Below are 54,273 nucleotides of genomic sequence, written 5' to 3'. Positions count from 1 at the left end.
ACGCGGCGGTTTCCCTGGCCTCCTTCTCGGCCCGGCGCCGTTCAAGCGCGATCCACGTTCTGTTGCCGGCATCGGCGATGAACTGGATCTCCTCGGGTGTCCAATCGCGCGGCGCACCGTCGTTGACGTAGAGTATGGCAACGGTCCGCCCCTTCTCCCGGACAGGGCGGTTGACGAGACTGCGCACCGCCACGGATTCCAGCGGTGCGGTATCGCCCGAGGTGCGCGGATCGAGGCGGATATCTGGGATGACCACCGTTCGACCTTCGCGCAGGTCCTGCGCATAGCCGCCATAATCGTCCATGCGGTAGGTGCCGGCGAGCGTCGGATAGTCCTGCGTCGTCCAGTCGTTTGGGACGACGAACGTTTCGCCATCTTCCCCGACCGTGCCGAAGCCGACCCGCCCCACACCGAGCGTGCGGCCGATCAGGGCGGTTGCCGCCCGCACCACATCTTCGGGATCATTGATCGCGGTCAGCATCCGCCCGAGTTCGGCCAGCGCTTCACGACGTCGATCGGCATTGACGCGATCGGTGACTTCAAGAAACAGGAGGGTGAAGTGATCGGCCCCGGCAGGCTGGCAGACACCGTCATACCAGCGCTGGAGGTCGCCGACCTGACGGGTGAAGCGGATCGCCCGACCCGTCTCGACGACGCGGGCGAACTCCAGCACCCATTCGTCCTCAATGCCGGGGAAAACCTCGCGGATCGTCCTGCCGACCGCACATCCGCGTTCGATTCCCACCAGATCGTACCAGGCGTCGTTCACCTCTTCATAGCGCCAGTCGATGATCTGGCCTGTGTCGTCGCGCATGACCTTGCCGAGGACGAAACCTTCCTCCAGCGTCTTGAACAGCTGGCGCCACTTGGCCTCGCTGCGCTGTAGCGCGCTAGTTGCGGCATCGCGGTCGCGCTCGGCCTTGACGCGATCGGTTGTCTCCAGCGTTACGTTGAGCAGGCCGGCTACCTCACCATCCTCGCCGCGAACCGGCGAATATGAAAAGCTCCACCATGTATCTTCCGGGTAGCCGTTGCGCGTCATCAGCAGCGGCATGTCACGGAATGTCGAGGTTTCGCCGGCGAAGGTCTTGTCGACAAGCGGTTTGATCTCGTCCCACACGTCGGGCCACGCCTCGGCGAACGTCACGCCGAAGGCAAACGGATGCCGCTTGCCAAGAATCGGGATATAGGCGTCGTTGTAGAGGAACGTGCGCTCCGGTCCCCAAGCCAGACACATGGCGTGACCCGATGCCATCATGATGTCGACCGCCGTGCGCAACGAAGCAGGCCAATCGCTGCGTAAGCCAAGAGGAGTCGTGCTCCAGTCGAACGCCGACAGCATGTCGGACATGCGCGGTGCGTCATGCACGTCGCCCCCGGCGATGCCCTCAACGTTGCTCACCATTCCTGCCGTCGCTTCCTCGACCCAAGCGTTGAACGAACCCGCTCCCCGGCAGGATCAGCATCCGTAGCGGTCCCAATAGAAAATTGGAATATTTCGCGATGTGCCTAGGCACTTCTGCAAGCACCTTAGTGGTACGGTCTCGGTATCGTCGGTATCCAGCGCCGCTCTTCGGCAGAGCCCCGTTTCACCATCCCATGCGAGACATCTTGGGGTGTCATTCCGGCCCCAACCGTACCGGCCACCAGCGGCGCATTTTTCAACAGCCTGAACGGTTTTGACACCGCTACGCACGCCCACGCCGGATGACGAACGCTTTCGATGATTACTGGTTCGGCTACCCATATCCCTCTAGAAGAGAAGACAATGAGGGGAATATCGCATGGCTGAAAGTAGATCTGACCGGCGTGTGGTCGCCTCAACCGGGGTCGATGGCCTGGACGACATCCTCGTCGGCGGCCTGACCCGTGAGCGCATCTACCTCGTCGAGGGTACGCCCGGGACCGGCAAGACAACACTTGGCCTGGGCTTTTTGCTGGACGGTGCTCGTGCCGGCGAAGCCGGTCTCTACGTCACGCTGGCGGAGACGCAGGTTGAGCTCCACGCCGTCGCCGAGAGTCATGGTTGGTCTCTTGGCGACATCGATGTCGTCGAGATGGTGCCGGCAGATGGCCTCGGCGAGGACCAGGAGCAAACGCTTCTCCACCCGAGCGAGGTCGAACTTGGCGAAACCGTGCGAGACATCATGGCGAAGGTCGATGCGATCAAGCCTTCCCGTGTCGTCATCGACAGCCTTTCCGAACTGCGTCTCCTCGCCCAGACGCCCGTCCGCTATCGCCGACAGATACTGGCGCTGAAGCACTTCTTCGCGTCCCGGCAGTGCACGGTGCTGCTGCTCGACGACAAGAGCGCCAGCGGCAGCGATCTCCAGCTCCAAAGCATCGCCCACGGTGTCATGATGCTGGAACAGACGCTCTCTGGTTTCGGCGCCCAGCGCCGACGCCTCCATGTCGTCAAGATGCGTGGCATCCGCTTCCGCGGCGGGTATCATGACTTTGAAATCGAGCGGGGAGGCCTGTGCGTCTATCCGCGCCTCGTCGCGGCTGAACACGGCAACAGCTACGATGACGAACCCGTCTCGACGGGATCGGATCAGCTCGACACGCTGCTGGGCGGCGGGATCGTACCTGGCACGGCGACGCTGCTGGCGGGGCCGGCGGGAGTGGGAAAAACCACCGCGACCGTCCAGATGATGGTCGCCGGTTTGAAGCGCTGCAACAAGGCGGCGTATTTCCTCTTCGACGAACGGCTGCCGACGCTGCTCAAACGATCAAAATCACTCGGCATGGACCTGGAGCCTTATGTCGAGGAAGGAGTGCTCGACATCCGGGGCATCGACCCTGCCGAACTGTCTCCCGGCGAATTTGCCGGGGCCGTGCGTGATGCGGTCGAGAAGTCCGGCGCAAAGATCGTCGTGATCGACAGCATAAACGCTTACCTGCAATCGATGCCGAACGAGCAGCATCTCGTGCTGCAAATGCACGAGCTGCTGAGCTATCTCGGTCAGAAGGGCGTGATCACCATCCTTATCCTCGGCCTGCACGGCGTCACCGGAGACATCAGAGCGGATGTGGACCTCAGCTATCTTGCCGACACGGTCGTGCAATTGCGCTATTTTGAGGCACATGGTGAGGTAAGACAGGCGATTTCCGTTATCAAGACGCGCACTGCGCGGCACGAACGGACCATCCGGGAGTTCCAGATTACAGGGCACGGATTGTCGGTCGGTGAGACGCTACGCGACTTCCGCAATGTTCTGACGGGCGTCCCGACGTTCTCGGGCGAGGGATCGAAGCTGATGCAGCAGGATACGGGCACAGCGACGGAGCCGACTGACAGCCTGTGAAGAACCGGCTTCTTATCCTTGCCCCACGCGGTCGCGACGCAGAGGTCGCGGCCAGGCTCTTCGGTCAGAACGACATCGCGGTCCTGGTCTGCCGGGACATAACGGCATTGCTTGAGGCGATCGGTATCGGTGCCGGCGCGGTCATGCTGACGGAGGAAGTTCTTTCCGCTCTCGACGCCGACAGGCTGGGAGAATGGATCGCCGAGCAGCCCGCCTGGTCGGACCTTCCCTTCATCGTGCTCGCTAACGGTCATCGCGCGCCGCGTAGCGAACGGGCACTTCAACGGCTGCAAACACTCGGCAACACCGTGTTGCTCGAGCGTCCGCTGCATGCCGAGGCGATGCTGGGCGCCGTGCGATCAGCGCTCAAGGCTCGCCTGCGTCAGTATCAGATCCGCGACTTTGCGGTCGCAATGGAAGCAGCCGTTCAGGATCGGACTGCGCAGCTGGCACTGGCGCGTGACAGTCTGGAGTTCGCGCTGGATGCCGCCGACATGGGTAGCTGGGACATCGATCTGGCTACCGGCATCGCCACGCGAACTTTGCGTCACGATCGCATCTTCGGGTACGAGGAGCCGGCGCCGGAGTGGAACGTGGCCATCTTCCTCCGCCACGTCGATCCCGATCAGCGGGCGATGGTCGCGGCACAATTCGATGCCGCACCATCGACAGGTAGCATCGATTTCGAATGCAGCATCTGCGCCGAGGATGGCGCCCGACGCTGGATCGCAGCCAAGGGGAGGATGCGTTACGCGCCTGACGGTACGCCTGTCCGTATGACCGGTGTCGTATCGGATATCACCGACCGCAAGGAGGCGGACGCGCAGCTTGCCCAATCGCATAAGATGGATGCAATCGGGCAGCTTACAGGCGGTGTGGCACACGACTTCAACAACCTGCTCACGCCGATCGTTGGCAGTCTCGATCTCCTTCGACGACGCAGCAGGGAGGACGAGAAGGCGCAGCGGCTCATCGGGAACGCTATGCAGGCGGCGGAGCGTGCCGCCACGTTAACGCAGCGGCTATTGGCCTTTGCTCGCCGGCAGGCGCTCAAACCGCAGGCGATCGATGCCGGGGCGTTAATCGAGGGCATGTCCGATCTGCTCAAGCGATCGCTCGGCCCGTCGATCTCGATCGCATTCGAGTTGCCTCGGCACCTTCCCCCCGTCCGCGTCGATCCGAACCAGCTTGAACTCGCGCTGCTGAACCTGGCGATCAATGCCCGCGACGCCATGCCGGGCGGTGGCAAGCTGACGATCACGGCAACGAGCGTTGTTGCGGGCGATCGCAATCTGCTCAGCCTTGATGAGGGCAACTATGTGCGGATCACCGCAGCCGACACGGGCATCGGCATGGACAAGGCGACGCTGGCGCGCGCGACCGAGCCCTTCTTCTCGACCAAGGGCGTCGGCAAAGGGACGGGCCTCGGCCTGTCGATGATCCATGGTTTAGCTGCCCAATCGGGCGGCACGCTACGAATCGAAAGCGAGCCGGGGAAGGGAACTTCGATCGCCTTCTGGTTGCCGGTGACGGACGAAGCCGTCATCGCAGCCGATGGCGGTTCCGCCGAACCTGCTCACGCCTGTCATGCTGCCAGGATACTGCTCGTCGATGATGAGGAGATCGTGCGAACGGCGACTGCCGAAATGCTTCGCGATATCGGGTACATTGTGACCGAGGCGAGTTCGGCTTCGCAAGCCATGGCGGCGATCAAGGGTGGGATCGAGATTGACGGCATCGTCACGGATTATCTGATGCCTGGCATGAACGGCGCGCAAATGATCCAGGAGCTCCGGCAAAGCGGATTCCGTGCGCCTGTACTGCTTATAACCGGCTATGCCGCGAAGGGAGAGGATGTGCCGCCCGGCATTCCGATCCTCGCAAAACCATTCCGACAATCTGATCTGGCTCGTAACATGAACGAGGTGCTGCAACAGATATTCGAGGGGACGCGGCTGAGGGCCGTATAGATGCTTGCCGCCCGTTTCATAGAAACGCTTGAACAACGCCACAACCGAACGGTTGTAACACCTAGGCTTGAGGGCTTCGCTTTCTCGATTTCGCAATAGCGATGGGTTTCGGGAAGCGTTCGGCATTCCCGCTTCACCATCCTTGCGGGGAAGCCTTGGCCATGTCGTTGGTCGTTTCCCAACCGGGAACGCCGATCAAGCTCTGGCTCGCTCAGTTTGGCGCGTGATCGTCCAATGCTCCAGTTAGTTGTAGACGATCACCTTGTCGCCGAGCAGATCGCCATGACGGCGACAGAAAAGGTCGAGCTGATCGCGATCACCGACCAGTTCAACACAGATCGTCAGATGCGGATCGGCAATTTCCGAGCCGTTCTCCCGGATCGGTTCGTGATTGCTGAAGCCGTAATGGGTATTTTGCGCGACGGCGTTGATGATGCCGTCCGCCTTCGCGGTGCGAATCAGCTCGCGATAGAGCGGCTTTGCCCCCCAGAAGCGACGCGGGCCGATCTTGTCGGACGGCTTCAGATAGATGCGCAGCATCCCGACTTCGCGGTGCTGAACGGTGAAAAGGTCGGGCATGGTAGAGCTTTCGACAGGAAGCGGGATCAGGCGCGCGCGCGCCGGCGAGAAGCGCGGCGCGTGCGGGCATCGCGCAGGGTGGCGTCGGGTGTGAGGTGTGCGGCAGGCACCTTAAGCACGGCGACGCGCTGCGACAGGTAGATGCCGTTGTGGCCTGAGCAGAGATAGGCGACGAAGCACGCGACTGCGATCGGCACCGCATAGGCCGCGCCGAACAGCTCGATCCCCATGAACGTGCAAGCCAGCGGCGTGTTGGCCGCGCCCGCGAACAGCGCGACGAAACCGATCGCCGCGAAAACCCCTGTCGGCACTCCGAACATGGGCGCGAGCGCATTGCCGAGCGCCGCGCCAATGAAGAACAGCGGCGTCACCTCTCCGCCCTTGAAGCCAGCGCTCAGGGTAACGACGGTAAAGAGCAGCTTCAGCGCCCAGCTCCACGGGTGCGTATCGGGGCCGAAAAAGCTGGCAATGGTCAGGTCGCCCGGCGTTGCCGCCAGCGTGCCCAGGCCGAGATAGTCTCGCGTGCCAAATAGCCAGACCAGCGCGATCACGGCGACACCACCGATAGCGGGTCGTAGTGGGCCATAGGGTATCACGCGCTTCAGCCATCCGCCGAGCGCATGGTTGGCCTCTGCAAAGGCCAGCCCGACCAATCCGAATACAACGCCCGCGACGCCGGCTTTGGCGACGAGCAACGCGTCGACCGGCACCATCGCATCGACATGGTAGGCGCCGTGATGAATGCCCCAGGCAAGACAGGTCCAGTCACCCACCAGTGCCGCGACTAGGCACGGTACTAGCGCGCGATACTCGACCCGGCCGATCGCCAGAACCTCCAGTGCAAAGACCGCGCCCGCGATCGGCGTCCCGAAGACCGCGCCGAAGCCCGCCGCGATTCCGGTCATAAGGAGGGTGCGTGTCGCTTCCGCATCCAGCTTGAGGGCGCGCCCAAACCCGCTGGAAAGACTGCCGCCCAATTGCACGGCGGTGCCTTCACGCCCCGCCGATCCCCCGAACAGGTGCGTCACGACCGTGCCGAAGAGGATGAGCGGGGCCATGCGCAGCGGCACACCGCCCCCCGGTTCGTGGATTTGCTCGACGATGAGGTTGTTGCCGCCTTCGACCGAACGCCCTGTCAGATGGTAGAGCAGTCCGACCAAGAACCCGCCGATCGGCAGCAGGTAGAGCAGCCAGGGAAAGGCATAGCGAAGCCGGGTTACGGCATCGAGGCTCCACAAGAAGGCCGCGCAGAGCGTTCCCACCGCTGCGGCCATCGGGACCAGAATCAAAGTCCACCGCAGCACCGACATGGCATGGGTGCGGCGCTCGCGAATGAACGCTGCCATGTTGAACTGGTCGTAGAGATTGCGAAACGTCGCGTGCACGATTCCTCCTTGCTGCCTTGCGGCGCCTGGTAGGAATCATCGGCCCTTGCGAGGGCGGTTCGGCCGAATGGCCCGGCGGAAATCCATCGCCGTGCCCGAGCATATGCTGTCCGACGGCGACCTGGTCAACCACGGCAGGGTCACGATGAGACCGTTGTTTTGGTGAAGATAAATAATTGGCTCGCCCATGGAATAAACCCCGACGAGCATCGTCTACGCTTTCGAGACCGATGCGCCGGAGGCTTATGCATAGACGAAACTGGATGCTGGGTCTGACTGCTTTAGCCCTGCTCACCGGCGCAGCCGCGGCCGCCCCTGCCGATGGCTACGCCAGCATGGTGTCTGCCGCGATGGACCGGATGATGGCGGGCATGATGGTCAAGCCGTCCGGTGACGTCGACCGCGACTTCGTGGCGATGATGCTTCCGCATCATCAGGGTGCCATCGATATGGCGGTGGCGGAGCTGCGCTACGGCCATAACGAGCAGCTCAAGCGCATCGCGCAGGAAATCATCATCGATCAGCAGCAGGAGATCGCCGCCATGAAGCTGGCGATCGGCCAGCCGCTACCGCCTTCGACGCCAGCCCCGACGCAGGGCGGCGACCACCATAGCCCTATGGAGCACTGACATGATCCGGACCATCCTGCGCTCGGCCGCCTTGCTGATGAGCGCCGCACCGGGCCTCGCCATGGCCCAGCAGGCGCCGTGGAACGCTAAGGACATGCCCGTCAGCCACCGCGACCGCGTCTATGCGTCTGAACAATTCTCCAACACGGTGTCGGTGACCGACCCGGCCGACAACCGGCTGCTCGGCGTCATCAAACTCGGCGATCCCCAGCCGATGAACTTCTCCCCGCTCTACAAGGGACAGGTGCTGGTTCACGGCCTGGGCTTCTCGCCGGACGGGAAGACCTTGGCGGTCGTGTCGATCGGATCGAACGCCGTGTCGTGGATCGACACCGCCACCAACACCGTCAAGCACACGACCTATGTCGGGCGCAGTCCGCACGAGGCGTTCTTCACGCCGGACGGCAAGGAGGTGTGGGTCACGGTCCGCGGCGAGGATTATATCGCCGTGCTCGACCCCACGACGTACAAGGAGACGGGGCGCATCAAGACGCCCGGTGGTCCGGGCATGACGATCTTCTCTCCCGATGGCCGGTACGGCTATGTCTGCTCTTCGTTCAATCCGGTATTGGCTGTGTTCGATGTCGCGACCCACGCGCAGGTCGGACAGGTGGCGCAGCCAAGCCCCTTCTGCCCCAACATCGCCGCGACGCCGGACGGCAAGCAAGTGTGGTTTACGCTGAAGGACATCGGCAAGACGGTCGCATTCGATGCTCGGCCACCCTTCGCGATCCTGAAGGTGCTGGATACCGGGCCTATCACGAACCATGTCAATTTCGCCCGCACGGCCAAGGGGCAGTTCGCGTATGTGACGGTCGGCGGAGAGAATGTGGTCAAGGTGTTCCGCACGTCCGACTTCACGCCGGTGGCAACAATTCCGGTCGGCAAGATGCCGCACGGTGTTTGGCCATCGGGCGACGGCCGGCGCGTTTATGTCGGGCTAGAGAATTCCGATGAGCTGGCCGCGATCGACACTGCCGGCAACACGGTCGTCGCTACCGTGCCGGTCGGACAGGCACCGCAGGCGATCGCCTATGTGTCGAACGCAGTTCCGACAGGCCCCGGCACCGACAATCTCCAGCCGCTCGGCACAGCGGGCAAGGCGCTGCATCTGACCATGGGGCCGATTGGCGGCAAAGGTACGGCAAGCAGCATCACCCTCTTCGACCAGGGCATCATTCAGGTCGTGCAGAGTGCCGTTACCGGTTTGCAGCCCAAGAAGCCTTACATGCTCGTACTGACCGCCAATGCGGACGGCAGCGGCGCTGTAGAGCCGCTTGCGAACTTCATGAGCAACCCGGCAGGTGCGGCGATCGTCAACGCATCGGGTCCGATCCGCCAGATCGTTCAGGGCAGCACCGCGACACCCCGGCGCTTTCTGGCGGTTGCGGAGGTGGTGAACGGCGCGCCGGGGCGCATCGTGCAGGTGCAGCGCGACTGAGATGGACCCGCTTGCCGCCGCGATCGAACCGCTGATCCCCGGGCTGCGCCGCTATGCCCGGTCGTGGTTGCGCGACCGGGTGATGGCGGATGACGTGGTGCAGGATTGCCTGGAGCGCGCGGTCGGGCGCTGGCGACAGCGACGGGGTGCGGAGGTCCGCCCGTGGGTCTATGCGATCCTGCACAATTTGTTGGTCGATCATCAGCGGCAGCATAGCCGGCGAGGTACGGCGGTTCCGCTCCACCTCGTGGACGACGCCGCGCTCGGCCGCCCGGCCGATCAGGACACAGGCCTGCACCACCGCGACCTGCTGCGCGCGCTTGATGCGTTGCCTGAAGAACAGCGAACGGTGCTGCTCCTGGTCTCGGTCGAGGGCCTGCCCTATGCGGAGGTCGCTGCCGTAGTCGGCGTGCCGCTGGGCACGGTAATGTCGCGCATATCGCGGGGGCGCGACCGTCTGGCGACCCTCCTCCGGGAGGGTGAACGGCCGCGATTGAGGAGCGTGCAATGACCAGCCCGATCGGCGAGGACGATCTGGCCGCATGGATCGATGGCAGGCTGTCGCCCGAGCGGCAGCGCCTGGTCGACGCCTATCTTGGAGGCCAGCCGGACGTGCATGCCCGTGTGCGAGAGCAGGCGGAGCAGGCGCGAGCCCTTGCATCCCTGTTCGCCCCCGTCGCGGATGAACCGATCCCGGCGACGATGCGCGTGGCAGCGATCAGGGGACGGCAACGGCAACCGCGTTGGCAGCTCGCCATCGCCGCGTCACTTCTGCTGGCATTGGGGTTTGGCGGTGGCTGGTCGAGCGCGCGGTGGAGCGGCGAACCCCGCGCGGGCATCGCGGCGCTGGCCAACGAGGCGAGTGATAATTTCCGTGTCTATGCCGCCGACCGGATACGACCGGCGGAGATCGGCCCCGACCAGCGCGCCATGCTGATCCGATGGACCTCCGCTCGATTGGGTGAGCGCGTCACGATCCCGGACCTCAGCACGGCCGGCTATCGCTATGGCGGGGGGCGACTGGTCGCGACGCCCCACGGCCCTGCGGCACTGCTCCTCTACGACGGACCGCAAGCGTCGAAACTTGCGGTGCTGACGAGGCCCATGCAGATCGACAAGACCGCGAGCATGACCAGCACGTCCAGCGGGACCATGGGCCGGGTCACATGGGCGGTCGACGGGATCGGCTATAGTGTGGTGGGCGAGCGACCCGCGGCCGAACTGCATCCGATCGCCGATGAAGTCCGGCGTCAGGCAGATGCCGCGCTTGTGTCCTGATAGCGCCTTGCCGCCTCCCGGCGCCGACGGGCACCGGGCGGTCCAGCGCGATCACGGCTTGCGCTCGACATCCTTCCTGTCGGTCTCGGCCGGCGTCAGACGGGCTCGCTCGCGGATGCGGCGTTCCAGCGGCGCGCCGACGAACAGGACGAGCATTGCAAGGCTCACCCCGCCGATGATGAGCGGCCACACCGCCAACCCTGCTGCCGCGCCGATCGTGGCTGTCACCCAGATGCACGCGGCGGTCGCCAATCCATGCACTTCCTGACCCTGGCCGACCCGCAGCACCGCACCGGCACCGATGAAGCCGACGCCGGACAGAATGCCCTGCATCGCCCGTCCTGCGGCATCGGCGTTCACGTTCGGCAAGCCACTATGCACGATCGCCTGAACGGCGATGCAACTCGCCAGACCGACCAGACCCAGCGTCCGCAGGCCCATGATCTGCCGGTTCTCACGCGAGCGTTCCCAGCCGAGCACCATCCCGGCCGAGGTCGCCACCACCAGCCGGCCAATCGCATCGATCCAGAAAGCGACGTCCGGTGCCGCTGATGCTTCGATCATTCGACCAGCACGTGAACGTGATGCCAGGCGGTGCACAGATAGCCGGCGAAATTCCACATCGTATCCGGCCGCTCGGGCTGTCCCTGCCCGGTCTCGTCGAAGGCACGGGCGACAAGGTGCTGGCGTCCCTTGGCAAGTGTGGCGTCAAGGATCCAGCGCCGCCAGCCCCAGCGCGTCTCCGGATCATCGGCGAAGGTCGCCTGTTGCCAGTCGCGACCGCCGTTCACCGACACTTCGATCCGAGAAATACGGCGGTCATAGGCAATGGCATATCCCTCAATCCGCACCTCTCCGGCGGCCAGCTCTCGCCCGCACCGGGCGAGCAGATCGCGGCGTTGAGCGGCATAGCATTGATCGTCAGACCCTGGCTCCAGTCGACGGTGTCGCTCGTCACAGCGGCGGGGAAGAGCTTGTAGTCATGCGCCTGGATCGGTGCCTCGGAGGGCGTTTCACGCACCTCGATCCGTGTCAGCCATTTGGCGCTGCGGACCCCGGCATAGCCAGGCACCACCATGCGGAGCGGGGCGCCATGTTCGGGCGTCAGCGGCTCGCCATTCATCGCCCAGGCGAGGAGTACGTCGGGCTCCCGCGCCTTGCTCATGGCGATCGATACCCCGAACAAGGCTTCTTCACCCTCCACGTCCACCTCGTCCGCGCCGGTGAACGCCACGAACAGCTCGGACGCATCCGGCGCGCCGACCGCATCGAGCACATCGGCCAAGCGTACGCCGGTCCACTCCGCATTGCCGATCGCGCCTACGTCCCACGGATCGCCGGAGGTGTTGGCGACCTGCTGGAGATCGGTACGCCGGTTGCCGGCGCACTGGAGAACCGCCGTTACCGTGCGCGTGGCAAACGTGCTCTTCAGTTCCTGCACCGAGAAGAAGCGGCTCGCCATGCCCCTCCCGCTCACCTCGATCCGATGATTGGCGGGCAGATCCGGCACCGGCCCGTGGCTGCGCACGTAGAACAGCGCCTGCGGCGTCAGAAACCGCTCGATCAACGCACCGGGCGTCGGCTCGGCATTGTAGGGATCAGAACTGCGCTCGATCATATCGGTCATGGACGATCAAACGTCGCGGGCACGCGTAACGCTTCAAGTCTTCGAGACCATCGCAGACGAAAGGCTGCCGATCATTCCGATATCCAGATTGGAATGACCATATCAAACGGTTGGTCGTATCGATCTAAGTACGCGATATATGCTGCATGACTTTGGAGCAGCTCAGAATATTCGTCGGTGTCGCGGAGCGCGAACACGTCACCAAGGCAGCGGAGGCGCTGAACGTCACGCAGTCTGCTGCCTCCGGCGCGGTTGCGGCCCTCGAAGCGCGCTACGGCGTTCCGCTGTTCCACCGCGTCGGGCGTGGCATCCAGCTGACCGAGGCGGGCCGCGGCTTTCTGGAGGAAGCGCGCGCGGTGCTGGGGCGGGCAGCGCATGCCGAGACGATGCTGGCGGACTATGCCGGGCTTGCGCGTGGTTCGTTGCGGATCGTCGCCAGCCAAACGATCGCCAGCTATTGGTTGCCGGCAAAGCTCACCGCCTTCCACGAACGCCACCCGCAGATTGCGGTCGAGCTGGCGATCGACAACACCGAGGGCGCGGCAGCGCAGGTGCTGAGCGGCGCGGCGGAACTCGGCTTTGTCGAGGGCGAGGTGGACGAACCGGCGCTTGCCCACTGGAAGGTCGGGCGTGACCCGATGGTGCTGGTCGGCCGCGAGGAAGCCGAACGTATCGACGAGGACTGGCTGCGCACTGCACGCTGGATCGTCCGTGAGCAGGGATCGGGTACGCGCTCGACCTTCGAGGACGTGCTGCGAACGCGCGGGTTTGATCCGGCCCAGCTGACGGTAGCGATGACGCTGCCGTCCAACGAGGCGGTGCGCACCGCGGTCGAGGCCGGTGCCGGCGTTGCCGTCTTGTCGCGATTGGTCGTCGCGCGCGCGCTCAAGGCCGGCGATCTGGTCGAGCTGCCGCTCGGGCTGCCCGACCGCGCCTTTCACGCGCTGCGCCACAAGGAACGCTATCGCACCCGCGCGGCCGACGCGCTGACGGATCTTATCAAGGAGCAGGTCGCATGACTGCCGACACGCACTCCGTTCTCAGCGGCCTCAAGCCGCTCAGCCGGCTCGATCACCCCCGCGAGATGATCCGCCAGTTCACCCCCAACTGGTTCGCCGCGACGATGGGCACGGGCATCCTTGCCCTCGCGCTGCCGCAAGTACCCGGCATTGGACCCTCGCTGAAGCCAGTCGGCGAGGTGTTGTGGTTCTTCAACATCGCGCTCTTCGCGCTGTTTACCGGGCTCTATGGCGCGCGCTGGGCGATGTTCGGGCACGAGGCACGGCGCATCTTCGGGCACAACACCGTGTCGATGTTCATCGGGACCATCCCGATGGGTCTGGCGACAATCATCAACGGCTGTCTCGCCTTCGGCATCACGCGGTTCGGAGACGGCATCGTGCCGGTCACACACGTCCTGTGGTGGATCGACGTCGCCATGTCGCTCGCCTGCGGCGTGTTGATCCCCTACCTGATGTTTACCCGCCACGAGCACAGCCTGGACGGCATGACCGCCGTATGGCTGCTGCCGGTCGTCGCTGCCGAAGTGGCGGGCGCCAGCGGCGGGCTGCTCGCGCCGCATCTAACCGATCCCCACGCGCAGATAGTGACGCTCGCGACCTCCTATGTGCTGTGGGCCTATTCGGTGCCGATCGCGTTTGGCATCCTCGCCATCCTCATCCTGCGCATGGCACTCCACAAGTTGCCGCATGAAAGCATGGCGGCATCTTCCTGGCTGGCGCTGGGGCCAATCGGCACGGGTGCTCTGGGCATGCTGGTGCTCGGCGCGGATGCGCCGGCGATCCTCACCGCGCACGGGCTAGCCGGCGTCGGCACCGTCGCGCAGGGGATCGGCGTTGTCGCCGGGCTCTGCCTGTGGGGTTTCGGCCTGTGGTGGCTGGCGCTCGCGACGCTTATCACCATCCGCTACTGGCGCGCGGGCGTGCCGTTCAACCTCGGCTGGTGGGGCTACACCTTCCCGCTCGGCGTCTACACCGTCGCCACCTTCCGCCTCGGCACGACGCTGAACCTTATGTTTTTCGGTATCGTCGGCACGGTGCTGACGGTTGCGCTCGCGGCGATGTGGCTGCTGGTCGGTGCCAAGACGCTAGCCGGTGCATGGCGGGGCAACCTGTTCGTCTCGCCCTGCATCGCCACCCCGAACTGATCCGCCATGATGGTCGGATCAGTCGGTCCGATCACTTGCAGAACGCCCCTTCGATCCGCCAGCGTGACTGGCCACAGGAGAGCCTTGTCATGGACAATTTCGACGCCGGGCTGGCGAGTGAGACCAGCCGTCGCCGCTTTCTCAGGCATGCCGCGCTCGGTACCGCCGGCCTTGCCGCCGCGCCTGCGCTGGCGCAGCAGCTCGTCGACCTGAAGCTGCCCGGCGGCAATGCCGAGCGGCCGATGACCAGCGCCTTTCCCGGCAAGGGCAGCATGATCCTCCAGCGCGTCCATCCACCCTTGCTGGAGACGCCGATGGAGGTCTTCGACAAGTCGGTGTTCACGCCCAACGACCAGTTCTTCGTCCGCTGGCACTGGGCCGATATCCCGACCTCGATCGATGTCGAGACTTTCCGCCTCAACGTCTTCGGCCACGTCAATCGGCCGCTGTCGATCAGCCTCGCTCAGCTGCTGCGCCTTCCACGGGTCGAGATGGCGGCGGTGAACCAGTGCTCGGGCAACAGCCGCGGGCTGTTCCAGCCGCGCGTCGCCGGCGCGCAATGGGGCAATGGCGCGATGGGCAACGCCAAGTGGCTCGGCGTTCGCCTGCGCGACGTGCTCGACCTCGCCGGGGTCAAGGCAGGCGCGGTGCAGGTGCGCTTCGGCGCTCTCGATCAGCCGGTCGTGGCGGGCGCTCCTGACTTCGAGAAGGCACTCGACATCGACCATGCCCGCGACGGCGAGGTCATGATCGCCTTCGGCATGAACGGCGAGCAACTGCCGCTCCTCAACGGCTTTCCCTGCCGGCTGATCGTGCCGGGCTGGTACTCGACCTATTGGGTCAAGATGCTGAACGCGATCGAGGTACTGCCCGGCCCTGACGACCAGTATTGGATGGCCAAGGCCTACAAGATCCCCGCGACACCCGGCGCGAATGTCGCGCCCGGTGCCAAGGACTTCCCGACCGTACCGATCAATCGCATGATCCCGCGTAGCTGGATGACCAGCCTGCCCGATGGTCAGGCGATCGCCTATGAAGCGTCGATCCCGGTCGGCGGCATCGCAATGGGCGGCGATTGCGGCGTCGCCAAGGTCGATGTGTCGTCGGACGGTGGCCGCACCTGGTACAGGACGACGCTCGGAGCGGACGAGGGCAGGTACAGCTTCCGGCGCTGGGACGGGCGGGTGCCGCTGAGACGCGGGCCTAACCCCATCATGGTGCGCTGCTGGAACACCAACGGTGTCGCTCAGCCGATGAAGCCGATCTGGAATCCCGGCGGGTTCATGCGCGGCAACATTGAAACCACCACCATCATCGCGGCCTGAGGCGAGCAAATCATGAAGACTCCGTCTCCCGGCATGATGGCTGCTGGCCTGATCGGCCTGACCGGCATCATCCTCGTCTCGATCGGCGCGCCGAGCAGCCGCAAGGCGCCCGTTCCGATCTCCGAGATGTCTGAGCCGGCACCGGCCGCCAGCGTGTCAGCGCGCGGCTTCTCGCTTGCCTCGACCAGCGTCGACCTGCCGGCCGACGACGCGACCTACCCCGACGGTCCGCACGCCGACGTCATCAATGCCAATTGCACCTCGTGCCACTCAGCCAGCATGGCGCTGACCCAGCCTGCGCTATCGGCGGATCAGTGGAAGGCGACCGTCACCAAGATGCGTGAGGTGTATAAGGCGCCAGTGGCCGAGAAGGACGTCGATGCGATCGTTGCTTATCTCACCGCTATGCCGAGCCAGAAGGTGGCACCCGCGACCGGCAAGGCGCAGGACCCGGACCCCAAAGTGGCTCCTGATGTCTCAGGTGGAACCGGCTAACCGATCTACTTCCATAATCCCGAAATACCATCGTTTTCGGGACAGCGGCGGACGGCAGCTCACAGTTGAACCCGCCGTTCGGCGAGGCCCCGTATTTGGCTGTTTTGTCCCATGCGCCGTAAGGGCGGCCCCTCGCCCGAGCGAGGAGCCGACAGGTCAAATCTCGGTGGTCTCGGCGAGGGCAAGTGCGTCTTCCACATCGATGCCGAGATAGCGGACCGTGTTCTCGATCTTGCTATGGCCGAGCAGGATCTGGACAGCTGTAAGTGTCTGATCTGACGCGTGTTGCCGGCGCGGCGCAGCTGCGCGAGGCGGTCAGCTCTCAGGAGTGACCTTTCGCACTCCGTAAGGAGAGTGCGGATGGGGCGCATGGAGGTTATCACCCGGGTCGAGCGTCGCCGGCGGTACTCGGACGAGGAGCGCGCGGCGGTGCTGGCGCAGTGTGACGAGCCGGGCGCCACGGTTGTCGGCGTATCGCGCCGGCTGGGCATATCGGCCAGTCTCATTCATGGCTGGCGCAAGACGCGGCGTGAGGCGCAGCGCATCGCCAGCGAGCCGTTGCAGTTCATTCCGTACGGCGTGGTGACGGACGCGCCCGCCGAGCCGGGCACGACGCTGACACCGGCCACACCCGCACGGGCGCCCGCCAAGCCGTCATCACCTGTGGCACCGGCAAAAGACCTGGTTCGCCCACATCCCGGTAATCGGCCGGGCGCCATCGACATCGACTTGGCCAACGGTGTTCGGCTGTCCGTCGACAGCTACGTCAACGAGAAGGCGCTCGCCCGCGTGCTGCGGGCGCTGGTGCATGCGTCATGATAGCGCTGGCACCGGGCACCAAGGTGTATCTCGCCTGCCGGCCGGTCAGCATGCAGAAGGGCTTTGACGGGCTGACGGCGCTTGCCAGCCAGGTGCTGGGCGCCGACCCGTACTCGGGTCACCTGTTCCTGTTCCGGGGCAAGCGCGGCGACTATCTCAAGGCGCTGTACTGGGACGGTTCGGGCATGTGCCTGTTCGCCAAACGGCTGGAGAAGGGCCGGTTCGTGTGGCCTCCGCTGGTCGACGGCGGCATCGTGCTCAGCCCCGCGCAACTGGCGCTGCTCATCGAGGGCATCGACTGGCGGCGCACCGTGGCACCGGCGCCAGTGACCGCGCCGACCCTCGTCTGAACGGCGCTTCCGTCCTTTTCGCTTGGCCTGAGTCGGGCCGGTGGTAGGATGGGCCATGTCGCTGGCGATGGTCGATCTCCCCTCCGACCCGGACGAACTGCGCTCCTTCGCACAGGCGTTGCAGGATCGGTTGGCGACGTTCGAACAGGCTCGCGAGACCACTGCTGGGGAGCTCGCCACCACCGCGGCGGAGCTGGCCAGCACCGCAGCCGAGCTTCGCGCGGCCAGGGCGACCATCCAGCTGACGGCGCTGGAGATCGAGAAGCTCAAGGTCCAGCTGGCGCGGCTCAGGCGCATGCAGTTCGGTCAGTCGTCTGAGCGGCTCACCCGCGAGATCGAGCAGTTGGAGCTGCGGCTGGAGGAACTGGAGACGGTCGAGGCCGAGGCAACCAGCGCGTCCGCTGACGCGAGCGTCGCGCCGCCTGCTCGCGAAAAGCGCAAGCCCAAGCGCCTGCCGCTGCCCGACCACCTGCCGCGCCACGAGGTCGTCCACGCCGCCCCGCACGCGGACGGCTGCGGTGCGTGTGGTGGCACCATGTCGGCGCTGGGCGAGGACGTGACCGAAGTGCTGGAGTATGTGCCCGGCCGCTTTCAGGTCGTGCGCCACGTCCGCCCCAAGCTCGCCTGCCAGCGTTGCGACGCCATCACCCAGGCACCGGCTCCGGCGCTGCCCATTCCCCGCGGCAAGGCCGGACCCGGCCTGCTCGCCCACGTGCTGGTGTCCAAATACGCCGACCATCTGCCTTTGTACCGGCAGGCGGAGATCTACGCCCGCGAGGGCGTCGACCTCGACCGCTCGACCATGGCGGACTGGGTGGGCCAGGTCAGCTGGCTGCTCCAGCCGCTGGTCGAGCACATCCGCCAACACGTGTTCGCGGCCGACAAAATCCACACCGACGACACGCCCGTTCCGGTGCTGGCGCCGGGTAGCGGCAAGACCAAGACGGGCAGGCTCTGGGTCTACGCCCGCGATGACCGGGGCTGGCAGGGCATCGGCCCACCGGCAGCGGCCTACTTCTACACGCCCGACCGCAAGGGCGAGCGACCGCGCGCGCACCTCGCCGGCTTCAGCGGGTTTCTGCAGGCCGATGGCTATGCGGGTTACGAGCAGCTGTACGATGGACGCCGGCAGCCCGGCCCCATCATCGAGGTGGCGTGCTGGGCGCACGTCCGCCGCAAGATCTACGACGTGTGGAAGGGAACCGGTTCGACCACGGCCCGCACCGGCGTCAGCATGATCGACCTGATGTACGAGGCGGAGGAGCTGGGACGCGGGCTGCCGCTGGAGGACCGGCTCGAGCGCCGGCAGGTCGTCAGGGTCGGCGTGGACGGCTTCTTCAACTGGGCCGAGGACACCATGCGCCGCATCTCGGGCAAGGGCGCACTGGCAGACGCCATCCGCTATGCGGTAAAGCGGCGCGAGGCGCTGACCCGCTTCTGCGACGACGCGCGGCTCGAGGCGGACAACAACCGCGCCGAGAACTGCCTCCGCCCCGTGGCACTCGGCCGCAAGAACTATCTGTTCGCTGGCTCGGACAAGGGCGGCAAGCGGGCAGCGGCGATCTACACGCTCATCCAGAGCGCCCGGCTCAACTTCGTCGACCCCCAAGCCTGGCTGCGCGACGTGCTCACCCGTATCGCCGACGGGCACCCCGCCAACCGCATCGGCGAACTCGCGCCATGGTGCTTCAACAAGACAGTCTAGGACTCGTGACGCGTCTCGGCCCTGACACCCTCGATCAACCGATCGTAGATCTGGTTCATAAGATTACGGGCGTCGATTGGCCGTTTGAACCAAATGTCGATCGAGAAGCTGTCGTCCAAGATCGGCCTGATGTCGTCGGCTGTGCCTTCGGACAGGTTCCAGTCGCGCCATTCCTTCAGAACCGCGCGACGATGATAAAGCGACCCGTCTCGTGCGGCAGCCGCAATGGCTCCATCGAGCGACCCGTACAGAATGTCGAAATCCTGATTGAAGTAGCAAGCCATCAGATTTGAAAGCAGCGGCCAGCGCTGTTCGGCTGCCTTTCTCCGCTCCTGCTTTCTTCTGCCCATTGAGCAGAGATGCCATCAGAAAGCCACGTCGGCAATCGGAACGACCTGACCGTGACGAACCGCTTCTCTGCCTCACGGTGGTGACCGGACGCTTACGGACAGCTCGCAGATTGCTTGCCCTGTAGATGATCGATGCCTTTGTTCGGCGGAGCGAGTGCGTGCCATATTCACTTCGCATCAGACCGACCGCTGTGACCCATTCGTCAACAAGCCGGGCGTACTGGCGAGTGCTGAGATGGCCGTCACGATTGATCCTGCTGGGGAAGACGTAGTCATCCACCGTGCCGCCCCGCCGTTCGAGCCAGGCCAGCAGGCTGGCGCGAGCATCGGGAAGCAGCTCGAACTGAACAGGTCGGCCTGTTTTCTGCTGCATGACAATCGCTCGCGTTCGGACTTGCCCACCGCTGACAAGGTCGCCAATTCTCATCTGCACCAAGTCGCAGCCTCGGAGTTTGCTGTCGATCGCCAGATCGAACAGCGCCCGATCTCGCAGGCGTCGACGCTGATTGAGATAGAACCGAATCTCCCAAATCTGCTTCGGTTTGAGGGCACGCTTCGCACCGACGGTTCTTCCGGCATTCCAGACTTGCCGCTTTGTGACGGTGCACTCGGTTTCAGGCATCTCCATGATCGTTCTCCAATGGCCAGATCGGCCATCGGAAGAACGCTTGCGGGTATGACGGTCTGGTATTGCTCGGGGGCCTATGCCGACCAATTGTGGACATTCGACGACCCGGGGGTGACCGCGTCCTATGGGCCGGTTAGGTTAGAAGGCTAGTGGCGATCGGAAGTCGATCAGCCCCAAGGAGAGGCCGGATGCTTTTTCACACCATGGTCGGATCGAACGACATTGAACGGTCAAAGCGCTTCTACGACACGGTGCTCGCCACTTTGGGGGCAGGCGAAGGGGCGCGGAACATCGCCGACAGCGGCCATACGCGGCTGATCTATAATAATGGCAACGGAACCAACTTCATCGTCAGCCAGCCAATTAACGACGAACCGGCAAGCGTCGCCAACGGCAGCACCGTCGCCTTTTCGTGCAACTCGCCTGAACAAGTGAAGCAGCTTCATGATACCGCGGTCGCCAACGGCGGGACCTCGATCGAAGCCCCGCCCGGCCCGCGCAATACGGCATCGCTGGGAACAGTCGAACTTGCCTATTTTCGCGACCCAGACGGCAACAAATTATGCGGGATTCATTTTCCTGCATGATCTGTCCAACACGGGTTCGCTTTTTACCCTAGCGGACCCGAATTTTGCGATCGCGCGAGTGTCCGCTTCCCACCGTTTTCCGCGATAGCGGCTCTCGACCAACTTAAGACCTCAAGCTCATTACGTAAGCGTCAGCTTTTGTCGGAACCTGCCGTTCAGGTTGCGCAAACCGACCGGTCGCTCAATTCTCGGCTGTTAGGCTTATCGAGTGTTCATCCCAGAAGCTGTCGCTCGGTTGTGCAACTTGCAGGCGAGCCATAAATCAAGAGCACGGCCTATTAGCTTGCGGGCAGCGCGCGGCGAAAAGCGGTCGTCTATTCCGCCGCGCGCTCGGCCACTATGCCGTCCCGACGAAAGCAGACCGGCGCAGAATAATCGAAACTTCGCGTTCGATCATTCGCAAGTACCTCCGTTTGTCCGATCACCGACACGGACGAAGAACCACGTCGCGTCTTCATTCCAGCTACGGGCGAGACCACGATGAACCAAACGATTCGCGGCGCGATTAACGTCCCACACGATTTCATCGATCGCGTCTGCTATGGCTGCAGCGGTGAGAGGCGTAGATACGTCCATTGCCGATAGAACTGATTCTTCGATCGAGGGATCATATCGCGGTTCGCTGTTCCCGACGGTTAAGCGGTCGCACCAGATCAGGAAACCGCGCCACACGATGAAGTGACTTTCGCACCCGCCGTCACGCCAGACGGACGGATACAAGGTTAGGCCCTCGCCACGGGTGTCGATGCGCCATGCTTTGCCAGCGCGGGGATCGATGTTGACCACGAGGGTCTCGCCGCAGCCGTCGGGGCAGGCCATGACCACCGAGCGTGTGCGTCCTCGGACCACCAATACGGCATCGCCAGGCTTGGCCAGTTGGGCTTCCGCCTCGTCACGGTATTCAGCCTCGCCGACGAGGTTTAGCCATCTTGCGGGCGCTCTCATGTCTCGTCTCCTTTCGCAGACGCCTTACGAACGGGCAGTGGCCACGCGGCCCCCTTCGCGCTTGCTCCGTAATCCGAACAGACGATGCATTCAGGGTGGCTAGCCGCAGCCATTTCGCTCACCCGCCCGCGCAGCCCATCATACGTGAGGTGGCGCGGACGTGTCGGCACGGGCGTGACGGCTCCCAGCAGCATGGTGAGCGCCAGCGAGGTGACGGTCGAGTTGATCGAGATGACGGCGGGCTGGGGTTCGCGGACACCCTGCACGTACGGATCGGCGGCGCGCTGCTCTGGCGTCTGGAGCTCGCGAAGGATGGCCTTGCCGTCTAGCGCGCCGGTGCAGGTGAGGCAGGGCAGGCCCGGCGCGATCATCTGAACGCGTCCGGTGACGTGCGTGATGACACTGTCGGCGGCCGTGATGCTGACCCCCATGTCGATCACCGGCACCAGATACTGGTGCGCGGCCTGGTTCACGACGGCCCTGCTGGCGTGCGAATCCGTGCAGAGAAGCACGAAGTCGAAGGTGGGAAGGAGGTCGGCGACATGCGCGTCGACGATGTCTGCTTGGAGCGCACTGACGCGGGCCTCGGGGTTGACGGCCCAGATCATCCTGGCCGCGACATTGACCTTGGGCGTGCCGACATCGCCGGGGCTTGAACCCACCAATCGGTTGAGGTTGGTGATCTCAACGTCGTCCGGGTCGATGACGGTGACGTCCATCGCGCCGAGGTGGGCGAGCTGCTGGCAGGCCAGCGAACCCGTGCCCCCGGCACCGATGACGCCATAGCGAAGGCTTTTCAGACGTCGCTGGCCGGGTTCGCCGAACGCGCGCACCTGTCGGTCCTCGCGCTGAAGTTCTGCGCCGTCCGTCCCGGGAGAATGGAGGGCGAGGCGTTGGCCGACCTCCCACACCTTGATATCGTCATTCGATCCGAGGCGGCGGGCGCGGCAGCCATTTGCGCCGATGACGAGCGCGACGTGGGGAACGGGGGCGCCCCGTCGTACTAGGTAGGGGGCGAGCTGGGCCTCGCCGTCGTCGTCGGTCGCTGAGAATGTGGGATGCGTTGAGCAGTCGGGGTGGGTGTGGATGAGTATCACCGCCATACCGGTGACCCGGCTGCGATTGGCGACTTCGAGGAGAAACTCGGCCTTCAGCACCGCGGAGATGAGGTCGCGGCGATCATAGGCGCCGTCCGGCACAGGCGAGGCGTCGGCGACGATCCACGCGTCTGCACCGGGGACGTAGTGGGCATAGGCGATGGCGCAGCTTTCGACGCCGTGGGCGTCTAGAAGCGTTGCGGCGAGCTGGCCGTAGATCGGCGACGGGAATCGAATGCCGCTCATCGTACTTCCTTCATGCGGTTGATCACCACGTTCATCCACGTGGTGAGGGTGTCGCGGTTAGGGTTCCAGGGCGCGGTCAGGTGCCAGGAGAACCAGAGCAACGGCTCGGTGACGCCGGGGATCGGGTTCAGCCCGGTGTTCTGGGGCTGGCCGCCGCCCTGCAGGGTGAGGTCGGCATCGGTCCAGAAGCAGTCGAGAAGCGCGTAGGGATACCCCGACGGAATGATGAAGCGGATGGCGGTCGAGGGTTTCGACCACCCCTCCGGCAGTCGGACGTTCGGCACGGTGACGAGCATCACGTCGCTCGTCACCCGCCGGACGTCCGCACCGCCGAACCGCTCCCGCAGCTGCTCCAGCTGCATGGTGACGGGCCCGGACATCAGCCGAAGTTCGCCTCGGGCACTGACGAGAAGCGGCGCACGCCGTGCTTCGGATAGAGGCTTATGCTCTCGTCGTCACCGATCGTGCGGTCGGGTTCGTCACCGTGCCCTTCCAGCGCGAGGTCGTGGGTCTCGTCCCAGCCGGGCACCATCGCCTTGATCTGCGCGCCGGTGAGCTTCTTCTTCTCGGTTTCGTAGCGCTGGCCGTTGACGAAGAAGAAGTACGAGGTCTTGGCCTTGGCCGTGATGAACCTTTCCACGCCCTCCGCGGTGAGATCGACCTGGGTGCCCACCTCGATCAGCTTGTCGGTGCCGCCACGGACTTCGAGGAAGACCGCCTTGTCGTCGCCGATTCGGGCGAGCGAGCGCAGGACGGTCTCGGGGATGCTTGGCTGGCCCCAGACGATGCGGCTGTCATCGAGCTTGACGCGGTAGAGTGGGTCCGTGCTGAACGCGATGAACCGGTGAGCGAGGCGATCGCGCAGATCGACCTCCTCATCAGCGCGGACGTCCTCGAAGTCGCTTTCTTGGGTGATGACGAACAGCGAGTGCCCATCGATATCCTTGATCCCTGCAGCCTTCAGGATCTGGCGGCCGAGAGGGACGGGATCGTCGAGGATGATGGGACTGTAGTCGACCCCGTCGAGGGCGAAGGAGACGCGGTAGCGGCCGGGGCGCAGCGGGCGATCCTGCTGCACGGCGAGTTCGACATCGTCGATGTCGTGGCTCTCGGTGATGGACATTGTGTATTGTGTTCCCGTGGACCGAGGCGTGATTGCGTCGGTCTCACAGGGTCAATCCCGGCAGCGCGGCCTGACCGGTAATTCCGGTCAGGCATTTTTTTGCAGGCTGCCGTCCACGATCGGGCCGCAGGTGAAGAAGGCCGGGCAGAAGGGGCATGTGCGGTCGGAGCGGTCGGCCTCGAACCGGCCTTCGCCGATGGCGGTGAAGGCCTTCGAGAGCTTTTCCGTCTGCTTGCTCAATCCCTTGTGATCGAACGTGACCCGGGTGGTGGGATCGTCGTCACCGAGATGGATGATCTCGGCGGTGCAGCCCGGAAGGGATGCGGCGGCTGCGATCTGGAAGGCGGCGTCCGCCACATCCTCCCCGGTCTTCGAGGACCGATGCCCGGTTCTCACCATCCTGGCGATGCACTGACCGGAGGAGTTGGTTATGAGATCGTCGGGGATCGCGATGAGGGTGTCGTCCCCGATGCGCGTCTCCAGTGTTACGGGGGCCGCCAAGGTGCCTCCGGCGCGCAGGTCGACGAAACGCTGGACGAGCAAGCCAGCGATCTCGCGGTGGATGGCGTATTCGTCGCCAGAGAGCGGCCCTTCCGACCAAAGCCGATCCAGCAGGATGACGGCTTCGGATGCGGATTCGGCGGTGGGCTGCCGTCCGGCCATGTCTTCGATCACGGAGCGCACGATGTCGTGCATGCTGGTGATGGTCGTGGATGTCCGCTTTCCGCCCACGCCCAGAACATGGGTGTAGAGGTAGCGCCGCCGACAGCGTGAATAGAGGTGGAGCTGGGAGGTAGTGATCCGGATCGGCGGGCCGATGCGGACGGGCAGCGGCTTGTCTTCGGGATCGGCGGTTCGTTCGGTGCGGGGCGTCGCGGCACGCGTGGCGCTCACGCCGAGACGTGCGATGAAGGGCGACGGGTCGCGTCTGCGGGGCGACCCCGTCCCGGACGACGCGGTGCGTGTCGCCGAATAGAGGAGCAAGCTGTCCCTCGCCCGTGAGGCGGCGACGTAGAACAGGCATTCCTGCTCCAGGTCGTGGTCGATCGCGGCGAGCGTCATGGTGCTGCTCTCGTTCCCTTCGCCGCCGGTGATCATGCCGTCTGGAACGGGACAGGTAGGTCGGCGGGTGGCGGACGATGTGGGCAGGCTGTTCTTGTTGAGCCCCATGACGTGCACCACGGGGAACTCGAGTCCCTTGCTGCCGTGGATGGTCATCAGGCGGACGGCGTCGATGCCCTGTGCCGCCTGGGGCAACTGCCTAAGGTCGCGCTCGTCGGCGAGCTGCACGAGAAGGCGGATGCCATCAAGCATGCGCTGGACCGGCAGGCCGGGACCTGCGCGTTCCGCGCGGAGGAAGCCCATGAACTGCCAGATCGCCACCCCCATCGCTCGGCTGGCGACATCGTCCGCGGTGGCGATCGAGGCGGCAGTGCGTGTGCGGTCGAGGAGAATGCGCGCCAGAACAGGCCACGGACGCGACGAGATCCCGAAGCCATCGAGCATGGCGATCATAGCCCGAAACGATGTGGCATCCGTGGGCGATAGCTCGGGTGGCGCCCACGTCCTCTGGGTCCAGGCGAGCGGTTCCGCATCGGTCTTGCCAAGGTGCTGGACGACAGCCGTGGCGCCGGAGAGGGTCATCCCGGTCGCCAGCCCGGGGAGCGTCGGCTTGCGGACCAGCCCCATCGCGCGGCGGTCGACCAGCAGCGAAAGCAGGGAGAGCAGGTCTTTTATCTCGGGCCGCTCGAACAGGTTGCCGAGGTAGAGCACCGGGATGCCGCGCCGTTCGAGCTCGCGTCCGATGCGGGTCAGCCGGTCGTTGCCCGAGCAGAGTACGGCATGGTCCCGGAACGCGGTGTTCGCCGACCGGCGCTCGATTTCGTCCGCCAGCGCGTCCGCCTCGTCGTCGTTGTCGCCGAACGTCACGTGCTCTGGGCTGTGTCCGCTTGCGGGACGGTCGGCGCCGAGAGACGCATCGTTCGATCCGGCGCGCATGCCCTGCCCGAAGGCCGAGAAGGCATCGACGATTTCCGGCGTCGACCGGTAGTTAAGCCGGAGCCTGCCGCCGGTGGCGCCCGGGAAGTCGTCGGTCGCGAACAGCGACATGTTGTAGGACGACGCGCCGCGGAACCTGTAGATCGCCTGCCGGGCGTCACCGACGGTCCAGAGGTTCCTGCCCCCGTCGGTCAGTCGCTGAAGGAGCCTGACGCTGCTGCGGTTCACGTCCTGGTATTCGTCGACGAGGACATGGGTGTACTTGCCGCGAAGCACCGCCACGGCCTCGGGATCGGTGTCGAGCAGCTTGACGGGGAGCGACACCAGGTCGCCGAAGTCGACCGCGCCGGCCGCCTGCTTCAGCTCCTCGTACCGGCTATACACTAGGCCGACCTCGATGCACCGCTGCGCCGCCGTGCGCGCGTCGGGATCCACGGCGCGGTCGAGCATCGCCTGGGCGAGTTCGGTAAAGCGCTCGTGCTCGGCGACCTCGTCCTTGGCCCGCGAGATCGCGCCGAGCATCTCCCTCAGGGGCTTGGCCGGATTCATGATCTCGCGATGGTGCGTCAGTGAGAGTGCGAGGTATTCCCTCTCCATGATCGCGATCGCCTCGCTGCGATCCATCATGCGGGGTTCGGCGGCGAAGCCCAGCTGCTTGTGGTAGCGGCGGACGATGTCGAGGCCGAAGGCGTGAAAGGTGCCTATCCACATCGCCGACGCCGCCTCAGGATGGATGGCGGCGATCCGCTCGGAAAGCTCGCCCGCGGCCTTGTTCGAGAAGGTGAGCACCAGGATACCCGTTGGATCTACGCCTTCCTCGACCAGCCCGGCGACCCGGCCGACCAGCGTCTGGGTCTTGCCGGTGCCGGGGCCGGCTTCGAGGAGATAGGGCGCGCCGCGATGCCCCGCGGCATCGGCCTGCTCCGGATTCAGGGGCTTCGGCGGCTTCTTGGCCGAGTCCGGAGCGGGAGGCTGGATCTCGGGCAGCAGCAAGGCGTCGAGCAACTGCATGGCGACGACCTCGAACGGCGCGCCTAGTCTATCGGCGATCTCCGTCGCGGTCATCCCGTCGAGGTGGAGGGATTTGGCGCGCACGCGCGGGAGGATGAGCTCGCGTCCGAAGAGGTCCATTTGGATCTCGCGTCGCTGCCGGCGGCTGTAGTCGACGACACGATCCTCGCCGACGGGCGCGGCCTCGGACGACCGCGTCGGATCCACGTCCTTTGCGACGTGCTCGATGCGGTCATCGCCTTGGGTTGCGTGACCAAGTTCGTGTCCTATGAGGAACGCCTTGTCGAAGTCCGAGCCTGCGTCCTCGTAGCGGATCGCCCGGCCCTTCGGATCGAACTGCGCCCGCCCGCCAGCCAGGATCTCGCTGCCCGGCTCGACGGCCTCGTTGTCGAGGCCGCGCATCGAGGCGACCGCATTGACGATTGCCATCGGCGACCATGGGTCGGCACCCTCGGACACGGCTCGGGCATGGAGCGCGGCGGCCTGCTGACGTGCGAGTTCGACCGCGTCCACCGATTCAGTCCCGGTCTTCCAGGAGCTCGCGACGCTTGTCGTCCTTCACCCGGCACTGGACGAGCAGCGCCTCGAAGGTGATCTTGGCGGCGGCTGCAGCGGGGGCTTCATCCGACTTGTAGCTCAGACCTGTCGCCAGTCGGGGCTCGGCGGCCATGAACGCCCGCAGATCGCCGACACTGGTCCTGACGCCTCTCGCGACGGCATCGACGATCCACGCCGGCACCGTCGCGATGTCCACCAGCCTCGTGCTGAACCCTTGGATGACGCCACTGGGCACGCCCAGCGTCCGACGGAGCGCGACGAGATCCCCGCTCGATGCAGTCTCGAAAGGATCGACGACGGCTGCACCGGCATTGGTGGGCATTGTTTCCTGGAACGCCGCCCAGGATTCCTCGACCCAGACCTCGTCGACGGGTGTGCTGGCGCCTTCGCCCGCCCGCCGGAGCCGCATGTCGAGCGACAGGTCGATCAGATCGTCGGCCAGATGCGGATGGGATTTCAAGTAACGTTCGAGGGTCGCGCGGTCGTGCTCCGGCTCCACCGCGAACGCCAGCAGGACGTCTTCGTCGTCCAAATGGTTGCGTTCACTCATCGCCTGTTCCGATCCCGAGCGCTTTGCGTATCGAGGCGTATGCGGCGTCACGCCGGTTACGGACGGTCTTCTCGGAGGAAACCCCGATCACCTTGCGGATGGTCATCAAACTCTCGTCTGAAGAGTCGATCGGCATTTCCTGAAGGATCATCTCAATCACTCTGCGTTGCTTGTCTGGTAAGGTCTGTATCGCCGCGATCACGCGGGACCGGTAAATCGGATCGTCGGAAAGCAGTTCCTGCTTCAGGTCTAGACTTCCCACGGCCCGCTCCACGGCGAGCGACGGCTCGCTGCTGTCGTCGTCCGCCTCGATGCGTTCGCTCCGGGCCGCCGAGCGCGTGGCGCGCCTCATGGCTGTCTTCCGGAGCGCGGCTATGGCATCGGCGAACATGACCTCGAAGTAGTCGAGACCGGCACCCGCCTCCGCACGATCAACGCTCAACTTCTCGTTGAAGAGGTCGCGGACGCGATCCCGGGCGTCGGCGGCGTGCACGTTCTCGGCGGTGTCCGCGCGCTCCCCTTCGACCTGCGGCAGCACGGCCGTGATCCTTCGCATCAGTTCGCGATAGAGCTCGCCGAAGTAATCTTGGTTGTTGTCGGTTCGGGTGGCGCGCATCAGATGGACAATGCACTCCGATTGCACATAGCGCGCGGACCGTGCATCGCGGATTTTCAGGGCGGCGATGACATCGGATCGCGGCAGCCCCACGAGCCGCTCGAGCGCATCTTCGACATCGTCCCGGCGCGTGTAAGTCGTCCCATCCGGCTTCTGCTTCGTCAATGGCGGTACAGTGATTCCCAATGCGGATTCCTCGAGCGGCATGCCGTTGCGGTAATGCTAAAGCGCTCATGTTTGTCCGTCGATGGAAAGTATAGTCCGATCGCAAATTGTTCGTGCTTTACTGCTTTGCGGTTTTAGGATGATGCGCTCAGTTGACCAAGCGCCCACGTCGCCTGCAGAATGAAGAGACCTGCCCGACCTTCGGTTGGTCGAGCCCGTAAGCCGGAATCCGAAAGCTTGCGCCGTGGCGAAGTGGGCCGGCGGAAATCACGTTGGCGCTTTGCGCCGCCGTGATGGCATTGCCTTTGGCGTCGGCCGGACTGAGATAGTCGATGGAGTAGGAATGGCGATGCCTGACGTGATTGATTTCGAGGAGGCCCTGAACCGCACGGACGGCGAAGATCGGGCGCTGCTCATCGGCAACGGCTTTTCTGCCGAGTACTTCAGCTACAGCAACCTGCTGGACAAGTCGGGGCTCGTCGCCGGTTCGCCGATCCGTACCCTGTTCGACGCACTGCGCACGGTCGACTTTGAAGCGGTCGTTCGAGCCCTCGAAGGCGCCGTCCTGGTGGAGCGCGCATACGGACACGCTGCCCACGCCGATGAGATCGAGGCGGATGCGCAGAAGGTGCGGGAGGCGCTCGTTCAGGCCGTGAACTCGACGCATCCCGCGCATCGCGAGGATCTTGGCCTCAAATACGCCAGCAGCTCCGCCTTCCTGTCGAACTTCCAGACGGTCTTCTCGCTCAACTACGATCTGCTTCTCTATTGGGTAAACTTGGAGAAGTCTTTTTTGAAGGACGGCTTCGGCTTGGGGAAAACTAATGGCGCGTTCCACGGACCGTTCCGGGAGGACGCGCACTGTCACATCTACAATCTGCACGGCGGGCTGCACTTGTTCGAGGACTCCATCGGCGAAATCCACAAGGCGGTCCATGGCGGATCAGGAGTTATAGCGACGATCACTGGCGCCATCGCCACCGGACGACGCTTCCCGGTCTATGTAGCGGAAGGTTCAAGCATGCAGAAGATGCGTAAGATCAACTCCGTGCCGTATCTGCGTTACTGCTACGACATGCTCATCGACAACCCGGCTACCATGTTCGTGTATGGACATAGTGCCGATGAGAATGACGCGCATATCTATCGTGCCATTTTCAGTTCTTCGGTCGAGCACCTCTACTTTGGGATCTACAAGCCTGATGACGCGAAGCTGAAGGCAATGGACGGACTCCTTGCCAAGCATCAGCGGACGGTGGGTTCGGAAGCGAAATACACGTTCTTTGACAGTGAGAGCGCCAAGGTTTGGGCTTAGATGCAGATCACCTAAGTTACCGTGTGCGGAGTAGTGGGTTCACAAACGCTGGGTTGTATACTCAAGGCTGTGGAAGTCAGCCGAACCGACTTGCGCAGCCGGCCCAACCCTCGGTCGCTTTGGGGTCCCGTTCGGGTAGAAGCCCAATGTCCGCTCCTGACAAGGCCTGCCGTGCCACGAACCGCGGGGAATGGCAGGAATGTCCCAATTCTAGCCGTTCCGGGCGCCTGCACGTTTCGGCACAAGCGGTACGCTACTTGTTCAAGCGAACGGCGGTTCGAGGTATTTGCAATGCGTTGAATACCCGAAACTTTGAAGGGGTCGACGTAACGCTGTCTGCCGTGACAAACTTGAACCGCCCCGGGTTTGTCGGAGGCCCCAACTCCTGAGAGGAAGGGGCTATGACGAGCAAGACGACGAATAAGTTCTCACCTGAGGTCCGCGAGCGAGCGGTACGGATGGTGCTGGATCACGAGCGCGATCACCCATCGCGATGGGCAGCGGTAGTTTCCATTGCCGAGAAGATCGGCTGCGTTCCGCAGACGCTGCATGAGTGGATAAAGAAGGCGGAGGTGAACAGCGGCAAGCGCGCTGGCGTCCCGACCGAAGTTGCCGACAAGATGAAGGCGCTGGAACGCGAAGTCCGCGAGCTGCGACAGGCCAACGAGATCCTCCGCAAGGCATCCGCATATTTTGCCCAGGCGGAGCTCGACCGCCCGTTCCGGCGATGATCGCCTTCATCGACGATCACCGTAAAGCCTATGGGGTCGAGCCGATCTGCCGCGTCTTGCCGATCGCCCCATCGACGTATTTCGAGCGTGTCGCGCAGCGGCAGGATCCAATGCGCCTGTCGGCGCGGGCGCAGCGGGATCAGGTTCTCAAGCCCGAGGTGGCTCGCGTGTTCGCCGAGAACTTCGCGGTCTACGGCGTCCGCAAGGTCTGGCGGCAGATGATGCGCGAGGGCTTCCCGGTCGCCCGCTGCACCATCGAGCGGCTGATGCGCGATATGGGTCTACAGGGCGTGATCCGGGGCAAGCCGGTTCGCACGACGATGAGCGACAAAGCAGCGTCGTGCCCGCTGGATCACGTCAACCGCAGGTTCTACGCGCCGGCGCCGAACATGCTGTGGGTGTCGGATTTCACCTACGTCGCTACCTGGGCGGGGTTCGTCTATGTCGCCTTCGTCATCGACACTTACGCGAGACGCATCGTCGGCTGGCGAGCGAGCAGGACAGCGCATGCCAGCTTCGTCCTCGATGCTTTGGAACAAGCGCTTCATGACCGCCGGCCGGCCCATCGAAGCGGTCTCGTCCATCATAGCGACCGTGGGTCGCAATACGTCTCCATCAAATACACCGAGCGCCTCGCCGAAGCCGGGATAGAGCCATCAGTTGGCAGCGTCGGCGACAGCTACGACAACGCTTTGGCCGAGACAATCAACGGCCTCTACAAGGCGGAGGTCATCCACAGGCGAGGACCTTGGCGCAGCTTCGAAGCCGTCGAATATGCCACTCTCGAATGGGTCGACTGGTTCAACCATCGTCGCCTGCTCGAACCCATCGGCAACATCCCGCCTGCCGAAGCCGAAGAGCAATATTATGCTTCTGCGGACATCATCGATATGGCAGCGTAACTCACAACCCATGGCCTCCGGCAAACCCGGGGCGGTTCAAACTAGCTTTACCGAGGACGGCTACTCGACGCTTATCAGCCAAGACTACTGCCCGGCTGATCATGTGCCTCGCGGGTATGGCGACCCCTTGCTACAATCACTGCATCTTACACCACATGTAGCTCTGCAGTTTGATCTGCATATTGTGATAACCGGTTGGCGAGTGACCCTGTAGAACCAACCTCGACAGGAGGAAGCCAGCCATGCTTTTCATCACGACCCAACATGCAAAACGGCGCATGCAGCAACGGGGAATGCGACCACGGGATGTCGCTCTAGTTAGCCGCCTAGCTGATACGGAAGTAGCAGTGGGCCGTGGATTGTCGGCGCTAAGCTTATCCCGAGAAGCTTTTTGGGAAGCTCTTGCAGATGGCGTTCCGGCCGATGCTCTTGCCCGGATAACTGGATCGGTCCTTGTAACAGCCGACGATGGCGCACTTGTCACCTGCGCACACTCGTACGGTGCCCGGAAGGGTTCCTACGCACGGCGAGATCGCCGCAAGTTTTGGACACGCTGATGATAAATGATGACAACGTAATCCCGATGCCGGGCATGGGTTCCTCCGAACGCGGGCAGATTTCGCTCGCACAATTGCAGGCGCGGCGACTTCGTACCCGATTTATCGCGGGCGGAAAGAACCAAATTGAAGTCTTCGCACGGTTATCCGTAAGCGTTGAGCGTCTGACAAAGGACCTTAAGAAGCGGTATGGGAACCGCTCCGGCAAGATGACCCGTGTGTTCGGCGAAAGCTACATTCGCGTCGTACAGCGCTTCACCGCCTCGAACGGTGTGCCTCCCAAGCAGCTTTACCGTACGCCGGAAGCTTGGCTATCAATTATCGAAGGCTTCGCAACGGAGACCTCGCAACGTCCTGAGACATTGCTTGTACAGACGCTTGAGGATGCTCTGTACGGCCGGAAGGATTCCAACGATGGCTCGGCCGCTAGCTGGCTGGAGGAACTGCTGACTTTGGCCGAAGCAATGACCACACGGCTCAGCAACGAGGTCGATCTCAGGCCAGTCGCTGACTACGTGGCAGGCTCGGGCCTATATGTCGAAGATGGTGAGATCAGAGTCGGCGAATGGCCCGAAGATGCAGTCGGCCACATTGAGGATCAGCCTTTTCATGCACATGTGCTGGGACTCGTCCCACACGTCCTCGGGTTGAACTACATCCCGGTGGCACGAGCCCAAATGGCGGTGTCTACAGACGCTGCCGCCGAAATACTGTCGTTCAGTACTGTTGCGAAAGACGTCCTCGCAAAGGCAAGTAGTATCACGGTAACCGCGGGTATCAGGACCGTTGCAGCGATAACGGTGCATGCAGATACTGGATTGCCGTCCTTTGCCTTGGCTGAGTGCCATGCCTCCCACGTGTGCTTGACAGACGATATGGATCACGAGGTTGCAACCATCGAGACTTGGGCAGACGTGCGGCCGTTCGCCGCCGCTACGACCCGATGGCTGACGGAAGTCCATGATGCGTCCGAGGTCGCCCCGCTGCCAGAGAACTGGATGCCGAACAGCGTGCGCTTCCACTTCCCGGGAAGTAGTGGGTTCGAGCGCGTTGCGAAGTCATGCATTGTCCGTCCATGGATCTGGACCGATATCGACGAAGCGCAATTCTGGTGCGCCGGATTCGACGAGATAGACGAATATCCAGTTGGAGCCCCGATCCACACGGTAGCAGCGGCTATCGAAAGCAACCTGCTCTACGCCGATGCAGCGGGGCGTGGCGAAGATCGCCTCGACCGGCTCCTGTTGAGGGAGATGCGGCGCATCAGTGACGCGGTCGAAAAGTTCCGAGCGTCGCACGATGTGCGCCGCCGAAGCCACCGCCAAGCATTGATGAGCGAGTGGTCGGCTGCGCGACCCACAAAAACCTGACCGGATACGCCAGATGGCTTTCCTACGTCCTGCCTACAATTATTGGGAAACATTAGACCAATGAACACTCAGATCGCCGCCGCAATCGACCAGGCTCTTCACAACCTTCCGGAATCGATGCGCGCGCGCTCGGGATCGGTTTTCTACACCGGACGTGCCGCCTTCGCGGCACACTCCGAACTGTACATACTGGGACTGAACCCCGGAGGGGATCCTGCTACGCAGGCAAACGAAACGATCGCACGCGACCTTGCAGACTGGAAAGCACTGCCCGGGAAGTGGTCGGCTTACGCCGACGAGAGTTGGCAGGGCAAGGTGCCTGGTACTCATGGCATGCAGCCTCGAATGCTCCACATGTTCGCCATGCTGGGCCTCGACCCTCGTCAGGTTCCGGCGAGTAACGTCTGCTTCGTCCGTTCGAAGGGCGAAGCGGATCTAGCGGCAGAGAAGTCGTCGCAGATGACGCAGTGCTGGCCCGTCCACGCTGCTGTAATCTCAAATCTCGGCGTCAAGACAATCCTGTGCCTTGGCGGTACTGCAGGTCGTTGGGTTCGTGAGAAGGTCGGAGCGGATCGTCCGATCGATAGCTTTCGCGAGGCGAATGCGCGCGGATGGACGAGCGAAGCCCATGTGTCGGATGGCGGAATGGCAGTAGTCACGGTGACGCATCCTGGTCGCGCAGACTGGCGAAACCCAGCCGCAGACCCCAGTCCGATGCTGTTGCGCGTGCTTACCCGTAGAGTTCGATTGACGTGACCCCGGTCTTTCATCCAGCGGCAACCAGAGACCGACCGTGGTTGTCGCGCATGAGCGCGGGTGAAGCAACGGGCGGGGTTAACCCCGCCCGTTGCTGTTCGAGCCCGGCAGCGAAGGCTGCCGGAGTAGCGTAGCCGAGCGACGAGTGCGGCCGCTCGGTGTTGTAGTCGTCGACCCAGCGCGCCAGGATCGAGCGGGCCTGACCGATGGTGAAGAACAGCGTCTCGTTGAGCAGCTCGTCGCGCATGCGACCGTTGAAGCTCTCGACAAAGCCATTCTGCGTCGGCTTGCCAGGCGCGATGTAGTGCCACTCGACGCCGACATCTCGCACCTTGCTGCGAACCACTGCCGGTGGGATCTGCATAGCTGTTGCACCGGAAGGAACAGGCTTGAGAACGAGGCGCGCCCAAGCCCACCTGGGCGCGCTGCTTCAGACCTAGCCGTGCAACGGCGTGCTGACGCCACCGTCGTTCAATGCGTAGACGTAATAGCCGTTCTCCATGCCGGCGAACCGAAGGCCGACGGTAGGATCGACGCCGTCGAGCTTCAGGCGGTCGCCGCTGCTGCTGCCGTCGAGTCGGATGATGCCATCAGTACCGAAGGTAATGATCCCGTCGCCGTTACCGTCACGCAGTGCACGGCTGAGGAGTAGCCGGTCCCCCGTGCCGAAGTCGGTTATCCGATCGAATCCCGACGTCTTCGCGTTGTCGAAGAAGAACGAGTCCATTCCGGCGCCGCCGGTCAGCACGTCATTCTGCTTGCCGCCATCGAGCCAATCGTTTCCCGCTCCGCCGTTCAGGGTATCATTCCCATCGCCGCCGAGTATCGTGTCTTCGGCAGCGGATCCGGTGATGTTGTCGCTTCCGGTACCCCCATCGACCTTGACGATTCCCACGAGCATCGTCGCGGCGAAATTGAGGGTATCGGCTCCAGTGCTTCCCGCAATGCTCACTCCCGTGAAGCCGTTCGCGGAAATGACCTCGACGTTGTTGATCGAGCGGAGGCCAACTATGGTGTTGTCTGCCAAAGCGTGAACACGATCGGTACCTTCGCCGCCGTCGACCGCGTCTACGCCGTCCTTGCTTCCGGAGAAGGTGATGACATCGTCACCGGCACCAGTGCTGATCGTATCGTTACCGGCATTGCCTCGAACGACGTCAGCGCCGTTCAGTGTGGTGATGCTGTCGTTCCCAGCCAAGCCGTCTACGTTCCAGTTGTCGTTCGATGTTGCGACAAAAGTGTCGGCGCCGGTTGTGAGAGATTTTATCTGGGTGAAAACCGGCTTGTCGTTATCCCTGATATAGCCGAGGATCGTCTGGCTCACGTCCATGTTTATTTGAGCGTTCTTTGCCGACGTGATCTCGAAGCCGTAGATCTCATCTCCCTCGTACACGGAATCCTCATAGATCGTGCGCGAGAAGCTTGCCGTGGTTTGACCCGGCTGAAATGTTACGGTTGCGACTGAAACGTCCATGTCACCGGCCCGATAGGAACGTGGGGTAACCTGAACCGTGATCACCTGATCCGACGCTTCGGAAAGCGTCAGGCTGACTGAGACGGACCCAGCCCCCTCTGAGACGTCAATATCTTGTGCGGCAAATTTGACGGTAGGGAGAACCGGCCGATCATTGTCCTGGATGTAGCCCAAGACTGTATGCCGGCCGCCTGCGTTTACCTGTGCGTTGGTCGCCGACGTTATCTCGAAGCCGTAGATTTCACTGCCTTCGTAGATGGAATCCTCGTAGATCGCGCGCGAGAAGCTTGCCGTGGTTTGCCCCGGCTCGAACGTCACCATCGCAACCGAAACGTCCATGTCACCGGCGCGATACGAGCGGGGTAATCTGAACCGTTATGGTTTGATCTGAGGGTTCGGAAAGGCTCAAGCTCACCGAGATCGATCCGGCTCCCTCGGACACATCTATATTCTGTTGGGTGAACTGCACGGTTGGTAGCGTCGGCCCGTCATTGTCACGAATGTAACCGAGGATCGTCTGGCCGCCCTCCATGTTGATAAAGGCGTTCGTTGCCGATGTGATCTCGAACCCGTAGATTTCATCTCCCTCGTAGATGGAGTCCTCGTAGATTGCGCGCGAGAAGCTTGCCGTGGTTTGGCCTGGCTCGAACGTCACCGTTGCGACGGAAACGTCCATGTCGCCACTACGATAGGAACGTGGAGTTATCTGAACCGTGATCGTCTGGTCCGAAGGTTCCGAAAGGCTTAGGCGGACTGAGATGGACCCGCTTCCCTCTGATACGTCGATATTCTGGTCAACAAATTGAACGGTTGGCATCGGTGCTCCCCTGCTACGGATAATTAATCAACGACATGTCGTGTGAAAGCCAGTGAGCAAAACATTGCCCAAATCCAAAAACTGGCGAACTTGCTCAGTAAGTAATGATGAAGGCGAATGTTCGGAGCGAGTAGGTTTGTCGGCAATTGTTCCAGATTGCAATCTGGGACAATTCGATGACCAAGAGCCGGAATCAAGGCATCAGTTGGCTGTGCGAGCTTAGCTGATTACGTTCCGGAATCCTGAAAGCAGCGCCGCTCCGGTCAGCAGCGCAAGCAAGGCTGCTTCGGCATAGAACAACCATTTTCGCCACCGTCTCATTGGCGTGTGCCGTCGTGCAACGCGTCCAGTCGCTTTGCCATTCCCTTGAAGCGAGCGACGCCGGTTTCGTCTCCGGCACTGGCCAGTGCGGCGATACGCTCGGCGATCCAGTCGGGCGCGCGATCGCCGTGCAAGCGAACCGCGAGCAACACTTCGGCCCAACGTTCCTCCTCTGCCGTCATACCCCGTAACGCTTGTTTCCGCCGCTCGTGATGCAATAGCGTCCGCCACGCGGTCCTATGCAGATGCTGCTTCCGGAACAGGGGCACGCGGAACCGCCGAAGTTGTAACCGCTCGAACGGCGCGAACTGCGGCGCGGCTTCTTCCAGGCGGACTGGCGACCTTGGATCGATGCGCGTGGCTTTACGATGGGGCGGGGTCGATAGCGTGGTGTCCGGACAGCTTCAGGACGGGTAACGCGTTCGGTCGATTGATCGACGAAGCGATCGGGAGTTGAGGCCATTTCGTCGTCGAGATAGCGGCTCAGGACCCAGCAGTCATCGCTCGACAGGAGCGACCAGCCGTTCGCTCTCCCTACCACCTGAACGGGCGTTCCGCGCGGTATCCGCCTGATGACATGCGACGTCGCATCCGGCGCTTTTCGACAATTCACGTTCGCCGAAGTCGTCGTAGCCGCGGCCGGCGCGCCCAACCCGAGCGCCAGCATCCCCAACAGCAGTCGAAGCATCCGATGTCCCCCTTAAGTCCGTCAGACTGATGCCTGCTCGGCAATAGCGCAAGCCGGATCGCGTTCATCTCGGATTGAACGGGAAGCGTTGTTCTCGAACGGATTGCGGCCGGTCTTGCCGCAATGCAATGCGCTTGATGCGCGTGCATCGTGTGTTGGTTTCTGGTTGCGTCCGGCCAACGGGTGCGAGTCACTGATGTGACACCGTAGCACAGGCAGAGGGCGTATGGCGCGGGCGTTTCGCAGCAGCGTGCATCAACTTATCCAAGTGCGGACGCCGGAGCCTGCGAAGAGTACGAGCGCTGGCCATCGCGCCGCCGCCGCTTGTCAGAGCAGTAGAAGGGCGCCGACGAAATCGTCGGCGCCCCGTCTTCTACGCAGGATTGCCGAGAAGGTGCAGTTGCTCCTCCTGTCTGCCCCCCTGATCCCCGAGCGATGCCGCCAAGACCGCCAACAGCTTGTGGGTAAGCTTCTGCGACCCGTACGAGGTTGCCAGGTCGGCCCAGTCCCGCCACCGGTCGAGGCGCAGGCACAGCCATTCGTAGAAGTCGTCTCGCTGCTCTTTCGTGTCGAACGGGAGCGACCATACCGTTTGCAGAGAGGGCATCGGTCCTCTGGCCCGCATGGACAGGATGATGGACGGACTGCTGCCTTCTTCGCGACGTAGGAAGGCGGCATGCCACTGTCGGGCCGCCATTTCGAGTTCGTCAAACCGCCGGTCTCGGTCGTGTGGCCCGAGCCCGAGATGCGAAAGATGATCGATCGTTGCAGCGGACGGCCGTTCCTCACGGACGTCATACGGCCTCGTCGCGGAAAGCATGAGCAAGACCGAGAGGCCTTCGGCGGTGAGAGCGTTGGCACCATGGCCATGGGCGTCCAACGTCACGAGCCCGACCGACGCCAGCCAGAGATGGAAGGTCTTGCGGTACGCCGCGCTGCCTTCGAAGAGATCGGCGACCTGCTCGCGGGCCGAGGGCGTGCGGCGGACGACCGCGGCGAGAACGGCATGGAGCCGTTCCAGCAGCTCTGCAGGCGGCTCGCCGTTGCATTCAGGCATGCCGAGCCGTCCGGTCCAGAAGGCCGACCGGATGGTGGGCCAAGTGGTGCCGGACGCATCGTCTACGAAGACGGGGCAGTTGCCTCTCGTCTCGATGCGCATCCAGCAGCCCCACGGGAGTTCGGGATCGATGTGCATGTCGATCAGCCCTCATTCCTGACGGGATTGTATCCGTTTCTTCGAAACTCCTCATCCGCCTCGCGAGGGTCTCGTCCGTTGGCGACGGCATGCAGCTGTCGTGCGAGCCTCACGCATTCCCGGAAGACGTAGGCCTCCGTCTTGTAGGTTCGTTCGGTAATCCCATCGAGAAGTCTGGCGTGGGGGGCGCTGCTTCGCGTGCTCGGGGTTATGTCGTCGATCTGATTGCACGAGAACCCGAACCACCACGCATCGTGCCCACCGGCAGCCTCGTCGTTGATGTACACCTTCTGACGATCGCCGCCGATCGCGAACCGTCGCGTCCGACCCTCGGAGGGATGGCAGATCGAGATTTCTTCCGGTTCCCAATGCTGGCATGCCGACGAATAGTCGAGGCCCCCGTGTACGCCGATGAGTTGTTCACCCATCGTATCCACGTGGCGGCCGAACAGCGGATGCTCGGGTGGGACCGATACGTAGCCACACAGGTGCTGGCTGTGCGGCGAACGGCGGATGATGCAGCCGAGCCCCGTCATCGGATCAGTCCAGGCGATCTTGTCTGCTTCGCCGGACCACGGTCCGGATCCGGTCGGATGTACCGCAGGCACGCGATATTCGGCTTCGATGGCCACGTTCTGATCGCCGATCCGTCGGACCATCGGCACTGCGGGCGGCGTGGCTTTGACCAGGGATTTGGAAGTGCGTCTCGGCATCGTGTCGTCTCCAGCGGTTGAACTGGCTGACGAGATATGCAGGAAACCGAGCCAGCGGCACCCACGAAGGAACCGCACAAAATTGCTCACGGACCGCAGTTATACTGCAAATCCACAGGTCGCTGGATGCCCCGTGAGGATTCGAACCTCAATTAACGGAGTCAGAGTCCGTGGTCTTACCTTTAGACGACAGGGCAGCGTCGCAGCGAGGGCGGTCCGATAGGCTGGACCGATGGTCGTGTCAACGCCGAATCATGCGATTCGTCGCAACGCCTTGTCGATCGCGACCGGCTTCGCTAGGTTGCCTGTCAGACACCGAGCGGCGTTCGGCCGTGACGGATAGAACATAAAGCGAGTGACGGCATGGGGGATATGTCCGCCCGGTTGCCGCACCGGGGAGCGCGTGGCGCTTCCCGCCCGGCACCGAATACGCCAGCGCGCCCGCGCTGGCCGGGCGCGCGTCATTATGCCGCGCTCGACCTTGGCACCAATAACTGCCGGCTGCTCATCGCCCGGCCGCAAGGGGACGGCTTTGCCGTCGTCGACGCCTTTTCGCGGATCGTGCGGCTGGGCGAAGGGCTGGCGGCGACCGGTCGCCTGTCCGATCTCGCGATGGACCGCACCGTCGCCGCGCTGAAGATTTGCGCTGAGAAACTCAAGCGTCGCGACGTGACGCTGGCGCGCTCGGTCGCGACCGAGGCGTGCCGTCGCGCGAGCAACGGCCCGGCGTTCGTCGAGCGCGTGCTGGCGGAGACCGGCATCCATCTCGACATCATTACCGCCGAGGAAGAGGCGCGCCTTGCGGTCCTCGGTTGTCACGCGCTGCTCGAACCCGGCACCGGCCCCGCTTTGGTGTTCGATATCGGGGGCGGATCGACCGAACTGGTGCTGCTCGATGCGACCGGGCCGGTGCCACGCGTGCTCGACTGGCATTCGGCGCCATGGGGCGTGGTGTCGCTGACCGAAAGCCTGGGCGGCGGTCGCGCCGCGCCGATGGCGTCGGGCGCCTATGCGCGGATGCGGGCGTGCGTGGAGGAGAGTTTCGCGCCCTTCGCCAAACGCCTGCCCGACACCGACCAGCCGCGCCGCCTGCTCGGCACCAGCGGCACGGTGACGACGCTGGCGAGCGTGCATCTGGGTCTGCCCGCTTATGACCGGTCGCAGATCGACGGGCTGATCGTCCCGGCGAATGCGATGCTGGCGGTGAGCCAGCGGCTGGCGGGGATGGACCTTGCGCAGCGGGGCACGGTGCCATGCATCGGCAGCGAGCGCGCCGATCTAGTGGTCGCGGGCTGCGCGATCCTCGAAACGATTCTGGCGCTCTGGCCCGCCGAGCGGCTAGGGATCGCCGACCGTGGGATTCGCGAAGGAATCCTGCGCCGTTTGATGGCAGGAACCCGATGACCCGCGGAAGCCCCCCCGGCCGGCAGCGCGTGCGTACCGCACGCTCGCGTTCGGCCCAGTCGACACGCTGGCTCGAACGCCAGTTGAACGACCCCTATGTGAAGAAGGCTCGGGCGGAGGGCTATCGCAGCCGTGCCGCGTACAAGCTGATCGAACTCGACGAGCGCTTCAAGCTGTTGCGCGGGGTGAAGCGGGTCGTCGACCTCGGCATCGCACCCGGCGGCTGGACGCAGGTCGTGCGCAAGGTGCGGCCCGACTGCACCGTGGTCGGCATCGACCTGTTGCCGGTCGATCCGATCGACGGCGTGACGATCCTGCAGATGGACTTCCTCGCCGATCACGCCCCCGACCGGCTCCGCGAGGAACTGGGCGGGGAGGCGGACCTCGTCCTGTCCGACATGGCGGCGAACACCGTCGGCCATCCGCAAACCGATCACCTGCGCACCATGGCGCTGGTCGAGGCAGCGGTGATGTTCGCCTGCGAAGTGTTGCGTCCCGGCGGCGATTTCGTTGCCAAGGTGCTGGCGGGCGGGGCCGACAACGAACTGGTCGCCGAGCTGAAGCGGAATTTCCAGGCGGTGAAACACGCCAAACCGCCGGCGAGCCGCAAGGATTCGTCCGAATGGTACGTCATCGCCACCAACTTCAAGGGGCGGCGCGATACCGGGGTCGGGGCGGGGACGGACGAACCGTCCCCGGAGACGCTCACGGAATGATCCGGTCGGCGCGCAGCCGTTCGAACAGGGCGAAGAACGCGTCGTCGGTCGCACGATAGCTGGTGAAACCCAGCCGCCGGCTCTTCGACATGTCGGCGACCACCTCGATCGGGCGGCCGAGATCGGCGTCGGTGTGCCATGGCGAGGCCAGCCGGTGCAGATCGGACTCGACCAGACTATGGCGCGCGGCGATTGCTGCCCAGCGCGGCGCGTCGTCCGCCATTTGCCGTTCCAGCGGACGGACCGTGCCGTCGAACGGCGCGGCCTCGGCTCCGAACCAGTCGGCGATGCGTTCCCACATCCATTGCCAGCGGAAGACGTCGCCATTGACCACGTTGAACGTCTGATCGTGCGCGGCATCGGTCTGTGCCGTCCACAAGAGATGTTCGGCGAGCAGCCCGGCATCGGTCATGTCGGTCAGCCCCTGCCATTGCGCCGCCGATCCGGGGAAGACGAACGGTCGGCCCGCGTCGCGGCACAGCGTCGCATAGACCGCCAGTGTGGTGCCCATGTTCATCGCATTGCCGACCGCCTTGCCGATCACGGTGTGCGGACGGTGGACACTCCACGTAAAGCCGTCGCGCGCGGCGGCGGCGAACAGTTCGTCCTCCTGCGCATAATAGAAATTGGCGATGTCGAGGCGCGGCTGCTCTTCGCGGAACGGCGTCTGCGGCAGCACGCCCTGCCCATAGGCTTCGAACGGCCCGAGATAATGTTTGAGGCCCGTGACCAGCGCGACATGGCGTGGGCGATCAGGGGCGGGCAGGGCGTCGAGCAGGTTGCGGACCATCGCGCCGTTGACGCGGATATTCTCCGCCTCGCTGTCCTGCCGCGCCCAGGTGGTGACGAACACCGCATCGGGGCGCAGGACGGCGAGCGCCGTGCGCGTCGCCTGCGCATCGGACAAGTCGACGACGACCGGCTGCACGCCGTCCTGTGCGGCCGGGCGGCGGGCGAGACCATGCACCGTCCATCCTTGCGCGTTCAGCAGCGTCGCCGTCGCGCTGCCGACGATGCCGCTCGCCCCGACCACCAAAGCCGTCTTCGTCATAACCGAACTTCCTTTTTCCAACGAAGCCAGCCAGCTAGGCACGATCGCACCGGGGTTGAAGACGGCACCGGTCCCGCCCCCAGGCACCAGAAGGTACCCAGTCATGCAGCCCGGATCGGACGAAGCCGAATGGCGCGAAGATTGTGCCCCGCGCCGCGTCCTGTCGCTGTTCGCGACCAAATGGACCAGCATGGTCCTGCACACGCTCCATGCCCGCCACGGCGGTGCGGCGCGGACCGGGGTGCTGCTGCGCAGCCTGCCGGGTATTTCGAAGAAGATGCTGACGCAGACGCTGCGCGAGATGGAGGCGATCGGCCTGATCGCGCGCGAGGTACAGGCGGTGATGCCGCCCGCGGTCGAATATCGGCTGACGGTGCTGGGCCAGCGCTTCGTCGAGCCGGTGACGCTGCTGTACGATTGGGGGCGGCGCAATGCCGACGCGCTCGACGCGCTGGGCAGTCGGCCGGGCGCGCGGCGGGAATAAAGCTTCGATCCCGCTCCGGCCGTTCGTCCTGAGTAGCCATTGAGCTTGTCGAATTGGCGTATCGAAGGACCGTTGGTCGCGGGTGCTTCGATACGGATCTTCGACTTCGCTCAGCCCCTATTCAGCACGAAGGGTTGGTCCCCGGGACGGAGCCAAAACAAAAAGGGCGGCCCCGCAGGACCGCCCCCTTGCGTTTCGTCGATCCGACCGACTCAGCCGTCGTAATCGCCACCGACATTCTGGTTGCGCGGCGGGGCGGCGGCGGTGAGGCGCAGCGCCTCTGCCGACGCGGCCAGCGAACCCAGTTCGTCCGGCGCTTCCTCGTCGTCGATCTGCACCTTCTGCATCGAGGTGATGACCGATTCACGCAGATGATCGGGGGTGATGTTTTCCTCGGCGATCTCGCGCAGCGCCACGACCGGATTCTTGTCGCGGTCGCGATCGAGGGTCAGTTCGGCACCGCCCGAAATCTGGCGGGCGCGCTGCGCGGCCATCAACACCAGGTCGAAACGGTTGGGGATCTTGTCGACGCAATCCTCGACGGTGACGCGCGCCATGAAACGCCTTCCTTGCAAAAACGGAGGGTATCGGAAAGCAGGCCGTGTAACCGTCGCCCTCCGCAAAGTCAATGAAACTCGCCCGCGCGCCGGCCGTTACGCCATGACAACGGATCGGAGAGGACATGGACGGCGCGGGCGAACCGACTTTCACCGTAGCCGGTAACCGCCTGACGCTGCTGACCGAGGGACCGGCGCGACTCGATGCGTTGCTGGCGCTGATCGCCGGTGCGCGCCGGTCGCTGCGCATCCTGTTCTATATCTGGGAGGAGGATGCGGCTGGCACGCGGGTCCGCGATGCGCTGGTCGCGGCGGCACGGCGCGGGGTGCGGGTCGCGCTGATCGTCGACGGGCTGGGCGCCGAGGCGGCGGCGAGTCGCGGCTTCTTCGGACCGTTGCGCGAGGCGGGCGGCGACGTCTGCGTGTTCGTGCCGCGGATCGGGCGGCGCTATCTGCTGCGCAATCACCAGAAGCTGGCGCTGGCCGACGACCTGCGGGTGATCGTCGGCGGCTTCAATATCGAGGACGCCTATTTCGGCACGGTCGAGCAACAGGCGTGGCGCGATCTGGGGCTGCTGGTCGAGGGGCCGGCGGCGGGACGACTGGCCGGCTATTTCGACGCGTTGAAGGCGTGGACCGCGCTGCCCGGCGCGCCGCTTCGCAAATTGTCGCGGATGCTGCGCGAATGGAGCGAGGAGATTGGGCCGATCCGCTGGCTGCTCGGCGGGCCGTCGCGGCGGCTGTCGCCATGGGCGCGGACGGTTAAGCATGAAATCCGCACCAGCGAGCGCATCGACATGATCGCCGCCTATTTCGCGCCAGGGCCGTTGATGACCCGGCGGCTGGACAAGGCGGCAAAGCGCACCCGCCTGCGGATCGTCGTTCCCGCCAAGACCGACCATGCGATCGCGCTGCTTGCGGCGCGCTTCACCTATCGCAACCTGCTGCGCCACCGGATCGAAGTGTACGAATATCAGCCGACCAAGCTGCACACCAAACTCTTCATCGCCGACGATGCGGTGCATATCGGATCGGCCAATTTCGACATGCGCTCGATGTTCCTGAACATGGAACTGATGCTGCGCGTCGAGGATGCCGCGTTCGCCGCGCACATGCGCGCCTATATGGAAGGGGAGATCGCGCAGTCGCAGCGGATAACGCGCGATATCCATCGGCGACGATCGGGCTGGTGGGCGCGCATCAAACAGGCGGGGGCCTATTTCATCATGTCGGTCCTCGACCCACAGGTCACCGCGCGGCTTAACCGGGATTAGCGCAAACCGCTTGTGACTCGCGGCCGTGCGGTCCATCGGGCGGCGATGGATATACCCGCACTCTATGCCCGGATGATTCACGCGATCGGCGACGGCACGGGCATGGCCGACAGCCTGCTCCATGTCCATGCCGGCATGGCGGTGCTGCTGATCACCCGCATCGTCACTGGCTATCGCCTGTCGACGCCGGTGCCCCTGGCCGTGGTCGCGCTGGCCGAACTGGCCAATGAGGTGCTCGACCGGATCTATTGGGGGTCGTGGCGGTGGGAGGATACGTCGCTCGACATCCTCAACACCATGTTCTGGCCGACGATGCTGTTCATCGGCCTGCGGCTGCGCGACCGGTTCGAACCGCGTGCCAAACCGCCGGCGGCAGGGAACGTCGCCTGATCGCGAGCGGTTATGTCGGCCTAGGAGAATTGCCATGGCCGACACCCCCTTCCATCCCAAGGTCGATCCGGATCGCACCGAACCGCTGAACGCCTTCGACCGGCCGACCGGCTATTCGGGGCAGGAATATGATCGCGAACGGCAGGCGCAGCAGGCTGCTGCCGAGGCGCGGCCGGCCAGCCCGACGCCGCTCGACGATGGCCGCGAGATTCCCCCGGAAGCCGGTCGCCGTGCCTTCGTCGCCGCCAATGGCGAAGCGCATGGCAGCGGCGCCAATGCCGGCGGCGGGGGGCAGGGCGAGAATTTCGACGACGATGCGCCGGGCGAAGGGGCGGGGGTGCCGCCCGCGGCCCGCGCGCCGGATCGGTAAGCCTCGCACGTCACCCCAGCGCAGGATGGGGTGACGTTCGCGCAGGCGCGTTACCCCTTTGCCTCGGCGATCAGCTTCGCCGCCTCGGCACCGGCCCAGTCCATGCCGCCGGTGACCCGCCACACTTCCTTGCCCGCCGCATCGTACAGGATCGTCGTCGGCAGGCTGACGCCCATGCCCGTCGAGAATTGCAGGTCGGAATCGCGATAGGCGACCAGATTGGCGAGTTTCCGCTCGGTCAGGAACGGCGGCACCTTAGCCGGTTCCATATCTTGCGAAATGGTCAGCACCGCCAGCGACGCCTTCTCGCGCGCCGTCAGCGCATCGAGGGTCGGCATTTCGCGCACGCACGGCGCGCACCAGGTCGCCCACAGGTTGACCAGCACCGGCTTGCCGCGGAAGTCGGCCAGCGTCACCGCCTTCCCGCCGCCGTCCTGGAACTTGTAGGTCGGCATCGCCTCGCCCTTGTGGCTGCGATCGACCTTGGCCGCGGCTTCGGGGGCGGCATTGTTGGCGGGTGCGGCGACGTCGGGGACGGTGCCGTCCTCCGTCACGGCGGCTTGCTCTGGCGCGGCGGCTCGCTTATCGCAAGCGCCTACGAACAGGCTCAGTCCAAGGAGAAGCGCGATTACCGGGCGCATGGAAGGCTCCAACAGCATGTGGGGCGGGCGCTTCGCCGAAGGCCCGTCGGCGGTGATGCGTGAGATAAACGCCTCGATCCCCTTCGACAAGCGGATGTGGCGACAGGATATCGCCGGGTCCAAGGCGCACGCAACGATGCTGGGCGCGCAGGGCATCGTCGATGCGGCGGACGTCGCAAAGATCCTCGAAGGGCTGGATGCGGTCGCGGCGGACTATGCCGAACACGGCGTGCCCGACGACCTGACGCTCGAGGACATCCATATGCTGACCGAGGCGCGGCTGGCCGAAAAGATCGGCCCGGTCGCGGGGCGGCTGCACACCGCACGTTCGCGCAACGATCAGGTCGCGACCGATTTCCGGCTATGGACCCGCGATGCGATCGACGCGGTCGATGCGGCGCTGGGCCAGTTGCAGGCGGCGTTGCTGAACCGTGCGGACGAACATGCCGCGACGGTGATGCCGGGCTTCACCCATCTTCAGGTCGCGCAGCCGGTGACGCTCGGCCATCACCTGATGGCCTATCACAGCATGATCGCGCGCGATCGCGGGCGCTTCGCCGATGCGCGGGCGCGGCTGAACTATAATCCGCTGGGGTCGGCGGCGCTGGCCGGGACCGGCTTCCCGCTCGATCGCCACGCGACGGCCGAGGCGCTGGGCTTTGCCGGGCCGACGGTCAATTCGCTCGATTCGGTCAGCGACCGCGACTTCGCGATCGAATATCTGACCGCCGCCGTGCAATGCTCGCTGCACCTGTCGCGGCTGGCGGAAGAGTTCGTCATCTGGGCTTCGCAGATGTTCGGCTTCGTCTCGCTCTCCGACCAATGGTCGACCGGCAGTTCTATCATGCCGCAGAAGCGCAATCCCGACGCCGCCGAACTGGTGCGCGGGCATTCGGGCCGGATCATGGGTTGCATGACGTCGCTGATGGTGACGATGAAGGGCCTGCCGCTCGCTTATTCGAAGGATATGCAGGACGACAAGCCGCCGGTGTTCGAGGCGACCGACCTGCTGGCGCTGTCGATCGCGGCGATGACCGGCATGGTCGAAAGCGCGACCTTCCGCCCCGAGCGGATGCGCGCGGCGGCGGAGACCGGCTTTTCGACCGCGACCGACCTTGCCGACTGGCTGGTGCGCGAAGCCGGCGTGCCGTTCCGCGAGGCGCATCATATCACCGGTCGCGCGGTCAAGCTGGCCGAGGGGAAGGGCTGTCGCCTCGACGGGCTGACCATCGACGACCTGACCGGCATTGACGACCGCATCCATGCCGGCATCTTCGACGTGCTGAGCGTCGATGCCTCGGTCGCCAGCCGCAAGAGCTTTGGCGGTACCGCGCCCGAACGGGTCCGCGAAGCCATCGCTGCCGCGCGGGGGCAGTGATGCGCGGGTTCGCGCTGCTCGCCATCGCAATGGCACTGGCCGGGTGCGGGCAGCGGCGCGACCTGCGCCCGCAGGAGAATGCGTCGCTGCCGCCCGCCCCCTATGGCGCGACCGCGACGCCGAGCTCGGCCGACCTGCTGACCCCGACCACGCAGCAGCGCCCATCGCGCAGCGACGAATTGCTGACCGAGTCGAAGGAACGCGGCGACGATCCCTTCGCGCTGCCGCCCCGCTAACCGATCAGAAACTGCCCTGCACGCTGGCCCCCGCCGGCAAGCCGGTGAAGGGCAGCATCGCCGCGCCGTCGCCGGTCATCGCGAAGCGCAGCGTCCCGTCCTCGTTGATCGTCGCGTCCATCAGCGTGCGGCGGCGCTGACCATCGGGGACGAGGCGGATGCGCGATTGCTGGCCAATATGCTCGGCGGTCAGCAGCATCGCCGGGGTCGGCGTGGCGATATTGCCCGGCCGCGTCACGCAACTGCCCGGATCGATCGCGACGCGCCCCTGAGCCATCGCCGACCCGGCGATGGTCGACACCACGGGCAAATCGACCTGCCACGGCATGTCGCAGGCAAAGGGCAGATTGGGTTGCAGCGCGGCCAGCAACGATGCGTCGGCCGCCCCCGCCACCCGGTCGAGCCGCACCCCGCCCGGGCGCAGCAGCGCCTGCCCGCCGAGATCGGTGTCGGGACCGGTCGCCGTCCAGTCGACTGCGAAGCCGAGGCTGGTCAGGCTGCGAAGCGGTGCGAAATGCCATTCGAGGCGGCTGCCCCCGGCGATGCCGACCTCGCCATTCCACACGGTGCCGCCGACGCCGCTGCGCCAGTCGTTATTGCCGATCATCAAGCTGGCGGGCAGCGTCGCGACGATCGCAACCACGAACGAGGCTATGCCGAGCGCGGCGAAGCGGATACTACGCCGTCGTGCCTGCAACCTCGAAAAACTCGGTGATGCGATCGCGACGCTCGACGCTACGGCTGTTCCGGGATGCGATGCTGCTGTCGTCTGCGGCATGGGCCGCCTCCCCCCTATTGGCTGCGCGCCGGGCCAAGCGCTCCGCCGCGTTGCTGGTTCCGCTGACCGGAGACCGAAGCGGCCTGGGGCTTAGCATAGCCAATGCGGCGAGGCTCGCCGAAACCGATGCGACCGCGCTGTCGGTGGTCGATACCGGCGGTAGCGCGGCGGGCGCGGTGCGTGCGGCGCGGGCGGCGGTGAAGGGCGGGGCGACGATGCTGCTGGGGCCGTTGTCGGCCGAGGAGACGCGCGCGGTGGCGGCGGCGGTGTCGGTGCCGGTGGTGGCGCTGACCAACGACGCGGCGGCACGCGGCGGCGCGGCGTTCGTGTTCGGGATTACCCCGGCACAAGCGGCGTCGGCGATCCTCGGCTATGCCCGGTCGCGGGGCGTGCGCCGGGCGCTGGCGGTCGATGACGGGACGCCGTGGGCGCGGGCATCGGTGGCGGCGGCCAAGGCGGCGGAGGCCGATCTGGGCCTGACCATCACCGTCGTGCAGCCGGTCGCCGACGCCTTGCCGGCGGGGCTGGAGGCCGATGCCGCGTTCGTGCCCGGCGCAGCGGTGGCGCTGGCCCCGGCGTTGAAGGCGCGGGGGATGCAGTTGCTGGCGACGATGCAGGCGCTCGATTACCGGCCCGATGCGGCAGGTGCGCTGGAGGGGGCGTGGATCGCCAGCCCCGATCCCGAACGCTTCGCGACCTTCGCCACCGAATATGCCGCGCGCAACGGCGGCAAGCCCGGTGCGATCGCGGCGCTGGGCAACGACGCGGCGATGATCGCGAGGACATTGCGCGAGGCCGATGCGATGACCCGCGAAGGCGTGCTGCGCGATGCCGGGTTCGACGGCGTGACCGGACGGGTCCGTTTCCGCTCGGACGGGAGCTGCGCACGCGACTTCGCGATCCTCGTCCCCACCAACGGCGTCTATCAGAAGGTGGCGGAGAGCCGCGGCGCATGACCCCGCGCCGGTCGGGGGAGGCAGGCTTCACCCTGCTCGAACTGATGATCTCGCTGGGGCTGTTCGCGCTGATCGCGGTCGCGGGGCTGGCGCTGGTCGACAGTGTGATCGGCGTCGACGGGCGGACCGAGGCGCGGCTCGACCGGGTCGCCGACCTGCAACGGGCGATGGTGGTGATTTCCAGCGACCTCGACCAGATCGCGCCGGGGCCGCTGGGCGGCGATGCGGCGGGGCTGCGGTTCCGGCGGAGCGCGCCGGGGCTGGGCGGACCGTCGATCGGAGTCGGCTATCGGGTGACCGACGGGCAGTTGTTGCGCGTGGTCGATGGCCGGGCGCAGCTGGTGCTCGATCAGGTGACGGCGGCACGCTGGCGCTATTTCGACGGCGGCTGGCTGGACCGCTGGCCGCCCGCGCCCGACCGCTCGCTCGACTGGCCGCGGGCGGTGGTGGTCGAACTGCAGGTCGGCGGTCCCGGCGGCGGCAATTTGCGGCGGATCGTGACGTTGCCGATCCCGGCCAAGACCGCATGACCCGGCCGGTACCCGAGCGCGAGGCGGGGATGATCCTCGTCAACGTGCTGATGTTCGTGGCGATTGCCAGCGGCCTCGTCCTGCTGATGATCAACCGCGAGGAGGTGGCGCTCGACCGATCGATCCGATCGCGCGAGGCGGCGCGGGCGCTGGCGGTGGTGCGCGGCGGCGAATTGTCGGCGCTCTCGGCCCTGCAACGCGACGCGCAGGTCGCGCCCGAGGCGGACTATCCGGGCGAGCCATGGGGCGCGATCAGCGAGAACGGCATTGCGATCGAGGGCGGGCGGTTCGACCTGGCGATCGCCGATGCCGAGGGCCGCTTCAATGTCAATTCGGTGCGGCGCGAGCTGGACCCGATCCCGCAGCTGCTGTTCCTGCGCATCGCCAAGGCGGCGGGGATCGAGGAGGAAAAGGCGGTCGCCGCGATCGCGCTGATCCGCGAGAAGGGCCCGGTGCAGGACCTGCGCCCGCTGGCCGTGTTCCTGCCGCCCGAACAGGCGGCGCTGCTGGCGCGGATGGTGACTGCGCTGCCCGGCGATACGGCGATCAACCTGAATGCGGCGACGCCCGAGTTGATGGCGGTGCTGTTCGAACCGGCCAAGGCACAGCGGCTGATCGCGTTGCGCAACCGGCAGGGCTATCTGTCGAAGGACGATCTGGCGCGCGAGGACGTGACCGCGCCCGGCGGCACGCGGTTCCAGTCCGACCATTACTGGGTCCGCACCCGCGCGACGATCGGCGAGACGGTGCAGCAGGGTGCGACGCTGATCCAGCGGATCAAGCGGCAGGAAGGCGCGCAATCGGTGCCGATCACCGTGCCGGTAGAGCGCTGGCGCAACGCGGCCATTCCGCCGGAAGTGCCGGGATTTGGCGGGTAAATCGGCCAAAGTTCACAAAGTTCACACTTGCCGCGTTTTTGCGCGCGATTGGCGTTGGGCGAACTGACGGTGTCAAAGAGCGTGGGCGGATGGCGGCCAGCGAGGATGGTCGCAGGTCTGGTGGGTGTAGGAAAGCGGGGATGGCTTGATTTGATCGAGAGCTGACCTTCCGCTTGTAAGTGAAGGACTATTAAAGCTGTTCGGCCTGCGCCTCTTGAACGGTGTACTGTTCGATAAACGAAGCTCTCAGCGTCAACAGCCACGCCGATGTCAGCATCATATACGCGGGCCAAAGATACTCATACCATGGCATTACTCTAGCGGCGTCAGCCAGCGCGCCGAAACATAGAATAGCGGCGCTAATGCCGAAAATTGCTGTCGCAACAGCGCTGCGGCCGGGTCGGTCCAAACGAAAAACCAGAAACCGGGTGGTTGGATTGTAGCGTCGATAACACATCCAAGCCACGCCCAAGACGATCGGCGACGCGATCAACGTCACGAGCAAGCTGCCAAGCATTGGTATGGCGATGCTGTCGCCCTCCGATGGTAAAACACCCGACTTCAAAACCTCAGGCCAATAGACGAAGTTTAGAACCGGAAAGGCTACTATCAGCACGGCGGTCAGCATCCATAACACTGAAGCGCGGGAAGGCATCGGGCATCTCCTTCCGGCCATCGTATCTGGGCGACTGATTGTCTGCAACCACGCGAGCACGACCGCAACATCACTCAATACCCGATCCACGCATTCTCGATATGGCGCGGGGCGGTGCGGGGGGCGAGGAGGATGACGTCGATGCGGATGTCGCAGCCCTCGGCATAGGTCGGCGCCAGTAGCTCCGCCGCCGCCGCCACCCGCGCGAGGCGGCGTTCGTCGATGGCGTGGTCGAGGTCGGCGGCGGTCGCGCGTGTCTTAACCTCGACGAAGGCGACGATCGATCCGCGCCGGGCGATCAGGTCGACCTCGCCCGCTTTCGTCCGTACCCGGCGGGCGAGGATGCGCCAGCCCTTCAGCCGCAGCCACCAGCCGGCGATGCGCTCGCCGCGTCGGCCGGCATCGTCGGCGGCGATGCGGGACGCGCGCGAGCGGGGGCGGGGCGGGCGGGCGAGCACTTGGGCGTTGTGCCGCGCCCGACCCGGTGCGGCAAGTCAGCGCAGCAGGCCGGCGGCGCGCAATGCCTTTTCGATCGTTGCCTGCACCGTGCCGGCGGAATGGGCGGCGGCATGGTCGTCGGTGGCGGGTTCGGGGGTGAGGCGTTCGAGCTTCGCACCGCGCAGTGCGGGCTTGGGCGTGGCGGCCGGTTCGGCGGCGGCCGGCCGTTCGACGGCATCGACCAGCCCCCAGCCGCGCGCGATCTCGAGCGTGCTCGACAGGCCGACATCGAGCATGAACGGACCGGCATGGCCGATGCCGCTCGCCGGGTCGATCGGCACGCCGTGCCCCATGCCGGCGACGCGCCATTCCTCGAGCAGTGCCTGACCCTGCGCATCGCACCAGATGCTCTGCGACCAGTTGGTGCCGCTGCGCCCCTGTCGCGGCTCGGGCGGCAAGGCATGGACGCGGCACCATTGTTCGACCAGCGCGTCGCTGTTGGCGATGACGACGGTGGGGTCGGCGGTGCCGTGCCAGATGGCGACGCGCGGCAGCCGGGGAGTCGAGGCAATGGCGAGCGCGTCGAGCCCCTTCTGTCCGCGCATCCGCTCCAGCGCGGCACGCACGCCGATCGCGGTGCCATAGGGCAGGCCGCCGATGATCGCGCCGGCGGCGAAGCGTTCGGGCCAGGTGGCGAGCATGACCGCGGTCATCGCCCCGCCCGCCGACAGGCCGGTGATGTAGATCCTTGCCGGATCGATGCCGTGCGCCGCGACCGCCGCGTCGATCATCGCTGCGATCGATTCTGCCTCGCCGCCGATGCGGGCGATGTCGGCGGCCTCGAACCAGTTGAAGCACATATTGGTGTTGTTGGCGCGGCGCTGTTCGGGGAACAACACGGCGAAGCCCTGGCGGTCGGCGAGCGTCGACCAGCCGGTGCCATGGTCGTAGACCGCCGCATCCTGCGTACAGCCGTGCAGCGCGACGACCAGCGCGGCGCCGGGCTTCAGGTCGGCGGGCACGTACATCCGCGCGCGCAGATTGCCGGGATCGGGCGCGAAGCCGGTCAGGTCGTGCAGCCGGTCGGGCACGCTCGGCCGCGCGCCGGGCTGTTGCATGCGCGACAGTCGGGCAATGGTATTGGAGAGCGAAACCATGGTCGAAAACCTTGTCGTCGCGGCACCCCGCTGGCCGCCCGGACAGGATATGGTCTTTATGCTGCATTGCACAATGGGAAAGCGACGTGGGAGCGGATCGGACGGATCGCGACCCGTATAACGGCGCGCGACCGGCTCCGGCCCATGCATTCGCCGCAAGGGAACATGCCGCACATGCGCGGCGCGGACTTGCGAGGATGGTTGCAACGATGCTGATGCATCGGCACTGGATCGCCTGCCAGTACGAGGCAGCGGTCGCCCGCGCCGCCGACCTTCAGGATAATGGAGACCGTCCGATGCTTACCGACCGCCGCACGTTGATGACGCAGGGTGTCCTGCTGGGCGCCGGGCTGGCCTCCGGCACGCTTGCCCCGATCGCCGCTGCGCAGACCGGTGCGAAGGGCGGCTATGTCAGCAAGCGTCCCGCCCCGGCCGACCGCCGGTTCGTCAGCAAGGCGGTCGAACAGGAGATTGCTCGGGTCAGCCGGATGATCGCCGACCCCGAAGTCGCGTGGCTGTTCGCCAATTGCTATCCCAACACGCTCGACACGACGGTGCGGATGGGAATGGTCGACGGCAAGCCCGACAG

General features: G+C 64.8%; 57 protein-coding genes, 1 tRNA gene, 3 pseudogenes, 1 riboswitch and 1 other annotated feature (2 of these 63 only partly in view). Of the genes and pseudogenes, 30 read left to right on the top strand and 31 right to left on the bottom strand.

What is annotated here, in order from left to right; translation table 11 throughout:
• On the bottom strand, positions 1-1,405 hold the 5' portion of the coding sequence (locus ACZ1JS_RS12965; RefSeq protein ID WP_465166412.1) for a PAS domain-containing sensor histidine kinase. Its footprint begins 941 nt before the window's first position; only the first 1,405 of its 2,346 coding nucleotides appear in the window; it begins with the start codon at positions 1,403-1,405; its stop codon lies beyond the left edge, outside the window.
• Between the two features lie 379 nt (positions 1,406-1,784).
• Here ACZ1JS_RS12965 and ACZ1JS_RS12960 point away from each other — a divergent pair, with 379 nt between their 5' ends.
• Together ACZ1JS_RS12960 and ACZ1JS_RS12955 are read left to right on the top strand one after the other, a co-directional pair.
• Entirely contained in the window at positions 1,785-3,308 is a 1,524-nt protein-coding gene (locus ACZ1JS_RS12960) for an ATPase domain-containing protein (protein WP_465166411.1), read from the top strand.
• Positions 3,305-5,278 (top strand): hybrid sensor histidine kinase/response regulator, encoded by a 1,974-nt coding sequence (locus tag ACZ1JS_RS12955; RefSeq protein WP_465166410.1) that lies wholly within the window; start codon positions 3,305-3,307, stop codon positions 5,276-5,278. Before ACZ1JS_RS12960 ends, ACZ1JS_RS12955 begins: the two co-directional genes overlap by 4 nt.
• 243 nt (positions 5,279-5,521) lie before the next feature.
• On the opposite strand, the gene ACZ1JS_RS12950 is transcribed toward ACZ1JS_RS12955, so the two are convergent.
• Both ACZ1JS_RS12950 and ACZ1JS_RS12945 read right to left on the bottom strand, forming a co-directional pair.
• A complete protein-coding gene (locus tag ACZ1JS_RS12950; RefSeq protein ID WP_063690145.1) occupies positions 5,522-5,857 on the bottom strand; it encodes a DUF190 domain-containing protein in 336 nt (111 codons plus the stop codon).
• 26 nt (positions 5,858-5,883) lie between these two features.
• On the bottom strand, positions 5,884-7,242 hold the full coding sequence (locus tag ACZ1JS_RS12945; protein WP_063690142.1) for a voltage-gated chloride channel family protein: 1,359 nt from the start codon (positions 7,240-7,242) through the stop codon (positions 5,884-5,886).
• Between the two features lie 23 nt (positions 7,243-7,265).
• Positions 7,266-7,342, bottom strand: a riboswitch (Fluoride riboswitch).
• A 163-nt stretch (positions 7,343-7,505) separates the two neighbouring features.
• Between ACZ1JS_RS12945 and ACZ1JS_RS12940 the strand changes: the two genes are divergently transcribed.
• From ACZ1JS_RS12940 to ACZ1JS_RS12925, 4 genes are read left to right on the top strand one after another with little or no spacing between them, the layout of a single operon-like run.
• Positions 7,506-7,871 carry a DUF305 domain-containing protein gene (locus ACZ1JS_RS12940; protein WP_465166409.1) on the top strand — a complete coding sequence of 122 codons (366 nt, stop codon included), beginning with the start codon at positions 7,506-7,508 and terminating at the stop codon, positions 7,869-7,871.
• A gap of 1 nt (position 7,872) precedes the next feature.
• Positions 7,873-9,312: a YncE family protein gene (locus ACZ1JS_RS12935; RefSeq protein WP_007406255.1), complete on the top strand. Its 1,440-nt coding sequence runs from the start codon at positions 7,873-7,875 to the stop codon at positions 9,310-9,312.
• Between the two features lies 1 nt (position 9,313).
• The gene (locus ACZ1JS_RS12930; protein ID WP_007406239.1) at positions 9,314-9,823 is read left to right on the top strand and encodes an RNA polymerase sigma factor; all 510 of its coding nucleotides are present in this window, start codon (positions 9,314-9,316) and stop codon (positions 9,821-9,823) included.
• Entirely contained in the window at positions 9,820-10,590 is a 771-nt protein-coding gene (locus ACZ1JS_RS12925; RefSeq protein ID WP_465166408.1) for an anti-sigma factor family protein, read from the top strand. Before ACZ1JS_RS12930 ends, ACZ1JS_RS12925 begins: the two co-directional genes overlap by 4 nt.
• Positions 10,591-10,641: 51 nt before the next feature.
• On the opposite strand, the gene ACZ1JS_RS12920 is transcribed toward ACZ1JS_RS12925, so the two are convergent.
• Genes ACZ1JS_RS12920 through ACZ1JS_RS12910 form a run of 3 tightly spaced genes read right to left on the bottom strand, consistent with a single transcriptional unit; the run spans position 10,642 to position 12,217 of the window.
• Entirely contained in the window at positions 10,642-11,154 is a 513-nt protein-coding gene (locus tag ACZ1JS_RS12920; protein ID WP_465166407.1) for an MgtC/SapB family protein, read from the bottom strand.
• Entirely contained in the window at positions 11,151-11,441 is a 291-nt protein-coding gene (locus ACZ1JS_RS12915) for a hypothetical protein (protein ID WP_465166406.1), read from the bottom strand. The genes ACZ1JS_RS12920 and ACZ1JS_RS12915 overlap by 4 nt, the downstream gene beginning before the upstream one ends.
• On the bottom strand, positions 11,378-12,217 hold the full coding sequence (locus ACZ1JS_RS12910; RefSeq protein ID WP_465166405.1) for a molybdopterin-dependent oxidoreductase: 840 nt from the start codon (positions 12,215-12,217) through the stop codon (positions 11,378-11,380). The genes ACZ1JS_RS12915 and ACZ1JS_RS12910 overlap by 64 nt, the downstream gene beginning before the upstream one ends.
• A 146-nt stretch (positions 12,218-12,363) precedes the next feature.
• Here ACZ1JS_RS12910 and ACZ1JS_RS12905 point away from each other — a divergent pair, with 146 nt between their 5' ends.
• From ACZ1JS_RS12905 to ACZ1JS_RS12890, 4 genes are all read left to right on the top strand, one after another.
• Positions 12,364-13,236, top strand: a complete 873-nt coding sequence (locus ACZ1JS_RS12905) for a LysR substrate-binding domain-containing protein (RefSeq protein ID WP_465166404.1) — start codon at positions 12,364-12,366, stop codon at positions 13,234-13,236.
• Positions 13,233-14,384 (top strand): TDT family transporter, encoded by a 1,152-nt coding sequence (locus ACZ1JS_RS12900; protein WP_465166403.1) that lies wholly within the window; start codon positions 13,233-13,235, stop codon positions 14,382-14,384. Before ACZ1JS_RS12905 ends, ACZ1JS_RS12900 begins: the two co-directional genes overlap by 4 nt.
• Before the next feature lie 89 nt (positions 14,385-14,473).
• Positions 14,474-15,709, top strand: coding sequence for a molybdopterin-dependent oxidoreductase (locus ACZ1JS_RS12895; RefSeq protein ID WP_465166402.1), 1,236 nt, complete (start codon positions 14,474-14,476; stop codon positions 15,707-15,709).
• Positions 15,710-15,721: 12 nt separating this feature from the next.
• Positions 15,722-16,204, top strand: coding sequence for a c-type cytochrome (locus ACZ1JS_RS12890; RefSeq protein ID WP_007406258.1), 483 nt, complete (start codon positions 15,722-15,724; stop codon positions 16,202-16,204).
• A gap of 156 nt (positions 16,205-16,360) precedes the next feature.
• Here the strand turns inward: ACZ1JS_RS12890 and ACZ1JS_RS12885 are convergent.
• Positions 16,361-16,471, bottom strand: a pseudogene (locus ACZ1JS_RS12885) (integrase); the annotation flags it as partial.
• 102 nt (positions 16,472-16,573) lie between these two features.
• On the opposite strand from ACZ1JS_RS12885, the gene tnpA reads away from it, so the two are divergent.
• Genes tnpA through tnpC form a run of 3 tightly spaced genes read left to right on the top strand, consistent with a single transcriptional unit; the run spans position 16,574 to position 19,078 of the window.
• Positions 16,574-17,023 carry an IS66-like element accessory protein TnpA gene (gene tnpA / locus ACZ1JS_RS12880; protein WP_465166401.1) on the top strand — a complete coding sequence of 150 codons (450 nt, stop codon included), beginning with the start codon at positions 16,574-16,576 and terminating at the stop codon, positions 17,021-17,023.
• A complete protein-coding gene (gene tnpB / locus ACZ1JS_RS12875) occupies positions 17,020-17,373 on the top strand; it encodes an IS66 family insertion sequence element accessory protein TnpB (RefSeq protein ID WP_465166400.1) in 354 nt (117 codons plus the stop codon). The genes tnpA and tnpB overlap by 4 nt, the downstream gene beginning before the upstream one ends.
• 55 nt (positions 17,374-17,428) lie before the next feature.
• The gene (gene tnpC, locus ACZ1JS_RS12870) at positions 17,429-19,078 is read left to right on the top strand and encodes an IS66 family transposase (RefSeq protein WP_465166399.1); all 1,650 of its coding nucleotides are present in this window, start codon (positions 17,429-17,431) and stop codon (positions 19,076-19,078) included.
• Here tnpC and ACZ1JS_RS12865 read toward each other — a convergent pair.
• Positions 19,075-19,428: a contact-dependent growth inhibition system immunity protein gene (locus ACZ1JS_RS12865; protein ID WP_465166398.1), complete on the bottom strand. Its 354-nt coding sequence runs from the start codon at positions 19,426-19,428 to the stop codon at positions 19,075-19,077. The genes tnpC and ACZ1JS_RS12865 overlap by 4 nt on opposite strands.
• Before the next feature lie 94 nt (positions 19,429-19,522).
• Positions 19,523-20,056, bottom strand: a pseudogene (locus tag ACZ1JS_RS12860) (tyrosine-type recombinase/integrase); the annotation flags it as partial.
• Between the two features lie 188 nt (positions 20,057-20,244).
• Here ACZ1JS_RS12860 and ACZ1JS_RS12855 point away from each other — a divergent pair.
• Entirely contained in the window at positions 20,245-20,643 is a 399-nt protein-coding gene (locus tag ACZ1JS_RS12855; RefSeq protein ID WP_039097455.1) for a VOC family protein, read from the top strand.
• Between the two features lie 393 nt (positions 20,644-21,036).
• On the opposite strand, the gene ACZ1JS_RS12850 is transcribed toward ACZ1JS_RS12855, so the two are convergent.
• The 7 genes from ACZ1JS_RS12850 to ACZ1JS_RS12820 form a co-directional block, all read right to left on the bottom strand.
• Positions 21,037-21,588: a ubiquitination-like system serine protease family protein gene (locus ACZ1JS_RS12850; RefSeq protein WP_465166397.1), complete on the bottom strand. Its 552-nt coding sequence runs from the start codon at positions 21,586-21,588 to the stop codon at positions 21,037-21,039.
• Positions 21,585-22,931 (bottom strand): ThiF family adenylyltransferase, encoded by a 1,347-nt coding sequence (locus ACZ1JS_RS12845; RefSeq protein WP_465166396.1) that lies wholly within the window; start codon positions 22,929-22,931, stop codon positions 21,585-21,587. Before ACZ1JS_RS12845 ends, ACZ1JS_RS12850 begins: the two co-directional genes overlap by 4 nt.
• Positions 22,928-23,311 (bottom strand): E2/UBC family protein, encoded by a 384-nt coding sequence (locus ACZ1JS_RS12840; protein ID WP_184104519.1) that lies wholly within the window; start codon positions 23,309-23,311, stop codon positions 22,928-22,930. Before ACZ1JS_RS12840 ends, ACZ1JS_RS12845 begins: the two co-directional genes overlap by 4 nt.
• Positions 23,311-24,054: a multiubiquitin domain-containing protein gene (locus tag ACZ1JS_RS12835; RefSeq protein ID WP_465166395.1), complete on the bottom strand. Its 744-nt coding sequence runs from the start codon at positions 24,052-24,054 to the stop codon at positions 23,311-23,313. The genes ACZ1JS_RS12840 and ACZ1JS_RS12835 overlap by 1 nt, the downstream gene beginning before the upstream one ends.
• Before the next feature lie 87 nt (positions 24,055-24,141).
• The gene (locus tag ACZ1JS_RS12830; RefSeq protein ID WP_465166394.1) at positions 24,142-27,576 is read right to left on the bottom strand and encodes an ATP-dependent helicase; all 3,435 of its coding nucleotides are present in this window, start codon (positions 27,574-27,576) and stop codon (positions 24,142-24,144) included.
• 4 nt (positions 27,577-27,580) lie between these two features.
• The gene (locus ACZ1JS_RS12825; protein WP_465166393.1) at positions 27,581-28,171 is read right to left on the bottom strand and encodes a hypothetical protein; all 591 of its coding nucleotides are present in this window, start codon (positions 28,169-28,171) and stop codon (positions 27,581-27,583) included.
• Entirely contained in the window at positions 28,164-28,994 is an 831-nt protein-coding gene (locus ACZ1JS_RS12820; protein WP_465166392.1) for a DNA-binding response regulator, read from the bottom strand. Before ACZ1JS_RS12820 ends, ACZ1JS_RS12825 begins: the two co-directional genes overlap by 8 nt.
• 202 nt (positions 28,995-29,196) lie before the next feature.
• On the opposite strand from ACZ1JS_RS12820, the gene ACZ1JS_RS12815 reads away from it, so the two are divergent.
• The 4 genes from ACZ1JS_RS12815 to ACZ1JS_RS12800 all read left to right on the top strand — a co-directional run bounded on the left by ACZ1JS_RS12815 (position 29,197) and on the right by ACZ1JS_RS12800 (position 34,583).
• A complete protein-coding gene (locus ACZ1JS_RS12815) occupies positions 29,197-30,267 on the top strand; it encodes a DUF4917 family protein (RefSeq protein WP_465166391.1) in 1,071 nt (356 codons plus the stop codon).
• A gap of 401 nt (positions 30,268-30,668) precedes the next feature.
• Positions 30,669-31,900, top strand: a protein-coding gene (locus ACZ1JS_RS12810) for an IS3 family transposase (protein WP_279333194.1) whose coding sequence is annotated in 2 segments (ribosomal slippage) — positions 30,669-30,960 and positions 30,960-31,900 — 1,233 coding nt in all. Because the reading frame shifts where the segments join, the coding sequence is not laid out codon by codon here.
• Positions 30,953-31,069 (top strand) — a sequence feature (AL1L pseudoknot). Its footprint overlaps the gene before it by 117 nt.
• A gap of 544 nt (positions 31,901-32,444) precedes the next feature.
• Positions 32,445-33,827 carry a hypothetical protein gene (locus ACZ1JS_RS12805; protein ID WP_465166390.1) on the top strand — a complete coding sequence of 461 codons (1,383 nt, stop codon included), beginning with the start codon at positions 32,445-32,447 and terminating at the stop codon, positions 33,825-33,827.
• Positions 33,828-33,887: 60 nt separating this feature from the next.
• Positions 33,888-34,583 carry a uracil-DNA glycosylase family protein gene (locus ACZ1JS_RS12800; RefSeq protein WP_465166389.1) on the top strand — a complete coding sequence of 232 codons (696 nt, stop codon included), beginning with the start codon at positions 33,888-33,890 and terminating at the stop codon, positions 34,581-34,583.
• 10 nt (positions 34,584-34,593) lie between these two features.
• Here the strand turns inward: ACZ1JS_RS12800 and ACZ1JS_RS12795 are convergent.
• From ACZ1JS_RS12795 to ACZ1JS_RS12760, 8 genes and pseudogenes are all read right to left on the bottom strand, one after another.
• Positions 34,594-34,899, bottom strand: a pseudogene (locus ACZ1JS_RS12795) (integrase core domain-containing protein); the annotation flags it as partial.
• Between the two features lie 120 nt (positions 34,900-35,019).
• Complete coding sequence (locus ACZ1JS_RS12790) at positions 35,020-36,396, bottom strand: Calx-beta domain-containing protein (RefSeq protein ID WP_465166388.1); 1,377 nt, start codon at positions 36,394-36,396, stop codon at positions 35,020-35,022.
• 1 nt (position 36,397) lies between these two features.
• A complete protein-coding gene (locus ACZ1JS_RS12785; RefSeq protein WP_465166387.1) occupies positions 36,398-36,874 on the bottom strand; it encodes a Calx-beta domain-containing protein in 477 nt (158 codons plus the stop codon).
• A gap of 317 nt (positions 36,875-37,191) precedes the next feature.
• The gene (locus tag ACZ1JS_RS12780) at positions 37,192-37,377 is read right to left on the bottom strand and encodes a DUF6961 family protein (protein WP_465166386.1); all 186 of its coding nucleotides are present in this window, start codon (positions 37,375-37,377) and stop codon (positions 37,192-37,194) included.
• Positions 37,374-37,862 carry an SH3 domain-containing protein gene (locus ACZ1JS_RS12775; RefSeq protein WP_465168693.1) on the bottom strand — a complete coding sequence of 163 codons (489 nt, stop codon included), beginning with the start codon at positions 37,860-37,862 and terminating at the stop codon, positions 37,374-37,376. The genes ACZ1JS_RS12780 and ACZ1JS_RS12775 overlap by 4 nt, the downstream gene beginning before the upstream one ends.
• 394 nt (positions 37,863-38,256) lie before the next feature.
• Entirely contained in the window at positions 38,257-39,078 is an 822-nt protein-coding gene (locus ACZ1JS_RS12770) for a hypothetical protein (protein ID WP_465166385.1), read from the bottom strand.
• 5 nt (positions 39,079-39,083) lie between these two features.
• A complete protein-coding gene (locus tag ACZ1JS_RS12765; protein WP_465166384.1) occupies positions 39,084-39,881 on the bottom strand; it encodes a hypothetical protein in 798 nt (265 codons plus the stop codon).
• A gap of 33 nt (positions 39,882-39,914) precedes the next feature.
• Positions 39,915-39,988: transfer RNA gene (locus ACZ1JS_RS12760), tRNA-Gln, on the bottom strand.
• Positions 39,989-40,154: 166 nt separating this feature from the next.
• On the opposite strand from ACZ1JS_RS12760, the gene ACZ1JS_RS12755 reads away from it, so the two are divergent.
• Both ACZ1JS_RS12755 and ACZ1JS_RS12750 read left to right on the top strand, forming a co-directional pair.
• On the top strand, positions 40,155-41,195 hold the full coding sequence (locus tag ACZ1JS_RS12755; protein WP_465166383.1) for a Ppx/GppA phosphatase family protein: 1,041 nt from the start codon (positions 40,155-40,157) through the stop codon (positions 41,193-41,195).
• Positions 41,192-41,911, top strand: coding sequence for an RlmE family RNA methyltransferase (locus ACZ1JS_RS12750; protein ID WP_465166382.1), 720 nt, complete (start codon positions 41,192-41,194; stop codon positions 41,909-41,911). Before ACZ1JS_RS12755 ends, ACZ1JS_RS12750 begins: the two co-directional genes overlap by 4 nt.
• Here the strand turns inward: ACZ1JS_RS12750 and ACZ1JS_RS12745 are convergent.
• A complete protein-coding gene (locus ACZ1JS_RS12745; RefSeq protein WP_465166381.1) occupies positions 41,901-42,962 on the bottom strand; it encodes an SDR family oxidoreductase in 1,062 nt (353 codons plus the stop codon). The genes ACZ1JS_RS12750 and ACZ1JS_RS12745 overlap by 11 nt on opposite strands.
• A gap of 103 nt (positions 42,963-43,065) precedes the next feature.
• Between ACZ1JS_RS12745 and ACZ1JS_RS12740 the strand changes: the two genes are divergently transcribed.
• Positions 43,066-43,446 (top strand): winged helix-turn-helix transcriptional regulator, encoded by a 381-nt coding sequence (locus ACZ1JS_RS12740; RefSeq protein ID WP_465166380.1) that lies wholly within the window; start codon positions 43,066-43,068, stop codon positions 43,444-43,446.
• A 212-nt stretch (positions 43,447-43,658) separates the two neighbouring features.
• Here ACZ1JS_RS12740 and rpoZ read toward each other — a convergent pair whose 3' ends face one another.
• Positions 43,659-44,003 (bottom strand): DNA-directed RNA polymerase subunit omega, encoded by a 345-nt coding sequence (gene rpoZ / locus ACZ1JS_RS12735; protein WP_055758348.1) that lies wholly within the window; start codon positions 44,001-44,003, stop codon positions 43,659-43,661.
• Between the two features lie 125 nt (positions 44,004-44,128).
• On the opposite strand from rpoZ, the gene ACZ1JS_RS12730 reads away from it, so the two are divergent.
• Genes ACZ1JS_RS12730 through ACZ1JS_RS12720 form a run of 3 tightly spaced genes read left to right on the top strand, consistent with a single transcriptional unit; the run spans position 44,129 to position 46,037 of the window.
• Positions 44,129-45,277, top strand: coding sequence for a phospholipase D-like domain-containing protein (locus tag ACZ1JS_RS12730; protein ID WP_465166379.1), 1,149 nt, complete (start codon positions 44,129-44,131; stop codon positions 45,275-45,277).
• A gap of 45 nt (positions 45,278-45,322) precedes the next feature.
• Complete coding sequence (locus ACZ1JS_RS12725; protein ID WP_465166378.1) at positions 45,323-45,667, top strand: hypothetical protein; 345 nt, start codon at positions 45,323-45,325, stop codon at positions 45,665-45,667.
• Between the two features lie 34 nt (positions 45,668-45,701).
• Complete coding sequence (locus ACZ1JS_RS12720) at positions 45,702-46,037, top strand: hypothetical protein (protein WP_465166377.1); 336 nt, start codon at positions 45,702-45,704, stop codon at positions 46,035-46,037.
• Between the two features lie 50 nt (positions 46,038-46,087).
• On the opposite strand, the gene ACZ1JS_RS12715 is transcribed toward ACZ1JS_RS12720, so the two are convergent.
• The gene (locus tag ACZ1JS_RS12715) at positions 46,088-46,591 is read right to left on the bottom strand and encodes a TlpA family protein disulfide reductase (protein ID WP_465166376.1); all 504 of its coding nucleotides are present in this window, start codon (positions 46,589-46,591) and stop codon (positions 46,088-46,090) included.
• Positions 46,592-46,694: 103 nt separating this feature from the next.
• Here ACZ1JS_RS12715 and argH point away from each other — a divergent pair, with 103 nt between their 5' ends.
• Positions 46,695-48,056 (top strand): argininosuccinate lyase, encoded by a 1,362-nt coding sequence (gene argH, locus ACZ1JS_RS12710; protein WP_465168692.1) that lies wholly within the window; start codon positions 46,695-46,697, stop codon positions 48,054-48,056.
• The gene (locus ACZ1JS_RS12705) at positions 48,056-48,292 is read left to right on the top strand and encodes a hypothetical protein (protein ID WP_465166375.1); all 237 of its coding nucleotides are present in this window, start codon (positions 48,056-48,058) and stop codon (positions 48,290-48,292) included. Before argH ends, ACZ1JS_RS12705 begins: the two co-directional genes overlap by 1 nt.
• A 4-nt stretch (positions 48,293-48,296) precedes the next feature.
• On the opposite strand, the gene gspN is transcribed toward ACZ1JS_RS12705, so the two are convergent.
• Positions 48,297-48,935, bottom strand: coding sequence for a type II secretion system protein N (gspN, locus tag ACZ1JS_RS12700; RefSeq protein ID WP_465166374.1), 639 nt, complete (start codon positions 48,933-48,935; stop codon positions 48,297-48,299).
• A gap of 71 nt (positions 48,936-49,006) precedes the next feature.
• Between gspN and ACZ1JS_RS12695 the strand changes: the two genes are divergently transcribed.
• Genes ACZ1JS_RS12695 through ACZ1JS_RS12685 form a run of 3 tightly spaced genes read left to right on the top strand, consistent with a single transcriptional unit; the run spans position 49,007 to position 51,434 of the window.
• Positions 49,007-50,026, top strand: a complete 1,020-nt coding sequence (locus ACZ1JS_RS12695; protein WP_465166373.1) for a type 1 periplasmic-binding domain-containing protein — start codon at positions 49,007-49,009, stop codon at positions 50,024-50,026.
• Positions 50,023-50,556, top strand: a complete 534-nt coding sequence (locus tag ACZ1JS_RS12690; protein ID WP_465166372.1) for a type II secretion system protein GspJ — start codon at positions 50,023-50,025, stop codon at positions 50,554-50,556. The genes ACZ1JS_RS12695 and ACZ1JS_RS12690 overlap by 4 nt, the downstream gene beginning before the upstream one ends.
• Positions 50,553-51,434 (top strand): type II secretion system minor pseudopilin, encoded by an 882-nt coding sequence (locus ACZ1JS_RS12685; protein ID WP_465166371.1) that lies wholly within the window; start codon positions 50,553-50,555, stop codon positions 51,432-51,434. Before ACZ1JS_RS12690 ends, ACZ1JS_RS12685 begins: the two co-directional genes overlap by 4 nt.
• Before the next feature lie 190 nt (positions 51,435-51,624).
• Here the strand turns inward: ACZ1JS_RS12685 and ACZ1JS_RS12680 are convergent, their stop codons facing one another.
• The 3 genes from ACZ1JS_RS12680 to ACZ1JS_RS12670 all read right to left on the bottom strand — a co-directional run bounded on the left by ACZ1JS_RS12680 (position 51,625) and on the right by ACZ1JS_RS12670 (position 53,684).
• Positions 51,625-52,062: a hypothetical protein gene (locus ACZ1JS_RS12680; RefSeq protein ID WP_465166370.1), complete on the bottom strand. Its 438-nt coding sequence runs from the start codon at positions 52,060-52,062 to the stop codon at positions 51,625-51,627.
• Between the two features lie 101 nt (positions 52,063-52,163).
• Complete coding sequence (locus ACZ1JS_RS12675; RefSeq protein WP_465166369.1) at positions 52,164-52,547, bottom strand: YraN family protein; 384 nt, start codon at positions 52,545-52,547, stop codon at positions 52,164-52,166.
• Positions 52,548-52,583: 36 nt separating this feature from the next.
• Positions 52,584-53,684, bottom strand: a complete 1,101-nt coding sequence (locus ACZ1JS_RS12670; protein ID WP_465166368.1) for an extracellular catalytic domain type 1 short-chain-length polyhydroxyalkanoate depolymerase — start codon at positions 53,682-53,684, stop codon at positions 52,584-52,586.
• A gap of 296 nt (positions 53,685-53,980) precedes the next feature.
• On the opposite strand from ACZ1JS_RS12670, the gene ACZ1JS_RS12665 reads away from it, so the two are divergent.
• On the top strand, positions 53,981-54,273 hold the 5' end (the start) of the coding sequence (locus tag ACZ1JS_RS12665; RefSeq protein WP_465168691.1) for a glycoside hydrolase family 125 protein. Its footprint extends 1,177 nt past the window's final position; 293 of the gene's 1,470 nt are visible here — the first part of the coding sequence; its start codon is at positions 53,981-53,983; its stop codon lies off the right edge, out of view.

The sequence above is a fragment of the Sphingomonas sp. BL-S-05 genome (assembly GCF_055521695.1).
Note: the sequence above shows the minus strand (reverse complement) of the source record. Positions and strands in the feature narration are given on the sequence as shown.

Excerpts from the sequence above, each read along its gene's own strand:
- ACZ1JS_RS12960 (WP_465166411.1), top strand. The coding sequence starts at position 1,785 with ATGGCTGAAAGTAGATCTGACCGGCGTGTGGTCGCCTCAACCGGGGTC.
- ACZ1JS_RS12950 (WP_063690145.1), bottom strand. The coding sequence starts at position 5,857 with ATGCCCGACCTTTTCACCGTTCAGCACCGCGAAGTCGGGATGCTGCGC.
- ACZ1JS_RS12940 (WP_465166409.1), top strand. The coding sequence starts at position 7,506 with ATGCTGGGTCTGACTGCTTTAGCCCTGCTCACCGGCGCAGCCGCGGCC.
- ACZ1JS_RS12935 (WP_007406255.1), top strand. The coding sequence starts at position 7,873 with ATGATCCGGACCATCCTGCGCTCGGCCGCCTTGCTGATGAGCGCCGCA.
- ACZ1JS_RS12930 (WP_007406239.1), top strand. The coding sequence starts at position 9,314 with ATGGACCCGCTTGCCGCCGCGATCGAACCGCTGATCCCCGGGCTGCGC.
- ACZ1JS_RS12925 (WP_465166408.1), top strand. The coding sequence starts at position 9,820 with ATGACCAGCCCGATCGGCGAGGACGATCTGGCCGCATGGATCGATGGC.
- ACZ1JS_RS12920 (WP_465166407.1), bottom strand. The coding sequence starts at position 11,154 with ATGATCGAAGCATCAGCGGCACCGGACGTCGCTTTCTGGATCGATGCG.
- ACZ1JS_RS12910 (WP_465166405.1), bottom strand. The coding sequence starts at position 12,217 with ATGACCGATATGATCGAGCGCAGTTCTGATCCCTACAATGCCGAGCCG.
- ACZ1JS_RS12905 (WP_465166404.1), top strand. The coding sequence starts at position 12,364 with ATGACTTTGGAGCAGCTCAGAATATTCGTCGGTGTCGCGGAGCGCGAA.
- ACZ1JS_RS12900 (WP_465166403.1), top strand. The coding sequence starts at position 13,233 with ATGACTGCCGACACGCACTCCGTTCTCAGCGGCCTCAAGCCGCTCAGC.
- ACZ1JS_RS12895 (WP_465166402.1), top strand. The coding sequence starts at position 14,474 with ATGGACAATTTCGACGCCGGGCTGGCGAGTGAGACCAGCCGTCGCCGC.
- ACZ1JS_RS12890 (WP_007406258.1), top strand. The coding sequence starts at position 15,722 with ATGAAGACTCCGTCTCCCGGCATGATGGCTGCTGGCCTGATCGGCCTG.
- tnpA (WP_465166401.1), top strand. The coding sequence starts at position 16,574 with ATGGAGGTTATCACCCGGGTCGAGCGTCGCCGGCGGTACTCGGACGAG.
- tnpB (WP_465166400.1), top strand. The coding sequence starts at position 17,020 with ATGATAGCGCTGGCACCGGGCACCAAGGTGTATCTCGCCTGCCGGCCG.
- tnpC (WP_465166399.1), top strand. The coding sequence starts at position 17,429 with ATGTCGCTGGCGATGGTCGATCTCCCCTCCGACCCGGACGAACTGCGC.
- ACZ1JS_RS12865 (WP_465166398.1), bottom strand. The coding sequence starts at position 19,428 with ATGGGCAGAAGAAAGCAGGAGCGGAGAAAGGCAGCCGAACAGCGCTGG.
- ACZ1JS_RS12855 (WP_039097455.1), top strand. The coding sequence starts at position 20,245 with ATGCTTTTTCACACCATGGTCGGATCGAACGACATTGAACGGTCAAAG.
- ACZ1JS_RS12850 (WP_465166397.1), bottom strand. The coding sequence starts at position 21,588 with ATGAGAGCGCCCGCAAGATGGCTAAACCTCGTCGGCGAGGCTGAATAC.
- ACZ1JS_RS12845 (WP_465166396.1), bottom strand. The coding sequence starts at position 22,931 with ATGAGCGGCATTCGATTCCCGTCGCCGATCTACGGCCAGCTCGCCGCA.
- ACZ1JS_RS12840 (WP_184104519.1), bottom strand. The coding sequence starts at position 23,311 with ATGTCCGGGCCCGTCACCATGCAGCTGGAGCAGCTGCGGGAGCGGTTC.
- ACZ1JS_RS12835 (WP_465166395.1), bottom strand. The coding sequence starts at position 24,054 with ATGTCCATCACCGAGAGCCACGACATCGACGATGTCGAACTCGCCGTG.
- ACZ1JS_RS12825 (WP_465166393.1), bottom strand. The coding sequence starts at position 28,171 with ATGAGTGAACGCAACCATTTGGACGACGAAGACGTCCTGCTGGCGTTC.
- ACZ1JS_RS12820 (WP_465166392.1), bottom strand. The coding sequence starts at position 28,994 with ATGCCGCTCGAGGAATCCGCATTGGGAATCACTGTACCGCCATTGACG.
- ACZ1JS_RS12800 (WP_465166389.1), top strand. The coding sequence starts at position 33,888 with ATGAACACTCAGATCGCCGCCGCAATCGACCAGGCTCTTCACAACCTT.
- ACZ1JS_RS12790 (WP_465166388.1), bottom strand. The coding sequence starts at position 36,396 with ATGGACGTTTCGGTTGCGATGGTGACGTTCGAGCCGGGGCAAACCACG.
- ACZ1JS_RS12785 (WP_465166387.1), bottom strand. The coding sequence starts at position 36,874 with ATGCCAACCGTTCAATTTGTTGACCAGAATATCGACGTATCAGAGGGA.
- ACZ1JS_RS12780 (WP_465166386.1), bottom strand. The coding sequence starts at position 37,377 with ATGACGGCAGAGGAGGAACGTTGGGCCGAAGTGTTGCTCGCGGTTCGC.
- ACZ1JS_RS12775 (WP_465168693.1), bottom strand. The coding sequence starts at position 37,862 with ATGCTGGCGCTCGGGTTGGGCGCGCCGGCCGCGGCTACGACGACTTCG.
- ACZ1JS_RS12770 (WP_465166385.1), bottom strand. The coding sequence starts at position 39,078 with ATGCACATCGATCCCGAACTCCCGTGGGGCTGCTGGATGCGCATCGAG.
- ACZ1JS_RS12755 (WP_465166383.1), top strand. The coding sequence starts at position 40,155 with ATGGGGGATATGTCCGCCCGGTTGCCGCACCGGGGAGCGCGTGGCGCT.
- ACZ1JS_RS12750 (WP_465166382.1), top strand. The coding sequence starts at position 41,192 with ATGACCCGCGGAAGCCCCCCCGGCCGGCAGCGCGTGCGTACCGCACGC.
- ACZ1JS_RS12745 (WP_465166381.1), bottom strand. The coding sequence starts at position 42,962 with ATGACGAAGACGGCTTTGGTGGTCGGGGCGAGCGGCATCGTCGGCAGC.
- ACZ1JS_RS12740 (WP_465166380.1), top strand. The coding sequence starts at position 43,066 with ATGCAGCCCGGATCGGACGAAGCCGAATGGCGCGAAGATTGTGCCCCG.
- rpoZ (WP_055758348.1), bottom strand. The coding sequence starts at position 44,003 with ATGGCGCGCGTCACCGTCGAGGATTGCGTCGACAAGATCCCCAACCGT.
- ACZ1JS_RS12730 (WP_465166379.1), top strand. The coding sequence starts at position 44,129 with ATGGACGGCGCGGGCGAACCGACTTTCACCGTAGCCGGTAACCGCCTG.
- ACZ1JS_RS12725 (WP_465166378.1), top strand. The coding sequence starts at position 45,323 with ATGGATATACCCGCACTCTATGCCCGGATGATTCACGCGATCGGCGAC.
- ACZ1JS_RS12720 (WP_465166377.1), top strand. The coding sequence starts at position 45,702 with ATGGCCGACACCCCCTTCCATCCCAAGGTCGATCCGGATCGCACCGAA.
- argH (WP_465168692.1), top strand. The coding sequence starts at position 46,695 with ATGTGGGGCGGGCGCTTCGCCGAAGGCCCGTCGGCGGTGATGCGTGAG.
- ACZ1JS_RS12705 (WP_465166375.1), top strand. The coding sequence starts at position 48,056 with ATGCGCGGGTTCGCGCTGCTCGCCATCGCAATGGCACTGGCCGGGTGC.
- ACZ1JS_RS12695 (WP_465166373.1), top strand. The coding sequence starts at position 49,007 with ATGCGATCGCGACGCTCGACGCTACGGCTGTTCCGGGATGCGATGCTG.
- ACZ1JS_RS12690 (WP_465166372.1), top strand. The coding sequence starts at position 50,023 with ATGACCCCGCGCCGGTCGGGGGAGGCAGGCTTCACCCTGCTCGAACTG.
- ACZ1JS_RS12685 (WP_465166371.1), top strand. The coding sequence starts at position 50,553 with ATGACCCGGCCGGTACCCGAGCGCGAGGCGGGGATGATCCTCGTCAAC.
- ACZ1JS_RS12680 (WP_465166370.1), bottom strand. The coding sequence starts at position 52,062 with ATGCTGACCGCCGTGCTGATAGTAGCCTTTCCGGTTCTAAACTTCGTC.
- ACZ1JS_RS12670 (WP_465166368.1), bottom strand. The coding sequence starts at position 53,684 with ATGGTTTCGCTCTCCAATACCATTGCCCGACTGTCGCGCATGCAACAG.